General features: G+C 73.1%; 54 protein-coding genes and 1 tRNA gene (1 of these 55 running past the window's edge). 28 read left to right on the forward strand and 27 right to left on the reverse strand.

What is annotated here, in order from left to right:
- Nucleotides 1-680 precede the first annotated feature (680 nt).
- The 3 genes from JJV70_RS07930 to JJV70_RS07940 all read right to left on the reverse strand — a co-directional run bounded on the left by JJV70_RS07930 (nucleotide 681) and on the right by JJV70_RS07940 (nucleotide 3809).
- Nucleotides 681-754, reverse strand: a tRNA-Pro gene (locus JJV70_RS07930).
- Nucleotides 755-1131: 377 nt separating this feature from the next.
- Nucleotides 1132-2553, reverse strand: a complete 1422-nt coding sequence (locus JJV70_RS07935) for a lipase maturation factor family protein (RefSeq protein WP_219047137.1) — start codon at nucleotides 2551-2553, stop codon at nucleotides 1132-1134.
- 59 nt (nucleotides 2554-2612) lie between these two features.
- Entirely contained in the window at nucleotides 2613-3809 is a 1197-nt protein-coding gene (locus JJV70_RS07940; RefSeq protein ID WP_219047044.1) for a thiolase family protein, read from the reverse strand.
- Nucleotides 3810-3976: 167 nt separating this feature from the next.
- Between JJV70_RS07940 and JJV70_RS07945 the strand changes: the two genes are divergently transcribed.
- From JJV70_RS07945 to JJV70_RS07960, 4 genes are all read left to right on the forward strand, one after another.
- Nucleotides 3977-4993, forward strand: coding sequence for an NAD(P)-dependent oxidoreductase (locus tag JJV70_RS07945; protein ID WP_219047045.1), 1017 nt, complete (start codon nucleotides 3977-3979; stop codon nucleotides 4991-4993).
- 142 nt (nucleotides 4994-5135) lie between these two features.
- Complete coding sequence (locus JJV70_RS07950) at nucleotides 5136-5801, forward strand: glycosyltransferase family 2 protein (protein ID WP_219047046.1); 666 nt, start codon at nucleotides 5136-5138, stop codon at nucleotides 5799-5801.
- Nucleotides 5798-6484 (forward strand): DUF2064 domain-containing protein, encoded by a 687-nt coding sequence (locus JJV70_RS07955; protein WP_219047047.1) that lies wholly within the window; start codon nucleotides 5798-5800, stop codon nucleotides 6482-6484. The genes JJV70_RS07950 and JJV70_RS07955 overlap by 4 nt, the downstream gene beginning before the upstream one ends.
- A complete protein-coding gene (locus JJV70_RS07960; RefSeq protein ID WP_219047048.1) occupies nucleotides 6481-7182 on the forward strand; it encodes a bifunctional 2-polyprenyl-6-hydroxyphenol methylase/3-demethylubiquinol 3-O-methyltransferase UbiG in 702 nt (233 codons plus the stop codon). Before JJV70_RS07955 ends, JJV70_RS07960 begins: the two co-directional genes overlap by 4 nt.
- Before the next feature lie 33 nt (nucleotides 7183-7215).
- On the opposite strand, the gene JJV70_RS07965 is transcribed toward JJV70_RS07960, so the two are convergent.
- The 3 genes from JJV70_RS07965 to JJV70_RS22560 form a co-directional block, all read right to left on the reverse strand.
- Nucleotides 7216-8502 (reverse strand): hypothetical protein, encoded by a 1287-nt coding sequence (locus JJV70_RS07965; RefSeq protein ID WP_219047138.1) that lies wholly within the window; start codon nucleotides 8500-8502, stop codon nucleotides 7216-7218.
- 193 nt (nucleotides 8503-8695) lie between these two features.
- Nucleotides 8696-9967 carry an extracellular solute-binding protein gene (locus JJV70_RS07970; protein WP_219047049.1) on the reverse strand — a complete coding sequence of 424 codons (1272 nt, stop codon included), beginning with the start codon at nucleotides 9965-9967 and terminating at the stop codon, nucleotides 8696-8698.
- 287 nt (nucleotides 9968-10254) lie between these two features.
- Nucleotides 10255-10383 carry an LPFR motif small protein gene (locus tag JJV70_RS22560; RefSeq protein ID WP_003964321.1) on the reverse strand — a complete coding sequence of 43 codons (129 nt, stop codon included), beginning with the start codon at nucleotides 10381-10383 and terminating at the stop codon, nucleotides 10255-10257.
- Nucleotides 10384-10623: 240 nt separating this feature from the next.
- Between JJV70_RS22560 and JJV70_RS07975 the strand changes: the two genes are divergently transcribed.
- From JJV70_RS07975 to JJV70_RS07995, 5 genes are all read left to right on the forward strand, one after another.
- Entirely contained in the window at nucleotides 10624-12213 is a 1590-nt protein-coding gene (locus JJV70_RS07975) for an ABC transporter substrate-binding protein (protein WP_219047050.1), read from the forward strand.
- 113 nt (nucleotides 12214-12326) lie between these two features.
- The gene (locus JJV70_RS07980) at nucleotides 12327-13295 is read left to right on the forward strand and encodes an ABC transporter permease (RefSeq protein ID WP_219047139.1); all 969 of its coding nucleotides are present in this window, start codon (nucleotides 12327-12329) and stop codon (nucleotides 13293-13295) included.
- Nucleotides 13292-14227 carry an ABC transporter permease gene (locus JJV70_RS07985; RefSeq protein ID WP_219047051.1) on the forward strand — a complete coding sequence of 312 codons (936 nt, stop codon included), beginning with the start codon at nucleotides 13292-13294 and terminating at the stop codon, nucleotides 14225-14227. Before JJV70_RS07980 ends, JJV70_RS07985 begins: the two co-directional genes overlap by 4 nt.
- A 41-nt stretch (nucleotides 14228-14268) precedes the next feature.
- Nucleotides 14269-15168: an ABC transporter ATP-binding protein gene (locus JJV70_RS07990; protein WP_219047140.1), complete on the forward strand. Its 900-nt coding sequence runs from the start codon at nucleotides 14269-14271 to the stop codon at nucleotides 15166-15168.
- Nucleotides 15161-15826, forward strand: a complete 666-nt coding sequence (locus tag JJV70_RS07995; RefSeq protein WP_219047052.1) for an ABC transporter ATP-binding protein — start codon at nucleotides 15161-15163, stop codon at nucleotides 15824-15826. Before JJV70_RS07990 ends, JJV70_RS07995 begins: the two co-directional genes overlap by 8 nt.
- A 138-nt stretch (nucleotides 15827-15964) precedes the next feature.
- On the opposite strand, the gene JJV70_RS08000 is transcribed toward JJV70_RS07995, so the two are convergent.
- The 3 genes from JJV70_RS08000 to JJV70_RS08010 form a co-directional block, all read right to left on the reverse strand.
- Nucleotides 15965-17320, reverse strand: coding sequence for a carboxyl transferase domain-containing protein (locus JJV70_RS08000; protein WP_257573582.1), 1356 nt, complete (start codon nucleotides 17318-17320; stop codon nucleotides 15965-15967).
- A complete protein-coding gene (locus JJV70_RS08005; protein ID WP_219047053.1) occupies nucleotides 17317-18765 on the reverse strand; it encodes an acyl-CoA synthetase in 1449 nt (482 codons plus the stop codon). The genes JJV70_RS08000 and JJV70_RS08005 overlap by 4 nt, the downstream gene beginning before the upstream one ends.
- Before the next feature lie 270 nt (nucleotides 18766-19035).
- Nucleotides 19036-19281 (reverse strand): hypothetical protein, encoded by a 246-nt coding sequence (locus JJV70_RS08010; protein WP_219047054.1) that lies wholly within the window; start codon nucleotides 19279-19281, stop codon nucleotides 19036-19038.
- Between the two features lie 430 nt (nucleotides 19282-19711).
- Here JJV70_RS08010 and JJV70_RS08015 point away from each other — a divergent pair, with 430 nt between their 5' ends.
- From JJV70_RS08015 to JJV70_RS08035, 5 genes are all read left to right on the forward strand, one after another.
- Nucleotides 19712-20515 carry an SGNH/GDSL hydrolase family protein gene (locus JJV70_RS08015; RefSeq protein WP_308294736.1) on the forward strand — a complete coding sequence of 268 codons (804 nt, stop codon included), beginning with the start codon at nucleotides 19712-19714 and terminating at the stop codon, nucleotides 20513-20515.
- A 398-nt stretch (nucleotides 20516-20913) separates the two neighbouring features.
- Nucleotides 20914-21099 carry a hypothetical protein gene (locus JJV70_RS08020; RefSeq protein WP_219047056.1) on the forward strand — a complete coding sequence of 62 codons (186 nt, stop codon included), beginning with the start codon at nucleotides 20914-20916 and terminating at the stop codon, nucleotides 21097-21099.
- 65 nt (nucleotides 21100-21164) lie between these two features.
- Nucleotides 21165-22118, forward strand: a complete 954-nt coding sequence (locus tag JJV70_RS08025; RefSeq protein ID WP_219047057.1) for an oxygenase MpaB family protein — start codon at nucleotides 21165-21167, stop codon at nucleotides 22116-22118.
- A gap of 198 nt (nucleotides 22119-22316) precedes the next feature.
- Complete coding sequence (locus JJV70_RS08030) at nucleotides 22317-22727, forward strand: roadblock/LC7 domain-containing protein (protein ID WP_219047058.1); 411 nt, start codon at nucleotides 22317-22319, stop codon at nucleotides 22725-22727.
- Between the two features lie 241 nt (nucleotides 22728-22968).
- A complete protein-coding gene (locus JJV70_RS08035; protein WP_257573583.1) occupies nucleotides 22969-23841 on the forward strand; it encodes a DUF6397 family protein in 873 nt (290 codons plus the stop codon).
- On the opposite strand, the gene JJV70_RS08040 is transcribed toward JJV70_RS08035, so the two are convergent.
- Both JJV70_RS08040 and JJV70_RS08045 read right to left on the reverse strand, forming a co-directional pair.
- On the reverse strand, nucleotides 23728-24597 hold the full coding sequence (locus JJV70_RS08040) for an acyl-CoA thioesterase II (protein WP_219047059.1): 870 nt from the start codon (nucleotides 24595-24597) through the stop codon (nucleotides 23728-23730). The genes JJV70_RS08035 and JJV70_RS08040 overlap by 114 nt on opposite strands.
- A gap of 60 nt (nucleotides 24598-24657) precedes the next feature.
- Nucleotides 24658-27171, reverse strand: a complete 2514-nt coding sequence (locus JJV70_RS08045; protein ID WP_219047060.1) for an RNA helicase — start codon at nucleotides 27169-27171, stop codon at nucleotides 24658-24660.
- A 150-nt stretch (nucleotides 27172-27321) separates the two neighbouring features.
- On the opposite strand from JJV70_RS08045, the gene JJV70_RS08050 reads away from it, so the two are divergent.
- Entirely contained in the window at nucleotides 27322-28116 is a 795-nt protein-coding gene (locus JJV70_RS08050) for a metal-dependent hydrolase (RefSeq protein WP_219047061.1), read from the forward strand.
- A 71-nt stretch (nucleotides 28117-28187) separates the two neighbouring features.
- Here JJV70_RS08050 and JJV70_RS08055 read toward each other — a convergent pair whose 3' ends face one another.
- Nucleotides 28188-28628 (reverse strand): MarR family winged helix-turn-helix transcriptional regulator, encoded by a 441-nt coding sequence (locus JJV70_RS08055; protein ID WP_219047062.1) that lies wholly within the window; start codon nucleotides 28626-28628, stop codon nucleotides 28188-28190.
- A gap of 114 nt (nucleotides 28629-28742) precedes the next feature.
- Here JJV70_RS08055 and JJV70_RS08060 point away from each other — a divergent pair, with 114 nt between their 5' ends.
- On the forward strand, nucleotides 28743-30563 hold the full coding sequence (locus JJV70_RS08060) for an ABC transporter ATP-binding protein (RefSeq protein WP_219047063.1): 1821 nt from the start codon (nucleotides 28743-28745) through the stop codon (nucleotides 30561-30563).
- 51 nt (nucleotides 30564-30614) lie between these two features.
- Here the strand turns inward: JJV70_RS08060 and JJV70_RS08065 are convergent, their stop codons facing one another.
- Both JJV70_RS08065 and JJV70_RS08070 read right to left on the reverse strand, forming a co-directional pair.
- Nucleotides 30615-31037, reverse strand: coding sequence for an NUDIX domain-containing protein (locus JJV70_RS08065; protein ID WP_374227257.1), 423 nt, complete (start codon nucleotides 31035-31037; stop codon nucleotides 30615-30617).
- 51 nt (nucleotides 31038-31088) lie between these two features.
- Nucleotides 31089-31475, reverse strand: a complete 387-nt coding sequence (locus tag JJV70_RS08070) for a VOC family protein (protein ID WP_219047064.1) — start codon at nucleotides 31473-31475, stop codon at nucleotides 31089-31091.
- Between the two features lie 60 nt (nucleotides 31476-31535).
- Between JJV70_RS08070 and JJV70_RS08075 the strand changes: the two genes are divergently transcribed.
- On the forward strand, nucleotides 31536-32042 hold the full coding sequence (locus JJV70_RS08075) for an O-acetyl-ADP-ribose deacetylase (RefSeq protein WP_219047065.1): 507 nt from the start codon (nucleotides 31536-31538) through the stop codon (nucleotides 32040-32042).
- A gap of 21 nt (nucleotides 32043-32063) precedes the next feature.
- Here the strand turns inward: JJV70_RS08075 and JJV70_RS08080 are convergent, their stop codons facing one another.
- The 3 genes from JJV70_RS08080 to JJV70_RS08090 form a co-directional block, all read right to left on the reverse strand.
- A complete protein-coding gene (locus tag JJV70_RS08080) occupies nucleotides 32064-32354 on the reverse strand; it encodes a YiaA/YiaB family inner membrane protein (RefSeq protein WP_219047066.1) in 291 nt (96 codons plus the stop codon).
- A gap of 495 nt (nucleotides 32355-32849) precedes the next feature.
- Nucleotides 32850-34061, reverse strand: a complete 1212-nt coding sequence (locus JJV70_RS08085) for a S1 family peptidase (protein WP_219047067.1) — start codon at nucleotides 34059-34061, stop codon at nucleotides 32850-32852.
- Between the two features lie 363 nt (nucleotides 34062-34424).
- Nucleotides 34425-35582, reverse strand: a complete 1158-nt coding sequence (locus JJV70_RS08090; protein WP_219047068.1) for an NAD(P)-binding domain-containing protein — start codon at nucleotides 35580-35582, stop codon at nucleotides 34425-34427.
- Nucleotides 35583-35634: 52 nt separating this feature from the next.
- Between JJV70_RS08090 and JJV70_RS08095 the strand changes: the two genes are divergently transcribed.
- Complete coding sequence (locus JJV70_RS08095; protein ID WP_219047069.1) at nucleotides 35635-36057, forward strand: secondary thiamine-phosphate synthase enzyme YjbQ; 423 nt, start codon at nucleotides 35635-35637, stop codon at nucleotides 36055-36057.
- Nucleotides 36058-36309: 252 nt separating this feature from the next.
- Nucleotides 36310-37821, forward strand: coding sequence for an FUSC family protein (locus tag JJV70_RS08100; protein WP_219047143.1), 1512 nt, complete (start codon nucleotides 36310-36312; stop codon nucleotides 37819-37821).
- A gap of 209 nt (nucleotides 37822-38030) precedes the next feature.
- On the opposite strand, the gene JJV70_RS08105 is transcribed toward JJV70_RS08100, so the two are convergent.
- From JJV70_RS08105 to JJV70_RS08140, 8 genes are all read right to left on the reverse strand, one after another.
- The gene (locus tag JJV70_RS08105) at nucleotides 38031-38984 is read right to left on the reverse strand and encodes a sirohydrochlorin chelatase (protein WP_219047070.1); all 954 of its coding nucleotides are present in this window, start codon (nucleotides 38982-38984) and stop codon (nucleotides 38031-38033) included.
- A 143-nt stretch (nucleotides 38985-39127) separates the two neighbouring features.
- The gene (locus JJV70_RS08110) at nucleotides 39128-40126 is read right to left on the reverse strand and encodes an N-acetylglucosamine kinase (protein ID WP_219047144.1); all 999 of its coding nucleotides are present in this window, start codon (nucleotides 40124-40126) and stop codon (nucleotides 39128-39130) included.
- Nucleotides 40111-40788: a uracil-DNA glycosylase gene (locus JJV70_RS08115; protein ID WP_219047071.1), complete on the reverse strand. Its 678-nt coding sequence runs from the start codon at nucleotides 40786-40788 to the stop codon at nucleotides 40111-40113. Before JJV70_RS08115 ends, JJV70_RS08110 begins: the two co-directional genes overlap by 16 nt.
- A gap of 82 nt (nucleotides 40789-40870) precedes the next feature.
- Entirely contained in the window at nucleotides 40871-42451 is a 1581-nt protein-coding gene (locus JJV70_RS08120; RefSeq protein ID WP_374227258.1) for an FAD-dependent oxidoreductase, read from the reverse strand.
- Between the two features lie 173 nt (nucleotides 42452-42624).
- Nucleotides 42625-43278: a TetR/AcrR family transcriptional regulator gene (locus tag JJV70_RS08125; protein WP_219047072.1), complete on the reverse strand. Its 654-nt coding sequence runs from the start codon at nucleotides 43276-43278 to the stop codon at nucleotides 42625-42627.
- 259 nt (nucleotides 43279-43537) lie between these two features.
- Complete coding sequence (locus JJV70_RS08130) at nucleotides 43538-44491, reverse strand: M56 family metallopeptidase (protein ID WP_219047073.1); 954 nt, start codon at nucleotides 44489-44491, stop codon at nucleotides 43538-43540.
- Between the two features lie 87 nt (nucleotides 44492-44578).
- Complete coding sequence (locus JJV70_RS08135) at nucleotides 44579-45091, reverse strand: DUF5134 domain-containing protein (protein ID WP_219047074.1); 513 nt, start codon at nucleotides 45089-45091, stop codon at nucleotides 44579-44581.
- 84 nt (nucleotides 45092-45175) lie between these two features.
- Nucleotides 45176-45568 (reverse strand): VOC family protein, encoded by a 393-nt coding sequence (locus JJV70_RS08140; protein WP_219047075.1) that lies wholly within the window; start codon nucleotides 45566-45568, stop codon nucleotides 45176-45178.
- Nucleotides 45569-45642: 74 nt separating this feature from the next.
- Between JJV70_RS08140 and JJV70_RS08145 the strand changes: the two genes are divergently transcribed.
- Nucleotides 45643-46197, forward strand: a complete 555-nt coding sequence (locus JJV70_RS08145; RefSeq protein WP_219047076.1) for a GNAT family N-acetyltransferase — start codon at nucleotides 45643-45645, stop codon at nucleotides 46195-46197.
- Here the strand turns inward: JJV70_RS08145 and JJV70_RS08150 are convergent.
- Nucleotides 46181-46864, reverse strand: coding sequence for a glycerophosphodiester phosphodiesterase family protein (locus JJV70_RS08150; protein WP_219047077.1), 684 nt, complete (start codon nucleotides 46862-46864; stop codon nucleotides 46181-46183). The two genes, JJV70_RS08145 and JJV70_RS08150, sit on opposite strands and share 17 nt — an antisense overlap.
- A gap of 309 nt (nucleotides 46865-47173) precedes the next feature.
- On the opposite strand from JJV70_RS08150, the gene JJV70_RS08155 reads away from it, so the two are divergent.
- The 3 genes from JJV70_RS08155 to JJV70_RS08165 all read left to right on the forward strand — a co-directional run bounded on the left by JJV70_RS08155 (nucleotide 47174) and on the right by JJV70_RS08165 (nucleotide 50516).
- A complete protein-coding gene (locus tag JJV70_RS08155) occupies nucleotides 47174-48586 on the forward strand; it encodes a DUF6421 family protein (RefSeq protein WP_219047078.1) in 1413 nt (470 codons plus the stop codon).
- A gap of 74 nt (nucleotides 48587-48660) precedes the next feature.
- Nucleotides 48661-49431 carry an SDR family NAD(P)-dependent oxidoreductase gene (locus JJV70_RS08160; RefSeq protein ID WP_219047079.1) on the forward strand — a complete coding sequence of 257 codons (771 nt, stop codon included), beginning with the start codon at nucleotides 48661-48663 and terminating at the stop codon, nucleotides 49429-49431.
- Entirely contained in the window at nucleotides 49428-50516 is a 1089-nt protein-coding gene (locus JJV70_RS08165; RefSeq protein ID WP_219047080.1) for a low specificity L-threonine aldolase, read from the forward strand. The genes JJV70_RS08160 and JJV70_RS08165 overlap by 4 nt, the downstream gene beginning before the upstream one ends.
- Before the next feature lie 128 nt (nucleotides 50517-50644).
- Here the strand turns inward: JJV70_RS08165 and JJV70_RS08170 are convergent, their stop codons facing one another.
- The gene (locus tag JJV70_RS08170; protein ID WP_219047081.1) at nucleotides 50645-51361 is read right to left on the reverse strand and encodes a 1-acyl-sn-glycerol-3-phosphate acyltransferase; all 717 of its coding nucleotides are present in this window, start codon (nucleotides 51359-51361) and stop codon (nucleotides 50645-50647) included.
- 169 nt (nucleotides 51362-51530) lie between these two features.
- On the opposite strand from JJV70_RS08170, the gene JJV70_RS08175 reads away from it, so the two are divergent.
- The 5 genes from JJV70_RS08175 to JJV70_RS08195 all read left to right on the forward strand — a co-directional run.
- Nucleotides 51531-51893 (forward strand): thioredoxin family protein, encoded by a 363-nt coding sequence (locus JJV70_RS08175; RefSeq protein WP_219047082.1) that lies wholly within the window; start codon nucleotides 51531-51533, stop codon nucleotides 51891-51893.
- A 220-nt stretch (nucleotides 51894-52113) separates the two neighbouring features.
- Complete coding sequence (locus JJV70_RS08180) at nucleotides 52114-52899, forward strand: electron transfer flavoprotein subunit beta/FixA family protein (protein WP_219047083.1); 786 nt, start codon at nucleotides 52114-52116, stop codon at nucleotides 52897-52899.
- 52 nt (nucleotides 52900-52951) lie between these two features.
- Nucleotides 52952-53914: an electron transfer flavoprotein subunit alpha/FixB family protein gene (locus JJV70_RS08185; RefSeq protein WP_219047084.1), complete on the forward strand. Its 963-nt coding sequence runs from the start codon at nucleotides 52952-52954 to the stop codon at nucleotides 53912-53914.
- A gap of 180 nt (nucleotides 53915-54094) precedes the next feature.
- The gene (locus tag JJV70_RS08190) at nucleotides 54095-55426 is read left to right on the forward strand and encodes an aldolase/citrate lyase family protein (protein WP_219047085.1); all 1332 of its coding nucleotides are present in this window, start codon (nucleotides 54095-54097) and stop codon (nucleotides 55424-55426) included.
- 72 nt (nucleotides 55427-55498) lie between these two features.
- Nucleotides 55499-55626: the start of an ROK family protein gene (locus JJV70_RS08195; protein ID WP_219047086.1), read on the forward strand. It continues 835 nt past the right edge of the window; 128 of the gene's 963 nt are visible here — the first part of the coding sequence; the start codon lies at nucleotides 55499-55501; the stop codon falls past the right edge of the window.

Genomic DNA, 55626 nt, shown 5'->3' on the forward strand with positions numbered 1-55626 from the left:
AGCGTGCCACCTACATCGCCCCGGAATGCCGCGTCGCCGCAGACGAAGAGGACCCCAAGGCGGCGGAGATGCACAGCTGGTGCCCCGGTCCGTTCCAGAAGCGCATCGACGGTGTCGTCGCGGTTACCGGGGAGTGTGCCTGCGGGTGCCACCGGAGTGGCACAGCAACGCGCGGCGACGCAGGTACGAGAGATAGCTGAGTAGGGGCGGCCTTTGCAGTGTGAAGCGACGCTGGATACGACGCCGGGTCTGCCCCGGACCTTGGCGCTGCCAGTACGGGAGCTTACGCTTGCTCTGTGAGCGGGAGAGTGCCTCCACCTGAATCTTCAAGATCCACTCCCAGCTCGCTCCCAGAAGGATTCAGAAACGCATCAGAGGCCCGCACCCTTCACGGATGCGGGCCTCTGACCGCCACAGTCAAGCAAGAACACGCGTTCTCGGGCGATTTGGCGTCTCTTGGCCGCGCTCAGTGCTCACCTCGCCCAACCGTTCTGGATCTCGTCTGGGTCTGAGGAAGACGAGCGTGGTCCCAAAGTGGTCCCAGAGAAGCGCTCGAAGCGGCACTTGCCGCTCGTGCGCTGAGCGACTCGGCGCCAGCGGTAGTCACTCACTTAGATACGCGAATGCGTGAGGGCTGGTCTCTTCCATGAAGAAACCAGCCCTCACCTGCATTTACACCGTCGGGACGACAGGATTTGAACCTGCGACCCCTTGACCCCCAGTCAAGTGCGCTACCAAGCTGCGCCACGTCCCGGTGCTCTCGCGGTCCGGGGTGCTCCCTCGCCGCTCGTGCACAGAAACTGTACCGCACTCGCGCCGGTGCTCGCGCACCCCGGGTCGGGGGAGGTTTGGCGAGGTGGGGGCGGGTTATCCGCAGGTGGGGACGCTGTGGACCTTGGCCGGGGGCAGGCAGCGGCCCACCCGCTGAGGAGCCCGCTGTCCTGGACCGGCCGCCGGACTCATTACGCACGGTTACCACTCCCTCGTTGCCGGGAACCGGGCCGGGTGTTCATGGACTGGGCGCTGGGTGCCGTCCTGCCGTGGCACTCGGTCCAGCTCGGGCTGGTGCCCGAGTGGGCGGTGCCGCTGGACACCGAGTCGCCGGAGACCGTCCACCAGCCGCACAGCTAGCTAGCGGCGGCGGGACAGGGTGGGTGAGTACGGGCCCACCAGCTCGCGGTGCCACCACGCGCCGGTGGTCCGCAGCTCCCGCCAGGTGGTGAAGCGGTAGCGATACAGGCGGGCCCTGATGTGGGTGGGCCCGCTGGTACCGGCGAACGGGTCGCGGCGCAGCAGCCGCACGGTGTCGCGGTCGCCGGTCAGCAGGCGTTCGAGCAGGGCCGTGAACCAGGGGCGGGCGTAGCCGGGGGAGAGGGCGGCGAACCACATCAGCCAGTCCAGCCGCAGGTGGTAGGGCGCGAAGAGCCGTGGCAGGCGCCGGATGTCGCCGGGTTTGCCGTGGAACTCGTACTCGTGCCACACCGTCTCGCCGGTGAGGCGTGCGGCGTCGGTGCCTTCGATGACCACCTCGTGCCGCAGCCGCGTCACGCTGCCGAAGGCGCCGTAGGTGTTGGCCAGGTGGTAGGCGTTGAAGGAGCGGTTCATCTGCTGCCGAGGGGAGAGCAGGTTGCGCACCGGCCAGTAGCTGAGGACGGCGACGAAGACGGTCACGGCGACGACCAGGACGTCGAACCACGGCGGTGTCGGCGCATACGTCGGTGGGGGTGTGGTGACCCCGAGGCGGGAGACGTCCACGGCGGTCACCGCGAGCAGGACCGTCAGCCAGTTGAGCCAGGAGAAGTTGCCGGAGAGCACCAGCCACAGCTGCGTGACGATGAGGCCGGCGGCCGCCCAGGTGGCGACGGGCTGCGGCGCGAACAGCAGTACGGGCAGGCCGAGCTGCGCCACGTGGTTGGCGGCGGCCTCCACCCGGTGCAGCGGTCGGGGCAAGTGATGGAAGAACCAGCTCAGCGGGCCCGGCATCGGCTGTGTCTCGTGGTGGTAGTACAGGCAGGTCAGGTCCCGCCAGCAGCGGTCACCGCGCCACTTGATCAGCCCGGCGCCGAACTCGACCCGGAACACCAGCCAGCGCAGGAGCAGCAGCGCCAGCAGGGGCGGGGCGACGGCGTCATTCCCGAGGAACGCGGCGAGGAAACCGGCTTCCAGCAGCAGCGACTCCCAGCCGAAGCCGTACCAGGTCTGGCCGACGTTGACGATCGACAGGTACAGCGCCCACGGCACCAGCCACAGCGGGATCGACGCCCACAGCGGCACCAGGTCACCGAGCCCGGCCACCAGTGCGGCCGCCAGCACGGCACCGCTCCAGGCGACGCCGGCGAACAGGCGGTCGGAGTAGCGCCACTGGAACAGGCTGGGGGCGCGGCGGAACGGCATAGCGCGCAGATAGCCAGGCACCGGCGTCATCCCGCGTTCCCCGATCAGTGCGCGGAACTGCAGGGCGGCGGAGACGAAGGCGACGAGATACACCACCGCGAGCCCGCGCTGGAACACCAGGCGGGCGAGCCAGTAGCCGGAAACCGCGTTCCACTCCATATCGGCCACGACTACCACCACCTTCGCCCGGTGACGCGTGCCACGCCCCGGTGCGCCGGTTACCGCTCCAGCACCAGGGCTTGTCCCTGCCCGACGCCGACGCACAGGGCCGCCAGTCCCACGCCCGAGCCCGCGGCGGCCAGCTGGTGGGCCACCGCTCCGGCGATCCGGGCGCCGGACGCGCCCAGGGGGTGGCCGATGGCGATGGCACCGCCGCGCGGATTGACCTTGGCCGGGTCCAGCTCCGGCCACTCGGCCAGGCAGCCCAGCGCCTGGGCCGCGAACGCCTCGTTCAGCTCGACGACGCGCAGGTCCGCGAAGGTGTGCCCGGTGCGCTGCAGGACACGGCGCACCGCCTCTACCGGGCCGAGCCCGAACAGCTGCGGTTCGATGCCGGTGACCGCCGACGCCCGCACCCGGGCCAGCGGCTCGCGTCCGGTGGCGCGCAGTCCGGCCTCGTCGGTGACGAGCAGGGCCGCGGCTCCGTCGTTGAGCGGTGAGGAGTTACCCGCGGTGACGGTGCCCCCCTCGGGCCGGAACACTGGTTTGAGCCCCGCCAGCGCCGCGCCGGAGGTGCCGTCGCGGATCGTCTCGTCACGCGGCAGGTCCACGCCCTCGCAGGCGACGGTTTCGGCGGCGTAGGCGCCGTCCTTCCAGGCGCGGGCCGCCTTCTCGTGGCTGGCCAGCGCGAAGGCGTCCTGCTGCTCGCGGGTAATGCCGTGGCGGTCGGCGACGAGTTCGGCGCCTTCGCCCAGCGAGAGAGTCCACTCCGGCGGCATGCGGCGGTTCACCATGCGCCAGCCCAGCGTGGTGGAGAACATCTCGGGGGCGCCCGGGGGAAAGGCCCGCTCGGGCTTGGGCACCACCCACGGGGCGCGGCTCATGGACTCCACACCTCCGGCGACGACGATCGACATGTCCCCGGTGGCCACCGCGCGCGCCGCCTGCACCAGCGCCTCCAGACCCGAGGCGCACAGCCGGTTCACCGTCGTGCCGGGGACGGTGACCGGGAGTCTGGCGAGCAGCACGGCCATGCGGGCGACGTCGCGGTTCTCCTCGCCCGCGCCGTTGGCGTTGCCGAAGACCACGTCGTCGATGCGGGCGGGGTCCAGCGCGGGGGAGCGGCCGACCAGGGCGCGCACGACGTGGGCGGCGAGGTCGTCGGGGCGGACGGAGGACAGGGCGCCGCCGTACCTGCCGACCGGGGTGCGCACGGCATCGGCGATGTACACATCACGCAGACGATCGTTGCTCATGGCAACGAGCGTGGCAGCAGCGGGTGCCGCTTGGCCAGAGCCCGGTCACCCCGAGCCGCGCCACACCGCCACCGCCACCGCCACACCGCCGCCACCACACCGCCGCCGCACCGCGACACGTGGCGCGGCTTCGCCCCGCAGGCCCGGGGCGCGCCTAGCGTGAGCCCATGCGTGTCCTGGTCACTGGAGGAGCCGGGTTCATCGGCTCACACATCGTCACCGCGCTGGCCCAAGCGGGGCACGAGCCCCGCGTGCTGGACCTGCGGCCCACGGCCGGCGGTGTGCGGGGCGACGTGCGCGACCCCGGCACCGTCGCCAAGGCGCTGCACGGCGTGCACGCGGTCTGCCATCAGGCGGCGATGGTGGGCCTGGGCAAGGGCTTCACGGACGCCGCCGCCTACGTGGGCACCAACGACCTGGGCACCGCCGTGCTGCTGGAGCAGATGGCTGGCGCGGGCGTGCCGCACCTGGTACTGGCCGGGTCGATGGTGGTCTACGGCGAGGGCCGTTACCGCTGCCCGGAGCACGGAGTGGTGCGCCCGGGGCCGCGCACGGTGGCGGCGCTGGACGCCGGGCGGTTCGAGCCCCCGTGCCCGCGCTGCGGTGCCGAGCTCGAACCGGGCCTGGTCCCCGAGGACGCCCCGGCCGACCCGCGCAACGTCTACGCCACCACCAAGCTCGCGCAGGAGCACCTGGCCGCCGTCTGGGCCCGGGCCTGCGGGGGCCGGGCGATCAGCCTGCGCTACCACAACGTGTACGGCGGCGGCATGCCGCGCGACACGCCGTACGCCGGGGTGGCGTCGTTCTTCCGCTCCGCGCTGGAGGCTGGTCGTCCCCCGCGGGTGTTCGAAGACGGGGGGCAGCGCCGGGACTTCGTGCACGTCACCGACGTCGCGGCGGCGGGCGTCGCCGCGCTGGAGGCCGTCGGGGAGCGGCCGCCGGGGGAACTGCGGGCGTACAACACCGGCAGTGGCGACCCGCACACGGTGGGTCAGATGGCGCGGGCGCTGGCGGACGCGTTCGGCGGGCCCGCCCCCGTGGTCACCGGCGAGTACCGGCTCGGCGACGTCCGGCACATCACCGCGTCCTCACGGCGGCTGCGCGAGGAGCTGGGCTGGCGGCCGCGCGTGGGCTTCGCGCAGGGCATGGCGGCGTTCGCACGGGCGCCGCTCGCCGCTGGATGAGGCGTGCGCCCGCCGCGTGAGGCGTTTCGCGCCGCCCGTTCGGCGGAACACCGGGCCGAACGCCGGACTCCGCGAGGGGGGCCCGCGCGCCGCACTGCGCGATAGTGCCTTTCGTCCCTTATGTACTCGTAGGGTGAGCGGGATGAACAACACCCCAACGCCGCGAGGAAATCTGGTGCTGCCGTGTCTGGACGAGGCGGCCGCGCTGCCCTGGGTGCTCTCCCGGGTCCCCCAGGGCTGGACGGCGATCGTCGTGGATAACGGCTCGACGGACGGCTCGGCCGAACTCGCCGCCGCGCTGGGCGCCTACGTCGTAGCTGAGCCCCAGCGCGGTTTCGGCGCGGCCTGCCACGCTGGTCTCCGGGCCGCCGACGCGGACGTCGTGGCCTTCTGTGACTGCGACGGCTCCCTGGACCCGGCCGATGTCGAATCCGTCGCCGCTCCGGTGCGCGCGGGCGAGGCCGACCTGATGCTGGCCCGCCGCCGTCCCACCGGCCGTGGCGCGTGGCCGCTGCATGCCCGCGCCGGAAACCTGGCGCTGGCCCGGATGGTGCGCCGCCGCACCGGGGTGCCGCTGCACGATCTCGGCCCCCTGCGGGCCGCCCGCCGCACCAACCTGCTCGGCCTTGACCTGACCGACCGGCGCAGCGGCTACCCGCTGCAGATGGTGCTGCGCGCCTGCGAGGCGGGCTGGCGCGTGCGGGAGACGCCGGTGCCCTACCAGCCGCGCACCGGGCAGTCCAAGGTGACCGGCACCTGGCTGGGCACGCTGGGCGCGGTCCGGGACATGCGGGCGGTCCTGCGATGACGGCACCCGCCCAGCGCACCGGCTCAGCACCAGCGCCGACACCGCTGACGGTGCTCGTCATCGCCAAGGAGCCGGTGCCCGGCCGCGTCAAGACCCGCCTCACCCCGCCGTTCACCCCGGCCGAGGCTGCCGAACTCGCCCAGGCGGCGCTCGCCGACACCCTGCGCACCGTCGCTGACCTGCCCGCCGTCCGCCGGGTGCTGGTCCTGGCCGGGGCCACCGGCCCGTGGCTGCCCGCCGGGTTCGACGTCCGGCCGCAGTCGCCCGGCGGGCTGGACGAGCGCATCGCCGCCGCGTTCGCCGCCTGCCACGGTCCGGCGCTGCTGCTCGGCATGGACACCCCGCACCTGAGCGCGCGCACCCTCGCCCCGGTGCTCGCCGCCGACGCCTTCACCGCGTGTGACGCCTGGCTCGGCCCGGCGGCGGACGGCGGTTTCTGGTCGCTCGCCCTGGCCGACGCGCAGGCGGCCCCGGTCCTGGTGCGCGGGGTGCCGATGTCCCGCCCCGACACCGGGGCGCTCCAGCGGCGGCGGCTCACCGACGCCGGGCTGCGCGTGCGGGCGTTGCCCGTGCTGCGCGATGTTGACACCGTGGCGGACGCCGCCGAGGTGGCCAGGCAGGCACCGGGCAGCCGGTTCGCCCGCGCGTACCAGGCCGCCCGGCACCGGACGGGGGCGCGATGACCACCACCGCCCCGTCACCGGGTGAACAGCTGCCCTGGCACACCGACCCCTACGAGCAGGCGCTGCGCACCGGCCGTGGACCGCTGTTCCTGCGCCGCGCCGACGGCTGGCTGCTGCCGCTGGACGTCGAACGCTGGTGCGCCCGCGCCGACGCCGCCGACCGCTCCGTGCTCGGCCGGTGCACCGGCAGCGTGCTGGACATCGGCTGCGGACCCGGCCGGATGGTGGCCGCGCTCAGCGGCGCCGGTGGCCGGGCACTGGGCATCGACTCGGCGCCCGCCGCCGTCCGGCACACCCGCCGGCTGGGGGGTTCCGCGCTGTGCCGGTCGGTGTTCGAACCGCTGCCCGACGAGGGCCGGTGGGACCGCGCGCTGCTGCTGGACGGCAACGTCGGTATCGGCGGCGACCCGCAGGCGCTGCTGCGCCGTGTCGGCACCCTGCTGGCCCCGGGCGGTCTGCTCCTCGCCGAGGCAGCGGCGGCGGAGGTGGAGGAGTTCATCGAGGTCCGCCTGGACGACGGCACCGGTCCGCGCGGTCCCGCGTTTCCCTGGGCGCGGTTCGGGCCCTCGGCGCTGCGCCGCCGTGCCGGTGCGGCCGGATGGCGGGTGGTGGAGGAGTGGACGTGCGCGGAACGTCGCTTCCTCACCCTGCGCCCCGCCATCCCGCCGTCCGCTCGCCCTGGCCCGGAAAGCCGGTAACCGGTGCCCGGTAACCGGCCGCCCGGTGCCGCGTCACCATCCGGTCAGCAGCAGGTGGTTGACCGCCAGCGCCACCCCCGCCTGCGCGCCCAGCCACCAGCGGTGGCAGCTGCGGGGGAGCAGCGCGGCGGCGGGCAGTACCCACAGGGCGAAGGGCAGCCAGATGCGTTCGGTCTCCGCCTTGCTCATGCCGGACAGGTCCGCGATCAGCAGGGCCAGCACCGCGCCCGCGACCAGGATCACCACCGGGGACGGCCGCCGGGCGCGGGCGGCGGCCCGGCGCAGCCCGGCCACCCCCGCCAGGCCCACCGACACCACCTGCGCCGCCAGGTTGCCCCACACGTAGTAGGCGTAGGGCCGGATACCCGCGGCGCCCTGGTAGTACCGCTCGTGCAGCGTCAGATACCCCTCCAGCCACCAGAACCCGGCGAGCGTGAAGACGATCACGAACGGCGCGGCGCCCAGCAGCACCCACGGCAGCGGACGCGCGTCGCGTGCCGCCACCAGCACCGCGACGCCGACCACCGCCATCAGCGCCAGCCCGTAGGACAGGTACAGCGTCCAGCCGAACAGCAGCCCGGAGCCCAGCGCAGCCAGCCACGGCCGCCGCACGCTCCGCGTCGCCGCCAGCGCCAGCAGTGCGACCGCCCACGCGGTGACGCCGGTGAAGTAGCCGTCCGCCGACGTGCCCAGCCAGACCGCGGCCGGAGCCAGCACCAGGAACGGCGCCGCCCGCCGCGCGAGGTCCAGACCCGCCAGCGCCCGCACGGCCACCACCCCGGCCGCCGCCGCGGACGACGCCACCACGACGCAGAACACCCCGGCCCACCCGCCGCCGCCCAGCCCGAGGCGGTCCAGCCACACGAAGGTGAGCAGCGCGCCCGGCGGGTGCCCGGCGACGTGCGCGGGCCAGTTGTCCGGGGCGTCCATGAGGATGCGGCTGGTGAACTCGCGGAGCGTGAAGCCGATGTCGGTGATCTCGGGAACCGACCGCAGGTACTCGTACTTAGTGGTCAGCCGCACCGCGATGCCCCGGTGCCATCCGTCCACCAGGGCGAGGGAGAACACCCACGCCAGCGAGGCACCGTACGTCGTCCAGGCCAGGGCGTGCGGCCCGAGCCGACGCGCCACCGTGGGCCCGTAGCCGACGACCAGGACGGCGACGGCCAGAGCGGCCGGGGTGCCCGGGCCCACGTGCGGCGCCCAGTTGGCGTACAGCGGCGGCCAGCCCAGCCGGAGCGTTCCGTCCCGGTCCTGAACGCGGTGGCCGAGGATCGCGGCGGTGGCGAACAGCGCTACGGCGATCCCGGCGGCGTACATATCCTTGCGGAGTGAGGGGGAGCCTGCCACGTGATCACCGTAGGCGGGAGCCCGCCGCCGGGCGCCGTGGCACGCCAGCGCGGTGAACGCCCGCGGCCGCCGGGGTGGGCCGTGAGGAGGCCGCATGCCGCTGGAGCTGCTGCGTGAGTACCCACTGAGGTGCCCGAGCCCCCAGGCCCTCCCCGCGCGCCGGTCAGTCCGGGGTGGCGTTGAGCAGGCGGGTGATCGCCTCGGACGCTTCCTGGGCCGCCCGCTCGCTGTCCTGGCCGGTCAGGACAGCCGTCTGGTAGTCCTTGACCGGGTTGTCCGCCTCCAGCCCGGCCCAGGACGGTGAGTTGGGCGTCGCCCGTCCGGCCTCGGCACCGCGCGCCATGGCCTGGGCACCGGGGTCCCCCTCCAGCGCGTCCGTCAGCGTCCCCTTGACGGGGACGTAGCTCATCGTGCCGGCGATCTCCCGCTGCCAGCGGTCGCCCGTGAGCAGCCGCAGGAACGCGTAGCCGCCTTCAGCGTCGCGGGCGTTCTCCGGGATGATCAGCACCGAGCCGCCGGTGAACACGGCGCCGGGCGCCCCGGCTTCCTTACCCGGCACCGGGAAGTAGCCGAGCTTGCCGCGCAGGGCGGGATTGCGCTCCAGGATCAGCCGGGCGTGCCCGGGCGGGGCGATGAGCTGGGCCACCTCGTTGTCGGCGAAGACCACACCGTGTTCGGGTTCGGCCTCGTCGCTGTCGGGCGGCCCCTGGCCCAGCGCGTGCAGCCGGGTGTAGAACTCCATGCCCGCCAGCGCTTCGGGGGTGTGCAGCGCGCCTTCCCACCGGCCGCTCAGCTCGATGGCCAGCTCCCCGCCCTCATCCCAGATGAACCCGGCCAGGACGTACCAGTTCTGGCCCGGCAGATAGATGCCCTGCTGGCCGCTCTCCGGCTGGTTGAGCTGCCCGGTGATCCGCAGCCACTCCTCCCGGTCGGCCGGGGGCTCGGTGATCCCGGCGGCCTCGAACAAGTCCTTGCGGTAGATGACGACGCGGTTGGCGCCGTAGTACGGGATGCCGTACTGGTAGCCGTCCACCTGCCCGGACTCCTCCAGGCCGCTCAGCCAGTCGTCGCCGCCGAGTTCGGGCACCTTCAGCGTGAGGTTGCTGACGCCGCCGGCCGCGACGTACTGGGCGACCTGGGTATTGCCGACCTCGATCAGATCGGGGGCCTCGTCGGCGGCCAGCGCCGCGGTGACCTTCTCGCCGATGCCCGTCCACTCCTGGACGGTGACCTCCACCTCGCGTCCGGGGTGCCGTTTCTCGAAGTCACGGACGATCTCCCCGGTCAGCTCCGTGCTGAGGCTGTTCCGCATGAGCCACACGTGCAGCGGCTCCTGCTCGCCACCGGTGTCGGCGGCCGTGCCGCACGCGGTCAGAACCAGCAGCGTCACGGCGGCCGTGGTGAGCTTGACGAGTCGTCTGGGCTGGATGGGCATACTTCACCCCTTGCGTCCCGCGAGGGGACGGGAAAGCGAACGGGACCTGACGTGGGGGGAAGCAGAACCACAGCATTGGCATAGACCAAGGGTCTGGTCAAGGGGTGCTTCCCGCCCGCGACGGAACCGTGTTCCAGGATCGGGGTGCGCTGCGTCTCGCGCCCGTACGCCGCGGTGGCCCGGCCAGGTGGACTGGCCGGGCCACCGCGGCGTACGGGAATCCGTGGAACGGGGCTGCCCTGGGAGAACTGGCGCTGGGGCGGATGAGCGCGCGGGGGATGCCAGGGTCAGTGGTGGCCGCGGGCGCTGCTGGACGCCCCGCCGAAGAGCCGGGCCAGGGCCCGGAAGGGCAGCGTGACGACGGTGGCGATGGCACCGCCAATGGACCGGAGCACGTCTGCGATCGCCTTCAACATGGTCTCTCTCCGTCCTGCGGTCCGGCGTGAGCCGGATTGCGTGGCGCCGCTGTGCGGCCGTTCGTCCACCGCGTGCCCCGGGAACGGGGGCGGAAACCGGCGGGTCCCGCGCCCCGCCCGCTGGCCCGCTCGCGGCCCCGGCAAGATCGTGTACGCCCCCGGTCTGCCGCGCGGCGCGCCCCTGCGGTTTAATTGCAAGCTGCTCGCAACAACAGGTGACGTTCAGCAAGGGTGTGGAACATGACGGCCCGACGGATACGGACAGCGGCCGCCGCCGCGGTGGCGGCGGCGCTCGTGGGAGCGGCCGGATGTTCCGCCCCGGGCGAGGGCGACAGCGGCGGGGCCAAGGACTCCTACGTCATCGGCATCGCCACCGAGCCGGAGACCCTCAGCCCCCTGCTGGGCTACGGCAAGGACGGCAACTCCAAGATCTTCGACGGGCTGCTCCGCCACGACGCCGAGCTGGAACTTCAGCCGGCCCTCGCCAAGGAGCTGCCCGAGATCAGCGAGGACGGCCTCACCTACACCTACACCCTGCGCGAAGACGTCACCTTCTCCGATGGCAAGCCCTTCACCGCCGCCGACGTCGTCTTCACCTACGAGACGATCCTCGACCCGGAGACCAACAACCCCGCGCGCGGTGAGCTCGACGCCGTGAAGAGCGTCACCGCCCAGGGTGAGCACACCGTCGTCTTCCAGCTCACCTACCCCTACGCCGCGTTCGCCGAGCGCACCGTGCTGCCCATCGCCTCCCAGGCGGTGGCCTCACGGCAGGACGTCAACACCGGCGCGTACAACACCGAGCCGGTCGGCACCGGACCGTACGTCCTCACCGACTGGAGCCGCGGCGAGAAGCTCAGCTTCCGCGCCAACCCCGATTACTGGGGCGGCGAGCCGGAGGTGGACCAGCTCACGATGGCCATCATCGGCGACGACGACATCCGCGCCACCCGGCTGCGCTCCGGCGACCTGGACGCCGCCGTGCTCCCGCCGAACCTGGCCGAGACGTTCAAGGACGCCGAGGGCCAGACCATCGTCACCGCCGACTCGGCCGACTTCCGTGGCGTGACGCTGCCCACCGAGAACGACGTCACCGGCGACCGCGCCGTGCGCCGCGCGCTGGACATCGCCGTGGACCGCTCGTCGATGGTGGACAACATTCTCGACGGCGCCGGGCAGGCCGCCCACGGCCCGGTGCCCACCGGCAGCACCTGGTTCGCCGAGGGCACCGAGCGCGAACACGACCCGGACGCGGCGAAGAAGATCCTCGACGAGGCGGGCTGGAAGCCGGGGTCCGGCGGTGTACGCGTCAAGGACGGCCTCGCGGCGGCCTTCACCCTGTGGTACCCGGCCGGGGACCAGCTGCGCCAGGAGCACGCACTCGCCGTCGCCGGTGACGCCAAGGAGATCGGCATCGACATCACCGTGGAGTCCGGCACCTGGGAGGTCATCGAGCCCGCGATGCGGCAGGACGCCGTACTCGCCGGCGGCGGCAACCCGGCCGACCCCGACTTCGACCTCTACACCCTGCTGCACTCCGACCTGGCCGGTGACGGCTTCCACAACATGGCCCGCTACTCCAACCCGGCCGTGGACGAGAAGCTGGAGGAGGGCCGCGAGAGCGGGGACCGCGAGGTGCGCAAGGCCGCCTACGACGCGGTGCAGCGCGAGCTGGAGAAGGACCCGGGCTACGTCTTCCTCACCCACATCGACCACGTCTACGTGATGGGCGGCGGCTGGAAGAACGTCACCACCCAGGTCGAGCCGCACGACCACGGCCTGGGCTCCGGCCCCTGGTGGAACATCGAGGACTGGCAGCGCGCCCAGTGAGGACCGCCCTCCCGCACGACGCCCAGGCCGACGCGGCCGGGCGGTCCTCCGGCCCGGCCCCCGGCCCCGTGACGGCCGCGCCCGGCCGCTGGGCCCGGCTGCCCTGGGGGCCGATGGCCCGGCTGACCGGACGACGGCTGCTGGCGGCCGTCCCGGTCCTGGCCGTCGTCACCTTCGGCCTGTTCGCGCTCGCCGCCGCCTCGCCGTTCGACCCGGTCAAGCAGTACGCGGGGGACGCCGCCCTGCGGGCCGACGGGAAAACCCTCGACCAGCTGCGTGAGAACCTGGGCGTGGACGCGCACTTCGCCGAACAGTGGTGGCGCTGGCTCACCTCCGCGCTCGGCGGTGACCTCGGCCAGTCCAGCACGCTGCGCCAGCCGGTCGCGCAGGTCATCACCGAGCGCATCGGCTGGTCGGTGCTGCTCTGCGCGCTCGCGTTCGTCCTCGCCGTCGTCGTCGGCACCCTGCTGGGTGTGGCCGCGGGCCGCCGCCAGGGCGGCCTGCTGGACCGGTGTGTCACCTCCGCCGCCTACCTGCTCCAGGCCGCGCCGCCGTTCTGGCTCGGTCTGCTGGCGGTGTGGCTGTTCGCGCTCCAGCTCGGGGTGCTGCCCGCGGGCGGCCTGACCGACACCGGCAGCGACACCGTCACCGCCGGGTCGCTGCTGACCCACCTGGCCCTGCCCGTCGCCGTCCTGGCCCTGGCGCAGACGCCGTGGTTCATCCTGTACGTGCGGCAGGGCGTGGGCGACGCGCTGCACGAGGACCCCGTGCGCGGGGCGCGCGCCCGCGGCCTGAAGGAACGCACCGTGCTCTTCGGACACGCCCTGCGCTCCGGACTGCTGCCCGTACTCACGCTCATGGGCTCGCGGGTACCCGAACTCATCACCGGCGCGCTGCTGGTGGAGACCGTCTTCTCCTGGCCCGGCATCGCCTCGGCCACCGTACGCGCCGCCACCGCCAGCGACTTCCCGCTGCTCGCCGCGCTCACCGTGCTCGCCACCGGCGCGGTGCTGCTCGGCAACCTGCTGGCCGACCTGCTCTACGGCCTGGCCGATCCGCGCGTCGCCCTGGAGGAGATGTGAGGGCCACCAGCACCGGCCACGGCACCGGCTCCGCCCCGCACCCCGCGAGCGCGGCGCCGGACAGCGACGGCTGGTTTGCCCCGGCCGGGACGCGGCGCGGCCGCCGCGACTACCGCACGCTGCGGGTGCGCACCGCCGCCGCCGGGTGCCTGGTCGTGGCGCTCGCCGTCCTGCTCGTCCCGCCGCTGTTCCCCCTCGACCAGCAGGCCGTGGACCTGGCCAGCAAGCTCCAGCCACCCTCCCTGGCCCACCCCTTCGGCACCGACGACGTCGGCCGCGACGTGCTGCTGCGCTGCGTCTACGGGCTGCGCGTGTCGCTGCTGGTGGGGCTGGTCGCCGCGCTGGTGGCCTCCGTGCTCGGGGTGTGCGTCGGCGCGCTCGCCGCCGCGCTGGGCGGCGGCACCGACCGGCTGGTCATGCGCGTCGTGGACGGCATCTCCTCGGTGCCACACCTGCTGCTGGGCGTGTTCATCGTCGCGATGTTCCGCCCCGGGGTGTGGCCGGTGGTCATCTCCGTCGGACTGACGCACTGGGTGTCCACCGCCCGCATCGTGCGCGCCGAGATCCACTCGCTGCGCTCGCGCCCCTACATCGACGCGGCCGTCTCCGGCGGCGCCTCCCGCTGGCGCGTCACCGTCCGCCACCTGGTGCCCGGCGTGTGGCCCCAGGCCGCGCTCGCCGCCGTGCTGATGGTGCCGCACGCCATCTGGCACGAGTCGGCGCTGTCCTTCCTGGGCCTGGGCATTCCGCCACACCTGGCGAGCCTGGGCACCATGACCGAGGCGGCGCGCGGCTCGCTGCTGGCCGGGGACTGGTGGCCGACGCTCTTTCCCGGCCTGTTCATCATCATCCCGACCCTCGCCATCGCCGGACTCGCCGGAGTCCTGCGCGAGCGGATCAATCCGCGCCGCCGATCGGAGCTGATGCTGTGACCACCCTGCTGTCGGTGACCGGGCTGTCCGTCCGCTTCCGGATGCGCGGCGGGCGCACGGTGGACGCCGTCACCGGCGTGAGTTTCGGCCTGGCCGCCGGGGAGTGCCTGGCGCTGGTCGGGGAGAGTGGCTGCGGCAAGTCCGTGCTCGCCTCCGCCCTCCTCGGCCTGCTGCCGGGCAACGCGGAGGTGCGCGGCACCGCGCACACCGGCGGACGCGAACTGCTCGGAGCCGACGAGGACACCCTCGCCCGTCAGGTACGCGGACGCCGCGTCGGCCTGGTACCGCAGAGCCCCGCCGCCCACCTCACCCCGGTCCGCACCGTCCGCGCCCAGCTTACCGAGACCGTCCGGGAGCTGACCGGCACGCCGAAGGCCGGGCTGACTGCCGCCGTCACGGCAGCGGCCGCGCGGGCCGCCTTCCCGCCGGACCACCTCGACCGGTACCCGCACCAACTCTCCGGCGGCCTCGCCCAGCGTGCCGCCACCGCCCTCGCCCTCGTCGGCGACGCCCCGCTGCTCATCGCCGACGAACCCACCACCGGTCTGGACCGCGCACTGGCGGACCGCACCATGGACGAACTGCGCCGCCACGCCGACGATGGGCGCGGCCTGCTCGTCATCACCCACGACCTGGCCGCCGCCGCGCGCATCGCCGACCGGGTGGCCGTCATGTACGCCGGGCGTGTCGTCGAACTCGCCCCGGCCGATGCCTTCTTCGGTGAGCCCGGCCCCCGGCACCCCTACGCCGCCGGGCTGCTCGCCGCGCTTCCCGAACGCGACTTCACCCCCATCCCCGGCATGCCCCCGGAGCTGGACGCGCTGCCCGGCGGCTGTGCCTTCGCCCCCCGCTGCCCGCGCGTGACCGACGCCTGCGCCGAGCGCCCCGCCCTGACCGGCGGCACCGCCTGTCACCACGCCCTGGATCCCGCCCATGCTTGAACTGCGCGCCATCACCGCCGGATACGACCGCCGCGCCCCGGTCATGCGCGGGGTCGGCCTCACCGTGACGGGGGGCGAGGCCGTCGGCCTGCTCGGGCCCAGCGGCTGCGGCAAATCCACCCTGGCCCGCGTCGCCGCCCTCCTCCACCGCCCCGACGCGGGCGAGGTGTACCTGGCCGGGGCCCGCGTACGCGGCTTCCGCCACCGCGCGCCGCGAGCCCAGCGCACCGCGATCGGCGTCGTCTTCCAGCAGCCGCGCCTGTCCGCCGACCCGCGGCTGACGCTGCGTGACCTGATCGCCGAACCGCTGCGCGCGACCGGCCGCTCCGCCGAGGTGACCGGTCGCACCGCCGAACTCGCGCACACGGTCGGACTCGGCGGCGACCTGCTCACCCGCCGCCCGCACGAGGTCAGCGACGGCCAGCTCCAGCGCGCCTGCCTGGCCCGCGCCCTGGTGCTGCGCCCGCGTCTGCTGATCTGCGACGAGATGACGGCGATGCTGGACGCTTCCACCACCGCCGCGCTCGTCGGCGTCGTCGAGGAGTACCGGGCGGCCGAGGACGCCGCTCTGCTGGCCGTCGGCCACGACCGGGTGTTGCTGGAACGCTGGTGCGACCGCGTCACCGACTTCCCCGCCCCGGAGCCCGCCGCAGGGTAGGGGCGCAGGTGGAGGCGTGCCCGGGCCGTGTCACCTCCGCGGCACCCGCGAGTGTCCCCCGGGACGCGGCGCGGGCACCGGCGGGGTGACGCTGCCCCACCCTGGGTCCCCACGGCCCGGCCGCGCGCCTGGGGACTCTTACTGCCCCCGCCCCGCCGGTCTGACGACGCCCTCCACCACACCCAGCGCCACCAGGTCCTGGGGCCGCACCCGCAGCTGGTCCGCGGTGCGCTCCACCTCCCCCGGCTCCCGCTTGAGGATCGCCGCGGCCAGCTCCGGGGCGATCACCGAGAAGTAGCTGTCCGGCGTCACCCACGTGCGGCCCGGCGCGGCCAGCGCCAGGGCACCGCCCGAGCCCCCCTCGCCGACCACCAGGGTCGTCACCGGCACCGTGGACTCCGCGACGGCGGCGAAACACTCGGCGATCGCCGCCCCGGCCCCCGCGCGCTCGGCCTCCGCGTCGTTGGCGGCGCCGGGGGTGTCCACCAGCGTGAGCACCGGCATGCCCAGCCGCCCGGCCAGCCGGATCAGCCGCGCCGCGGTGCGGAACCCGGCTGGCCGCGTAGCCGTCCCCAACTGCGCGACGTAGGCCACCGTGCCGCCGTGGCGCTCACCGAATCCGCAGCGCACCCCGGCATCGGTACCGCCGCACCGGTCACCGGAGATGTCCGCGCGCGTGGTGAAGTACGCGTCCAGGTAGGCGTCGGCGCGCGGGCGTCCGGCCGCACGGGCCTGGCGCACCGCCGCCCAGCCAGTGGGGGGCAGCGCCGTGGCGCCGAGGGCGTGCGGCGGCTGAGCCGGACCGGGCGCCGGGCGCGTCAGCAGACGCAGCCAGCGCTCCAGCACGGGCCGCAGCCGCGCCTGCGGCACCACCGCGTCCACGTGCCCGGTGGCGAGCTGGCCCTCGGCGGTGTAGGCGGCCGGGTCCGCGTCCGCGGGCCGTACCCGGGAGCCGGCGAAGCCGATCTGCGCGCCGGGCAGCGCCAGCAGGATGTCGGCACCCGCGCCGAGTGTGGCCCAGCCGCCGCCGGTAGCCGGATCGCGCAGCACCGCGAGCTGCGGCAGCCCAGCCACCCGGGTGAGTGCCGACTGCCGTGCCACCCGCTGCAGTTGGGTCAGCGCGCGCATGCCCTCCTGCATCCGGCTGCCGCCCGTGGCGATCAGCGACACCACCGGCAGCCCCAGTTCCCGCGCCCGGCCGTGCGCCGCCTCCAGCCGGGCGCCGGTGCGCGAGCCCAGCGACCCGCCCAGGAAGCCGAACTCGAAGGCCACGACGACGGCCTGGCACCCCCCGAAGTCGCCCACACCCCACACGACGGACTCGCTCTCGCCCGTCCGCTGTGCCGCGCGCTCCCGCGCCGCGCCGTAGCCGTCCCATCCCAGCGGCCCGTCATACCGCCCGGGTGCGGCGTCGGGCGCGGCGTTCGTCAGGTCGGTGAAGGCGTCGGTGACGGCGGCGACAGCCGAGCGGGCCGAGGCCATGCCGCCGCTCATCCCAGTTCCCGCTTCAGGAGCTTGCCCATCTCGTTGCGGGGGAGGGAGGTCACAAAGCGGACCTCGCGCGGGCGCTTGTGCGGCGCGAGCTGAGCCGCGACATGGTCGGCGAGGGCTTGCTCGCCGGGGCGGGCCGCGTCGTCGGCCGGCACGATCCAGGCGACGACGCGCTCGCCCAAGTCCGGATCGGGGGCACCGGTGACCGCCGCCTCGCGCACACCGGGGAACTCCAGCAGAACGTTCTCGATCTCCCCGGCACCGATCTTGTATCCGCCGCTCTTGATGAGGTCAGTGGACTTGCGGCCGACGATCCGGTAGCAGCCGTCCGGGTCCCGCGTGGCCATGTCGCCGGTGCGGAACCAGCCTCCGGCGAACGCGTCGTTCGTCGTGTCGGGGCGGCCCAGGTACTCGGTGAACAGGTTCGGGCCGCGCACCTGGATCTCACCCACCGTCTCCCCGTCGCTCGCCTCGATGCGCGTGCCGTCGTCATCCACCAGCCGCACGTCCACGCTGGGCAGCGGGACGCCGACGGTGCCCGGCCGGGCGGGGCCGTCCACCCGGGTGCTGGTGTTCATCAGCGTCTCGGTCATGCCGTACCGCTCGATGACGCGGGCGCCGCTCGCCGCGCGGATGCGCTCGTGGTCACGGGCGGGCAGCGCCGCCGAGCCGGAGACCAGCAGCCGGGCCGCTCCCAGCGCCCGGGCGAGCCCGGCGTCCCGCTGCGCGGCCCCGGCCAGCCGGTGGTACATCGTCGGGACGCCGAAGAACATCGTGCCGCCCCGCTCGGTCAGTGCCCGCGTGACGCCCTCGGTCGAGAACCGTCCCAGATGGCGTAGCGTGCCGCCGCGGCGCAGCGGCCCGAGGAGGCCCAGGACCAGGCCATGCACGTGGAACAGCGGCAACGCGTGCACCAGCACGTCGTCCTCCGTCCACTGCCAGGCGTCGGCGACGTCGTCCAGGGTCGCGGCGACCGCGCGGCGCGAGAGGACGACACCCTTGGGCGGGCCCGTCGTGCCCGAGGTGTAGACGATTAGCGCGGCGGAGGCGTCCGAGCCGGGCTCCGGGCTGGAGAGGGGCACCGCGTCGGAGGGCGGGGCCAGCGTGACCGTCAGCTGTGGCAGCCCCTCGACCGGTTCCGGCAGTTCGGTCTTGGGCCCCGTGCACAGCAGGTCCGGGGCGCTGTCGGCCAGGATATGGGCCAGCTCCCGCTGCCCGCTGCCGGGATTGAGCGGCACGACCGGCACTCCGGCCAGCACGGCCGCCACCACGCTCAGCGCGGTGTGCGGCGTCGGCGTCGCCCACACCGCCACGCGGCTCAGCCCGACGAGCTGTCCGGCCAGGGTGTAGGCGGCTCCGGCGAGCTGCGGATAGCCGACCACCACGTCGTCGAAGCACAGGGCCGACTTGTCCGGCTGCCTCTCCAGGGCGGGAATGAGCGCTGACACCCGGGCTCCTTCGGTGGTCGGTGGCGGTGCGGACCGCTGTGGTGATCACGATCCCATCAGCGATCCCCGCCCCGGGCAAGGCCCGACCTGCCGCACGCCCGTGTTCTTTCCGGCCGGGACCCGCGGTCGCCAGACCGGAGGAAGACCGGCCTGGGAGGCAGGCTTACCCGACCGGCACAGGGCTGAGATCACCTGCGGTTTCAGCGGGACCACGGGTCGGGCACGAGGGCAGGGCCACACGCACACGCGTGCGGCCCTGCCCTCGTGCGGTCAGTCTCCCTTGCGGCGCCTCTTGCGGGCGTCCCGGCGCGACCGGCTCCAGAACCAGCCAGCGGGCGGTGCGTCGGCCCGCCAGGGCTGCGGTTCCGGCGGGGCACTGCGCCAGCGCTCCCGCAACATCCTGGTTCGCGCCGCCGGCTCGTTCACCTCGGCCTCGCGGATGAACTGCTCGTTCAGCTCCTGCTCTTCCCAGGCATCCCCACGGCCCTCGTCCCGGTCCTGCGGTTCGCGTTCCACGGCCGTCCTCCGTCCTGCGGTTGCGGCTCCGGCCTGCTCTTAACGTCCGGGGCGTCCTGTTTGTTCCCCGGTCGTCCTCCAGCCGCCCACCACCGCGCCCTTAAGTGTGATGAGCGCACCTCCCTGAGTGGCCCCGGGGGAAGCGGCCGTGCGCTCAGCTCGCCCGGCGCGGTGTGCGCACGACCTGTGGCGTTCTCCTGCGCCACGCCTTCTTTGTGCGCACACGCGTCACGGATGCCCTGTCACCCGATGAGCTGATATCGCGTCACTATGTGGTGTTTGCCCGGTACATCAGGGGTGTGACGCTCGTTTATGCGACAGGACGCACCTCTACACCCCTAATTTTTGGCATGGACACTTCTCGAATGTGTTGGGCGCTGCTACGACGGATGTCCAGACAGTTCCCTCTGTCCCCACCATGGGAGGTTCTGTGAAACTGCCCAGATTCGCGTCGGTTTCGGCCACGGTGGCCGCTCTCGTCGCCCTCACCGGTCTCAGCGGCGGCGCCGCGTTCGCCCAGGAGGCCGCGGCCGAGTCCTACGTGGCGCTCGGTGACTCCTACTCCTCCGGTGTCGGTGCCGGAAGTTACGATCCCGCCAGCGGCGACTGCAGGCGCAGCACCCGCGCCTACCCGGAACTGTGGAGCAACGCCAACAGCCCCGGTTCCTTCGCCTTCACCGCCTGCTCCGGCGCCCGCACCCAGGACGTCATCAACCATCAGCTCGGGCCGCTGAACTCCTCGACGACCCTGGTGAGCATCTCCATCGGCGGCAACGACGCGGGCTTCGCCGACACCATGACCACCTGCGTCCTGCAGGGCGAGAGCGCCTGCGTCTCGCGCGTCAACCAGGCGCGCGAGTACATCAACACCACGCTGCCCGCACGTCTGGACGCGGCCTACGACGCGATCCGCGCCAAGGCGCCAGGCGCCCAGGTGGTCGTTCTGGGCTACCCGCACATGTACGAGCTGAACGGCAGCTGCGTGCTCGGGATCAGCGAGCGCTCCCGGGCGGCCATCAACACGGCGGCCGACGACCTGCACCACGTCACCGCCAAGCGCGCGGCGGACCACGGCTTTACCTATGGCGACGTCCGAGGCGCCTTCGACGGACACGAGATCTGCTCGGGCGACTCCTGGCTGCACAGCCTGACCTGGCCGCTCATCAACTCCTATCATCCGACCGCCGCTGGCCAGTTGGGCGGCTACTACTCCGTGATGGAAACCCTCGCCTGACCGGTGACCTCCCCGCCTGACGGCTCCTGCCTCACTGCCGGGCCCGGTCACTGCCGGGCCCGGTCAGCGCCGTCGCCGGGTCCGCGGCCGTGGGGTCGGCGGACCGCCACCGGCCTCCCGTGCCAGAGCGCGACGGTAGAGGCCCGGGGTGGGTCGGCGGGCAGTACGATGGCCGTGCACGCTGCTCAGGGCGGAGATCCGGAGCTGTGCTGCGGCGCTGGGGGCTACGGCTTCCGTGTATTTCTCATACTTCACTACCCGCCCGGGCGCTCGGGTGCACGCGCACGCCGGGACCGAACCCCGTCCGGGGCCGGAGGGAACGCGGAGCGCCGCGACGGCGTTGTAGTAGGTAGGCGGCCCGACGGGCAGGACCGCCGCGGCTGAGGAGGCGAAGAGGTATGAGCACCCAAGCGAAGATCGCCGTTGGGGGTGTGGCCGTCGGGCTGCTCCTGCTGATCTGGCTCCCCCTGTGGGCGGTCCTGCTGATGGTGGTGGGCGTGCCAGTGGCGGCCTACCTGATGCTGGACCCCTCGCAGCGCCGCCGCCTGCGTCGCGTGTCGTCGCGTCGGCAGATCGGGCGCTGACCCGGCGCGCAGGGCCACGCCACCCGTAGTATGACGGGCCGACAGGTGACGGACTGAGGGGCGGCATGCGGCGATACGACCGGTTGAGGGAGATCCTGCGGCTCGACCCCGAGCGTGACTGCCACCGGATCTACCAGCTCATCGTCACCCAGGAGTTCCCCTGGGACATCACCCGGGCGCTCGAACTCGCCCTCTTCCGCACCTACGCCGTGCCCAGCATCGGCGCTCTCCTCGCGCACACCGCCGAACTGACCGAGCGGCCGCAGAAGCGCTACGACGACACCGCGCTGCTGCTGGACGCCGTCGTCGAGCACGGCTTCGACTCCGCCGAGGGCCGCACCGCCGTCCGGCGCATGAACCAGATGCACCGTGCCTACGCGATCTCCAACGACGACATGCGCTACGTGCTGTGCACCTTCGTCGTCACGCCCACCCGCTGGCTGGACGCCTACGGCTGGCGGCGGCTGACCGACCACGAGACCCGTGCTGTCGCCGCCTACTACCGCACGCTCGGGCTGCGCATGGGCATCCGTGGCATTCCGGCCACGTACCCCGGCTTCGAGCGCTGCCTGGACGACTACGAGGCCGCGCACTACGGATACGACCCCGCCGCCCGTTCCGTCGCCGACGCCACCTTGGATCTCATGGCCTCCTGGTATCCGCGCCCCCTCGCCGCCCTGGCCCGGCGAAGCAGCATCGCCGTCATGGACGACGCCCTGCTCAACGCCTTCCGCCTGCCGCGCCCCGGCCCGGCGGCGCGGCGCCTCGCCCACGGCGCGCTACGGTTGCGCGGGCGTGCCGTGCGGCTCCTACCGCCGCGCCGCACACCGCACTTCGCACGGCAGAACCCGCAGATCAAGAGCTACCCCGGTTACCCCGCGGGCTACCGCCTCAGCGGCCTGGGCACCTTCCCGCTCAGCTGCCCGGTATCCCATGCCGAAGGGCAGGAAGCCGAAGAGCCGGGTGGCCGGTCCCCGGAAACGGGGCGGCCGGAAACCGGGCGGGAGGCGGGGGACTGATCGCCGGGAGCCGGCGGCTCCCGGCGTGCCAGGGCGAAGAAGGCTCGCACCCCGGCCTGGTCGTCGTGGGGCATACCGGCATGATCCCCCACCGCCGCCGTCCTCCCCTCCCCGGTCCACCGCGCGGCGGGTGTTGGCGGTACCGCGGTGATGGGTAGGGGTGGCACGTCGAGTATCACGACGAAGGGGGTAAGGGACATGGCCTTGAGCGCGCAACTCGACTGGCTGCTGGAAGACCTGACCGCGCGGGTGCCCACGGTGCGGTACGCGCTGGTGCTCTCCACGGACGGGCTGGTCACGGCGGTGAGCAAAGAACTCGCGCGGCAGGACGCCGACCGGCTGGCGGCTGTGGCCTCCGGGTTGCACAGCCTGGCCAAGGGCGCGGGCCGGCACTTCGGGGCCGGACACGTGCGGCAGACGATGATCGAGTTTGACGACGGCGTGCTGTTCGTCACCGCGGCCGGTCCCGGGAGTTGCCTGTGCGCGCTGGCCACCGCCCAGGCGGACTTCGGGCAGGTGGCCTACGAGATGACGCTGCTCGTCAGCCGCGTCGGGGAACACCTGGCGGTGGCCGCACGCAGCGGCGGGGGTGCGCCCAAGACAGCCTGAGCATCTGGCGCTGACGGGCCTGGGGGTTCGGGCTGAACCCTATGGAACCACTTTGAACAGGGGTTTCTCCGCGTTGTCCACAGGCCGGGCGGGAAGGTGCCAGGCACCGTACTGTCGTGACACACGGTAATCGAACCCGATCACGGGGGAGGACGTCATGGCAGTGTGTCTCGACCAGCGCGCCCGGGATGAACACCACCCATGTTCCGGCGGCTCCGGAGCGTCAGCACCATCACAGAGCATGGCCCCGCAGCGGGCGCGGCAGGAACTGAAACTCTCCCCACGGGAATTCGCCCTGGCCGTGGAGCTGGGCGAGGTGGCGACGGTACCGGCGGCCCGCGTCGGCGGCCGGCGCCGCGTACCGCTCACAGAACTCACCCGGCTGGGCGCTGAGCCGGGTTTCCCGGAGGCACTGCGGGAGCGGCTGCGGCTCGTGGGGGTGCGCGAGGGCGCGGCGCTGCTCGGGATCGGCCAGCCCCGGTTCACCCGCCTCGCGCGCGCCGGGTGCTTCGGCCCGGTGCGCTGCGCGGTCAACCGCTACCGCAGGCTGGCGTGGCTCTACCTGGCCGCCGAGCTGGAGGAGTTCGCCGCCTGGCAGCCCGGATTGCTGCACGGCGCCCTGCCGCGCACCGTCCGGGAGCTGCTGGCCGAAGGGGTGGACTGGCGGCCGAGGCTGTGGCGCGGCCGCCGCGTTGCCCAGCTGCTGGGGGAGGCGCAGGACCCGTGGGCGGTGGCGGCGGTCCACGCCGCTGTCCTGCCGCCGGACGTGCTGCAGGAGACGGTGCCATCGGTGCGGGAACGGCTCGCGCTGGCCGCCCGGCGCCCCGCGCTCACGGCCACCCGCCCCGGCTCCCCGTCCGGCGCGGCCCTGGCCGGGGTGCTGACGGCCCGCTCCACCGAGGAAGTGCACTGGCACCGTATGAGCCTGACTCTCGTCCTGGCCCAGGCACGCCGCCGTCCGCCGCGCCTGCCCGGCGACGCAGAGGGGGCGGGGCCCGGCTCAACCGTCCAGCGGACGGAACAGGCCCTCCTGCACGACGGAGACGATCAGGTTCCCCGCCCGGTCGTAGATCCGCCCCCGCGCCAACCCCCGGCCACCGGTCGCGATGGGTGACTCCTGGTCGTAGAGGAACCACTCGTCCGTACGGAACGGCCGGTGGAACCACATAGCGTGGTCCAGCGAGGCCATGTCAAACCCGCGCCGCCCCCACAAGGGCTCCACCGGCACGCGCACCGCGTCCAGCAACATCATGTCGCTGGCGTAGGTCAGCGCGCAGGTGTGCACCAGGGGGTCGTCTCCGAGCGGGCCGACCGCGCGCATCCACACCGCGCTGCGCGGCTCCGCGCCCCGTACCTCGTCCGCCGTCCAGCGCAGCCGGTCCACGTACCGGATGTCGAACGGCTGTCGGCGCGCCATGCGCTCCAGCGCCTCGGGCAGCTCACCGAGGTGGTCGCGGATCTCGTCGGCCAGTTTCGGCAGTTCCTCCGGCCCCGGCAGGTCGCGCAACGGCAGTTGATGCTCGATGCCCGGCTCAGCCGCGTGAAAGGAAGCCGTCAGATGAAAGATCGTCTTGCCCTGCTGCACCGCCACCACCCGCCGGGTGGTGAACGAGCGCCCGTCCCGTACCCGTTCCACCTGGTACACGATCGGCCGCCCCGGCGCGCCCGGGCGCAGGAAGTAGGCGTGCAGCGAGTGCACCGGCCGCTTGCCGTCGGTGGTGCGGCCCGCCGCCACCAGCGCCTGTCCCGCCACCTGGCCCCCGAACACCCGCTGCACGTGCTCCGGAGGGCTGTCACCGCGGAAGATGTTCACCTCGATCTGCTCCAGATCGAGGAGATCCACCAGCCGCTCAGCCGCGCTCGCACTCATCGGTGTGCTTCCTCTCAGGTCGGTGCGGACACCGGCGCGGGTGCACCGGTGCTGATGGACTCACAGCGGTCCGACACCGGTGACCTTGACGACGGCCCGGCCCTCGGCGTCCGAGGCGGTCAGGTCTACCTCGGCGGAGATGCCCCAGTCATGATCGCCCTTGGGGTCGGCGAACGTCTGCCGGACGCGCCACAGCCCGTCCCCGGGCACCTCCTCGATCCGCAGCAGCTTCGGCCCCCGCGCGTCGGGCCCGGTGCCGATCTCCTCGTACTCCTCGAAGTACGCGTCCAGCGCATCAGCCCACGCGTCGGCGTCCCAGCCGTCCTCGCCGTCCAGCGCGCCCAGCTCCTCGACCTGGTCGAGCGCGGCCAGCTCCACCCGGCGGAACAGCGCGTTGCGCACCAGTACCCGGAAGGCCCGGGCGTTGGCGGTGACGGGACGGACATGGTCGGCCCGCTCCCGCGCCTCCTCGGCACTCTCCTCGGCCGGGTTGGCCAGTTGCTCCCACTCGTCCAGCAGGCTGGAGTCCACCTGCCGCACCATCTCACCCAGCCATTCCACGATGTCCTGAAAGTCTTCCGACTTCAGGTCGTCGGGCACCGTGTGCTGCAACGCCTTGTAAGCGCTGGCCAGGTAGCGCAGCACGATGCCTTCGGTACGGGCGAGTTCGTAGAAGGAGATGAACTCGCTGAAGGACATGGCACGCTCGTACATGTCCCGCACGACGGACTTCGGGGACAGCGGGTGGTCACCGACCCACGGGTGGGAGGAACGGTAGAGCCCGTAGGCGTGCAGCAGCAGTTCCTCCAGCGGACGCGGGTACGTGATGTCCATCAGGCGTTCCATGCGCTCCTCGTACTCCACCCCCTCAGCCTTCATCGCCGCGACGGCCTCGCCCTTGGCCTTGTTCAGCTGCGCGGCCAGGATCTGCCGCGGGTCGTCCAAGGTCGACTCCACGACGGAGACCATGTCCAGCGCATAGGAGGGCGACTGCGGTTCCAGGATGTCGAAAGCGGCCAGGGCGAAGGTCGACAGTGGCTGGTTGAGTGCGAAGTTCTCCTGCAGATCGACCGTCAGCCGCACCGTGCGGCCCTGTTCGTCGGGCTCGTCCAGCCGCTCCACCACCCCGGCGTCCAGCAGCGAGCGGAAGATGGCGATGGCGCGCCGGATGTGCCGCAGCTGGGCACGCCGGTCCTCGTGGTTGTCCTCCAGCAGATGCCGCATGGCGCTGAACGCGTCGCCCGGGCGGGCGATCACCGCGAGCAGCATGGCGTGCGTGACACGGAAACGGGAGGTCAGCGGCTCCGGCTCGGAGGCGATCAGTTTCTCGAACGTGTTCTGGCCCCAGTTGACGAAGCCCTCCGGCGCCTTCTTGCGCACCACCTTGCGCCGCTTCTTCGGGTCGTCACCAGCCTTGGCGAGCGCCTTCTCGTTCTCGACGACGTGCTCGGGCGCCTGCGCCACCACGAAACCGGAGGTGTCGAAGCCCGCCCGTCCGGCCCGCCCGGCGATCTGGTGGAACTCCCGGGCCCGCAGCACCCGCACCCGGTTGCCGTCGTACTTGGTCAGCGCCGTGAACAGCACCGTGCGGATCGGCACGTTCACCCCGACCCCCAGGGTGTCGGTGCCGCAGATGACCTTCAGCAGCCCGGCCTGGGCCAGCCGCTCCACCAGACGCCGGTACTTCGGCAGCATGCCCGCGTGGTGCACGCCGATACCGTGCCGCACATAGCGGGAGAGGTTGCGGCCGAACTTGGTGGTGAAGCGGAAATTGCCGATGAGCCCCGCGATCTCGTCCTTCTCCGCCCGGGTGCACATGTTGATGCTCATCAGCGCCTGGGCCCGCTCCACGGCCTGTGCCTGGGTGAAGTGCACGATGTAGACCGGTGCCTGGCGGGTCTCCAGCAGTTCGGTGAGCGTCTCGGTCAGCCCGGTCGTGCGGTACTCGTAGCTCAGCGGCACCGGTCGGGTGGCCGAACGCACCACCGCGGTGGAGCGTCCGGTGCGGCGGGTGAGGTCCTCCTCGAACCGGGTGACGTCCCCGAGGGTCGCCGACATCAGCACGAACTGCGCCTGCGGCAGTTCCAGAAGCGGCACCTGCCAGGCCCAGCCCCGGTCCGGCTCGGCGTAGAAGTGGAACTCGTCCATGACGACCTGGCCGATGTCCGCGTCCTTGCCGTCCCGCAGCGCGATCGAGGCCAGCACCTCGGCGGTGCAGCAGATGACGGGCGCGTCCGCGTTCACGGACGCGTCGCCGGTGAGCATGCCGACGTTCTCGGTACCGAACAGCTTGCACAGGTCGAAGAACTTCTCCGACACCAGCGCCTTGATCGGCGCGGTGTAGAAGGTGACCTCGTCCCGCGCCAGCGCCGCGAAATGCGCCCCGGCGGCCACCAGGGACTTCCCCGATCCGGTGGGCGTGGAAAGGATCACGTTGGCCCCCGACACCACCTCGATCAGCGCCTCCTCCTGGGCGGGATACAGGGCGATGCCACGCTCCTGCGCCCACGAGGAGAAGGCGTCGAAAAGGGCGTCGGGGTCGGCGTCTCGCGGCAGCTGATCAATGAGCGTCACGCCCCCCATACTGCCTGCCCGCACCGCCCGGCGGGGAACCGGCCGCCGGGCCAAGATCGCTGGGGGCTACGCTGTCCGGCACCGCGACCGCCTTCCGGGCGGACAACTGGGCCGCGGTGGCGCACAGTACGGCGATGGGGTGGGACGCACATGATGGGACCGGCACACTCACTGTCGGGGGCCGCGGCCTGGCTCGGGGCGGGCGCGGTGGCGTCCGCGCTGGACCGCCCGATGCCGTGGCCGGTGCTGGTCGCCGGTGCGCTGATCTGTTCCGGCGCGGCGCTCGCCCCGGACCTGGACCAGAAGTCGGCGACGATATCGCGCGCCTTCGGCCCCTTCTCCCGGCTGCTGGCCGTGGTCATCGACAAGCTGGCCGCCGCGGTCTTCAACGCCACCCGGGGCAAGGGCGAGCCCAAGCGCAGCGGCGGGCACCGCACCCTGACCCACACCTGGATCTGGGCGGTGCTCATCGGTGCGGGCTTCTCGGCACTCGCCGTGTTCGGTGGCCGCTGGGCGGTCCTGGGCATTCTGTTCGTGCACATGGTGCTCGCCGTGGAAGGTCTGCTGTGGCGCGCGGCCCGGGTCTCCAGCGACGTGCTGGTGTGGCTCCTGGGCGCGGCGGCGGCATGGATACTCGCGGGCATCCTCAACCGTCCCGGCTACGGCTCAAACTGGCTGTTCACCGAGCCGGGCCAGGAGTACCTGTGGCTTGGCCTGCCCATCGTGCTCGGTGCCGTGGTGCACACCATCGGCGACGCGCTCACCCTCTCCGGGTGCCCGGTGCTGTGGCCACTGCCGATCAAGAGCAAGCGCTGGTACCCCGTCGGCCCGCCGTCCTTCATGCGCTTCCCCGCGGGGCACTGGGTGGAGGAGAAGGTGCTCATGCCTGCCTTCGGCCTAGCGGGCGGAGCCGGAGCGATCTACGCCCTGGGGCTCATAGCCTGACGCGGTGACGTGGCGGGGACAGGGTGCGGCCTGCGTCGCGTGGGTCGCCGCCGGTGAGGCCGTCCGGCGGGTCAGGTGTGGTCGTGCTGGCGCACGTCCAGTGCGGTAAGCAGCTCGCCCAGTCGCGCGCGCTGTTCATCCGCCAGTGGTGCCAGGAGGTCCTCGGCCGCTTCCCGGCGGGCGTGCCGCAGCTGGTGCAGCAGCTCGCGCCCCCGGTCGGTGAGCTCGATGCGCACCACCCGGCGGTTGGCCGGGTCCGGAACCCGGCGTACCGCCTGGCGTTCCTGGAGGCCGTCGATCAGTGTGGTCACGGCGCGGGGCACGACATCGAGCCGTGCGGCCAGATCCGCCATGCGCGGGGCCGTGGTGCCGTGGGCCACGACGCCGAGCAGGCGAGCCTGTGCGGGCGTGACGCCCAGCGGCTCCAGCCGTTGCCGCTGGGCCCGGTGCAGGCGGCGGGAGAGCCGGATGAGCTGGTCGGCAAGTGACCCGTCGGCGTCAGCGGAAAGCATGCCCGGAGCTTAACAGGACAAAGCTCATTGTGAATATAGGTAACGATCGACTATCGTCACTGTGGCAGCTTGCGCACCGGCACGCCACCGGTGCCGGACAGCCCGAAGGAGCCCATGCCCCACGACGCACCCCGGTGGACCCCGCCGCCCCAAGACCCGAACCGGCCGCCGCCTCCGCACCAGCTGCGCCGCATCATGCGGCTGTTCCTGCCCTACCGCGGACGGCTCGCCGTAGTGGGCCTGCTGGTGGCAGCCGCCTCCCTCGTCACTGTCGCCTCACCCTTCCTGCTGCGCGAGATCCTCGACGTGGCCATTCCCGAACGCCGCACCGGCCTGCTCTCCCTGCTCGCGCTCGGCATGATCGCGACGGCCGTGCTGACCAGCGTCTTCGGCGTACTGCAGACGCTGATCTCCACCACCGTCGGGCAGCGGGTCATGCACGACCTGCGCACCGGCGTCTACACCAAGCTGCAGCAGATGCCGCTGGCGTTCTTCACCACGACCCGCACCGGCGAGGTGCAGTCGCGCATCGCCAATGACATCGGCGGCATGCAGGCCACCGTCACCTCCACGGCCACCTCCCTGGTCTCCAACGCGACCTCCGTCATCGCCACCATCGCCGCCATGCTGGCCCTGGACTGGCGTCTGACGCTGGTCAGCCTCGCGCTGCTGCCCCTGTTCGTCTGGATCAGCCGTCGCGTGGGCCGGGAGCGCAAGCGGATCACCACGGCCCGGCAGCAGCAGATGGCCGCCATGGCCGCCATGGTCACCGAGTCGCTGTCCGTCAGCGGCATCCTCCTCGGCCGGACGATGGGCCGCTCCGACTCCCTGACCAGAGGCTTCGCCGACGAGTCCCAGCAGCTGGCCGCTCTGGAGATCCGCTCCAGCATGGCCGGGCGGTGGCGCATGGCCACGATCGGCATCATCATGGCGGCGATCCCGGCACTGCTGTACTGGTCGGCGGGCCTGCTGCTGGAGGTCGGCGGACCGGCCCTGTCCATCGGCACGCTGGTCGCGTTCGTCACGCTGCAGCAGGGGCTGCTGCGTCCAGCGGTCTCCCTGCTGAACACCGGTGTCGATGTCCAGGCATCGCTCGCGCTCTTCCAGCGCATCTTCGAGTACCTGGACCTGCCGGTTGACCTCGCGGAGCGGCCGGACGCGGTATCCCTGGAGGCGCCGCGCGGCGACGTGCGCTTCGAGGACGTGACGTTCCACTACGCCGGAGCCGGGGAACCCACCCTGCGCGGCATCGACGTCAGCGTGCCCGCCGGTTCCGCCCTCGCCCTCGTCGGCGCCACCGGTTCCGGCAAGACCACCCTTGGTTACCTGGTCCCGCGCCTGTACGACGTAAGCGCGGGCCGCGTCACCGTGGACGGGGTGGACGTACGCGAGCTGGATTTCGCTTCGCTGGCCCGCGCCGTCGGCGTCGTCTCCCAGGAGACCTACCTCTTCCACGCCTCCGTCGCCGAGAACCTCCGCTTCGCCAAGCCGGAGGCGACCGATGAGGAGCTGGTCGCCGCCGCCCGCGCCGCGCAGATCCACGACCACATCACGGCCCTGCCGGACGGCTACGACACGCTCGTCGGCGAGCGCGGTTACCGCTTCTCCGGCGGGGAGAAGCAGCGGCTGGCCATCGCGCGCACGATTCTGCGCGACCCGCCGGTTCTCCTCCTGGACGAGGCAACCTCCGCCCTGGACGCCAGGACGGAGCAGGCCGTGCAGGCGGCCATCGACGAACTGTCCGCGGGACGGACCACCATCACCATCGCCCACCGCCTGTCCACGATCCGCGGCGCGGACCAGATCGTCGTCCTGGACGGCGGCGAGATCGCCGAGCGTGGCACGCACGAGGAGCTGATGGCCCGCGGCGGCCGGTACGCGGCCCTCGTCCGGCGGGACGCGCAAGCCCCGGCCCCCGCCGAACTGCCGAGCTGACACCCACGGGCTCGCGACCCCCAGCGGCAGCTCACTGCCCGGCCCGGGTCATCAGCGCAGCAGTCCGTCGGCGTACAACTGGTCGAAGACGAGCCGGTCGACCGGTGGTGTGCGCTCACGGTCCGCGTAGGTCAGCCAGGCGAGCTCGGCGATCTCGCCCGCGGCGGCCGGGGTACCGAGATGGTCGGCCGTGTAGCAGGCCATCAGCACCGTCCGGACGCCGCCCCCGCCCGCTGCGTCGTCCGCGGCCCCGGCATCGTCATCGACGGGCGCCTGGTAGGTGCCGAAGTGCGCGGCGGTGTGGGGCAGCAGCCGTACTGTCAGCTCCTCCTCGGCTTCCCGCACCAGTGTGTCGAGATCGCGCTCCCCGGCGTGCCGCTTGCCGCCCGGGATGTAGAACAGCGTCCGGCCCTTGGTGCGAGCGGTGAGGATGCGCCCGTCCCGCACGTGAATCCATGCCACGGTATCGATCACCCGGTGCAGCCTGCCCCACGGCCACTGTCCGCCGTAAACCGGGGTCCCGGTTCAGCGACGGGTCAGCGGAATGCCGGGCGGGGCGGGCGGCGTGAAGACACAGAACTCGTTGCCCTCGGGATCGGCCAGGACGTCCCAGTCGCGCTGGGCGTCCCGCCGGCGGACTAGGGTCGCGCCCAGCTCCAGCAACTCGGCCGAATCGCCCCACACGTCCAGGTGCATGCGGTTCTTCACCGTCTTCGGCTCCGGCACCGGGTTGACCCAGATGAGCGGTCCATAGCCGCGCGGATCGTGGATGGGCACCGGCCACTCCACGGGCGGCGGCTCGTGGCCCGGCTGGGGCGGCCGCCGGGTGTATCCGAGCGCGGCGCACCACCAGTCGGCCAGGGCCTGGTGGTCGAGGGCGTCCAGGGCCAGGTCCTTGAAGCGTGCGGCCATGTGCGGATGCTACTGGCCACGAGCCGCGGCGGCGCGCTGACAGCGTGGCACGATGGCGGTATGAAGGTCACGTGCGTACGCGGGGATATCACCGAGCAGCAGGTGGACGCCGTGGTCAACGCGGCGAACTCCTCGCTGCTGGGCGGCGGCGGGGTTGACGGAGCGATTCACCGGGCCGGAGGCCCGCAGATCCTCGCGGAGTGCCGCGACCTGCGTGCCTCCCGCTACGGCGAGGGACTGCCCACCGGGCAGGCGGTGGCCACCACCGCGGGGCGGCTGCCCGCGCGCTGGGTCATCCACACCGTGGGCCCGGTGTGGTCGGCGAGTGAGGACCGGTCGGATCTGCTCGCCTCCTGTTACCGCGAAGCGCTTCGGGTGGCCGATGAACTGGGTGCCCGGACAGTGGGCTTCCCGGCCATCTCCACCGGCGTCTACCGCTGGCCGCTGGAGGACGGCGCGCGGATCGCGGTGGAGACGGTGCGGGCCACCCCGACGGCGGTCGAGGAGGCCAGGTTCGTCCTGTTCGGCGAGGCGGCCTACGCGGCGTTCGGCGCGCGGGCCGCGTAGGTGAGCTCTCGCGGCCCGCCATCAGAAGTTCTTGACCTCGAACGGGTCGTGCTCGCTGATGAGCTTCTCCATCCGGGCCTGGTCCACGCGGGCCGTGACCTGCTGGCTCTCCTGCCGGTCGCGCACGCACTTGGCCAGCGTGAACGTCGAGGAGACCAGGAACAGCAGACCGAGGGCGAGGAAGCCGCGCTCCCACGGGCCGAGCGGCATGTAGACAACGCCGACCGTGACCGCGAACAGCGCCAGCGCGAAGGCGATGATGGACTGGACATAGAACGCGGCTGTGGTGGGCCGCTGCACGGGTGACGTCATGGCCCCAGGATCACCACGAACGTGACGCGGGACATGAGTACGGGTACTCATTCCGCCACCGCCGAAGCGCGCGGCGTGGGCGGGCAGGTGCGTGAGTTGGTGCAGCGGGACCGCACCTGACGCCCCGGCAGCAAACGCACCTCCGCGTAGGCGGGCGGTACGCAGAGTCTCGGAGAAGAGGGCCTGCTCGCCGCCGGGCACGAGCCGCCGGGCGTCGCAGACGGAGCCGCCGCTGACCGGACGGCTGGGCGGACGGGGCGTGCGAGGAGGCCGCCACGCGGGAGGCCACACCGTCATGCCCCGAGCATCGCAGACTGCTCGGGGCATGACTGGGGGAGGGCCTGCCCGCCCCGGCGAAGTACGGGCAGGCCCGGCGCCGCTGCGGGGCAGGTGCAGCGGCGCCGCCGGGAGGCCACTGCCGACGGGGACACTCCCCCATCACACCCGTCGGCAGCGGCAGGACCGACCGTGCACGGGCCGGTCCGCTTGGGGGGGTCAGTCGAACAGATCGAGCAGGAATCCGAGGCCGCCGTCACCGTCGTTCTCACCGAGGCCGGCGTCCGCGCCGTCGTCCGGTGCCGCGCCGGACGAGTCCGACGCCGCACCCTGGGGGAGCTGCGCGCCGACCGCCGCCAGGGCGGTGGTGACGGGCTGGAAGAAGGTGACACCGCCTTGCGTGCAGTCGCCGCTGCCGCCGGAGGTGAGGCCGACGGCCGCGTCACCCGAGAACATGGACCCGCCGCTGTCACCAGGTTCGGCGCACACATCAGTCTGGATGAGCCCGGTGACGATGTCGCCGCCTCCGTAGTTGACTGTGGCGTCGAGCCCCGTGACGACGCCCTGGCTCAGGCCCGTGGTGCTGCCGCTGCGCTGCACGGGCAGGCCCACGCTCGCCTCGGCGACCCGGGTGATCCGCTGCGAGGTGCCGTCGTGCAGGTCAACGGTGCTGGGCGCCTCGGCGCTCTGGTCGTCGTAGACGACGAGGGCGAAGTCACCGTCTCCGGGGAACGTGGAGGCCGCGGCGGTGCCCAGCGGTTCGGCACCGGCCTGGTCCGCGCTCCACGTTGGTGAAGCCTGGGTGCAGTGGCCCGCGGTCAGGAACGCCTTGGCGCCCCCAGCCTCCACGTTGAAGCCGAGCGAACAGCGCGAGCCGCCGCCGAAGATGGTGTCGCCCCCGTCCACGGGACCGGCGAACGGCGTGAAGGTGCCCGGCGCCCGGCGCACGGTCACCGTATCGCCCAGCGCGCCGGTGACCTCGGTCAGCCGCTCCCAGCGGTCGCCAGTGACGGTGCTATCGGCGTGGACCACGACACGGTTGCTGCGCGGGTCCACCGACCAGGCCGTACCCGGGACCGAGGCGTCCGCCGTCAGCGCCCGGGCGCTCGCCCGCAGCTCCGCGGTGGTGTGCTGGACGGACCGGGGCTCGCCGCCCGTCTGCCGCACCCGTTCGGCGGCCTGGTCGCCGAGCACGTTGACGACGAGCTGCCGCGTATCGGCGTCGTAGTACCACCCCGCCGCCTGGTCACCGAGGTCGCGCGCGAGACGCGGCCCGAGCTGCCCGGCGTCGGCCTGGGAGAAGGTGCGCGCGGCGTCCGGCGTCTCGGGGGTCGCGTTGGCGTTCGGCAGCAGGACGGCAGCCCCCAGCAGACCGGCGCTAGCCGCGGCGACCGCGGCCCCGGTGCGCTTTTTCACTCGGCGATGGCTCACGTGGCTGACCTCCAGGCGACGATCGGGTGGTCCCCTCCGGGAACCCGCTGGATCTACGCCGCCTGGTACGCGAGCGCCGCGGCCCGGCGTTCACGCCTGCCGGAATTTGTCACCATTGGCACAAAACCCGCCCCGCCACTCGCCCCAAGCCCCGCCTGACCCGGTGGCCCGTCGAACACCTGACCCACCCCGCGATCGCGCGCCGACCCCCGTCGCCGGAAGGTGGCGCGCTCCAGCCAGAACTCCAGCAACTCCCGCTCCCCGAGCATCTCAACGCGCTCGCTGTCCAGCGGCAGCCGCCGGTGGGGCCTTGCAACGGCCCGGTGGCGTCAACGCGCTCTGCGGACCGGCGCTTGCGCACTGTCAGCATGGCGCGTCACACAGCTCCCCATCAGTTTGTGGTGCGGCCATCGCGCCCTCGGGTGAAGAACCACCCACCGGTTCACCTCTGCCCGCTTCCCCGTGCCGCGAGCGGCCCAGCAGCCGGACCACATCCGCCACCGCGGCCCGCCCGGCCCGGTTGGCGCCGATCGTGCTGGCTGACGGGCCGTACCCCACCAGTTGGACGCGCGGCTCCCGCACCACCCGGGTGCCCGCGAGCCGGACGCCGCCGCCCGGCTCGCGCAGCCGCAGGGGCGTCAGATGCGCCAGGGCGGGACGGAACCCGGTCGCCCATACGATGACGTCGGCGGCCACCTCGCGTCCGTCGGCCCACACCACGCCGCCGGGTGTCACCCGGTCGAACATCGGCAGCCGCTCCAGCACTCCGCGCTCCCGCGCCTGCTCCATCGCCGCCGTCATCGGCAGCCCGGTGACGGAGACCACTGACTGCAGCGGCAGGCCGTGCCGCACCCGCTCCGCCACGAGTGCCACGGCCGCGCGGCCAGCCTCCGCGTCGAAGGGTCCGGCGCGAAAGCGCGGCGGGCGCCGGGTGACCCACGTGGTGGCCGCCGCCGTCTGAGCGATCTCCAGCAGGTGCTGCACCGCCGAGGTCCCGCCGCCCACGACCACCACGCGCTGCCCCGCGAAGGCCCGTGGGCCGGGATACCGCTGGGTGTGCAGCTGACGCCCGGTGAAGGTCTCCTGCCCCGGGACGCGGGGCCAGAACGGACGCTCCCAGGTCCCGGTGGCGTTGATCAGCGCCCGGGTCCGCCACATTCCGGCCGAAGTCTCCACAATCAACCGCCCTCGCGACCCGTCCCGCACCGCGCGCACGTCGGCCGGACGGCGGACGGGCAGCGCGAACGCCTTCTCGTACCGCGCGAAGTAGGCGCCGATTACCTCGGCGGAGGGGCGGTCGGGATCGGCTTCGGCCAGCTCCATGCCCGGCAGGGCGTGCATGCCGTGCACCGCACCGTACGTCAGCGTCGGCCAGCGGAACTGCCACGCCCCGCCCGGACGCGGCGCGTGGTCCAGCAGCACGAACTCCTCGTGTGGCACGAAACCCCGGCGGCGCAGGTGGTAGGCGCTGGACAGCCCCGCCTGTCCGCCGCCGACGACCACGACCTCCACGTCATCCATGCTCCTGGCAACCACTATGAGCGCCGCGTGCTTCCCGGGGCAGGATGAGGGCATGAGCGAACGGTTCACCACGCGCGTCCTCGACATCACTACCGGCTCCGCCGAGACGGTCACCGACCTCACCCGGGAGTGCGAGCGCTACCTGGCCGACGTGGCCGCCGGGAGCGACGGGCTGCTGAACGTCTTCACCCCGCACGCCACGGCGGGCCTGGCGATCCTGGAGACCGATGCGGGCAGCGACGATGACCTGCTGGCGGCCCTGCGCGACCTGCTGCCCGCCGACGACCGCTGGCGCCACCGGCACGGCAGCCCCGGACACGGTCGCGACCACGTGCTCCCCGCCCTCGTCCCGCCCCATGCCACTCTCCCCGTCGTCGCAGGGCGGCTGGCCCTGGGCACCTGGCAGTCGGTCTGCCTGGTTGACACCAACCGCGACAATCCCCGGCGCCAGGTGCGGCTGTCCTTCCTCGGCTGAGCCCGCAGACGCCGGGAGTCCCTACAGACGCCGGGAGCCCGCCCTTGGGGCCGCCTGCGACGATTCACGGGCGGGGGACCGGGCGGGGAATACGGCGGGGGAGCGCCGCGCTGGAACGTTGGCGCTTTCGGCGGCCGATTTGGATGCAGGGGGCAAGAGATGCTTCCATCGAAGGCGTATCACGATGCGGACACCCGGTGCGCCGGGTGGTGAAGGCTGTCTACAGGAGGCGTGGAGCACGGAGTGAAGCAGATGTTCGTGGCGCCCGACCCCCGGCGGGTCCGGCTTCGTTCGTCGCTGCGCGCGGTGCTCGGCGTGGGCCTCGCGGTCGTCGCCGTCGCGCTTACCGGGCTGGGGGTGACCTCGGTCATCACCGGCGGTCTGGCAGCCCTGCTCGCGCTGTTCACGGTGACTGATCCGGCCGTCTCCCGGCAGGCCGTCACCACCGCGCTGCTGCCGGTGGTCGGTCTTCCCGTGCTGGCGCTTGCCGCGCTGCTGCACGCGCTGCCGCTGGCGCGGGACGCCGTCTTCCTCGGCATCGTGTTCGCCGGTGTTTACGCCCGCCGGTACGGGCCGCGGGGGAACGCGCTGGGCATCTTCGCCTTCATGATGTTCTTCGTCGCCCAGTTCCTGCACCCCGCCCCCGCGGAGCTGGTGGGGTTCGGAGGCGCTGTGCTGTTGTCGCTGGCCGCCGCCGCACTGGTCCGGTTCGGGCTGTGGCGGATCGAGCGGCGGGATCTGCCGCCCGCGGTCCCGGTCATGGCCGACGGTCGCGGGCTGCGGCGTCCGACCACCCGGCAGGCGGTACAGGCCACGGTCGCCTGCGCGCTGGCCCTGGCGGCGGGACAGGCGCTCTCCCACGAGCGCTGGTACTGGGCGGTGGGCGCGGCCTGGTGGATCTTCGTCAACACCGCCTCGCGGGGAGAGACCCTGGTCCGCGGGTTCCGGCGGGTGCTGGGCACGGTGTGCGGCATCGCGGGCGGTCTCCTCGTCGCGCTGCCGGTAGGCGGGGCGCCGGCGCCGACCGCGGCCATCGTCGCTCTCTGCGTCTTCGGCATCTTCTACACGGCCGCCGTCTCCTACAGCTGGATGATGTTCTTCGTCACGGTGATGGTCGGCCTGCTGTACGGGCTGCTGGGCGTGCTGCACGCCGGGTTGCTGGGCCTGCGCGTCGCGGAGACGGCACTCGGCGCGCTCGGTGCGGCGGTCGCCGTGGCGGTCGTGCTGCCTATCACCACCCACGCGGCCACCCACGCGTGGATTCAGCGCGCCGTGCTGTGCCTGCACCGGTGCACCGAGCAGGCCGCACGCCGCCTGTCCGGCGAGGAGAGGGCCGACCCGGCCGCAGGCATCGCCGAGCTGGAACTGCTGCTCGGCCGGGCCCGCACCGCGCTCGCCCCGCTCGTCCACCCGCTCAACCCGCACCGCGCCCGCAAGGCCCGCGCCCGGCTCGTGCTCGCGCTGCTGGACGACTGCGCCCGGGAGGCCAAGGGCTTCGCGGAGACCGCCGCCGACCCGTTCGCTTCCCACGACGCCCGGCTCAGCGCCGCCTGTGCCCGGGTGGAAGACGCCGTCCACCGGCTCCTGCGGCAGCAGAGCACCACGCCCGCTCCGGCCCCCAGCGCGTCCGTGTCACCCGCGCTCACCCCGCACCCGACGGCTGACCGTGCCCTGGCCCACCTCCACGGCCTGGAGTCCGCCCTGGTCAGCCTCGCCGCGCCCGTGCACAGCGCCCCGCGCGCACCCCTCCAGGCGGCCGCGTAGCCGGTCACCCCTGCCGCTCAGGCGGACGTCGCGCGGCCGGGGGCGCGCCTGGCGGCTCTCAGGGCGCGTCCGCCCCACGGCGTGGCTCGCCGCCGTATGGCAAGGGGCAACCGCACCCGGCGGCCGAATACGGCACCGCCGCCGGGGCGGAAGCCACGGCGGCGGTGAAGGGAGAGGGCGCGCCCCCAGGGGGCGGATGAGCGGCTGGCCTACCGGACGGCCACGGGGGTCGCCGTGATGCCAGCCTTCGCCCCGTACGCGGACGAGACCAGCTTGCCGATCGCCGGGTAGGCGCCCAGCGGCTCGGCCGTCTGGCAGCCCGCTTCCCGCGCGGCGGCCGCCAGCAGCCCTTCGGGCACCTCGGGCCCCACCAGGCACGGCGCGAGCGCGAGCTGCCGCGACCCGGAGGAGGTCAGCTCGGCCGCGGCGCGCGCGACGGAGCCTTCCTCGTCCAGCGCGGCCGCCAGCACCGGCACGGCGAGCCGGGCAGCCAGCAGCATGCCGGTGATGCCCGCGACCTGCACGGCTTCCTCGCCGCCCGCGGTGACTAGCACGATGCCGTCGGCGGCCGTGGCCACCGTGAACAGGCGGGCGCGGTCGGCACGGGCGAGACCGGCTTCGGAGAGGCGGACGTGCACGCCCTCGGCCAGCAGCGGGTGCGGGCCGAGCACCTCGGCCCGTTCGGCGTTCGAGCCGCTGTTCAGCAGGGCCTGTCGTATGCGGCGCAGGACGGCGGCGTCCGGGCCGGCGAGCAGCGGCACCACCACGGCACCGGACCGTGAGCTGGAAGCCCGCCTCGGTTCGGTCTCCGGGGCCTCCACGCCCTCGGTCGCCTCGGCGCCTTCGACCGCGCCCGAAGCCCCGCTCGGGGTCCCCTCGGCGGCCGTCGCGGCGAGCACGGCTTCCAGCGCCGGGAACTCCTCGTCCGCGCCGTCCACCCAGCCGATGCGGGCGTCGAGCCCGGGCAGTTCGGAGCGGGCGATGGTGAGGATCTCCTCAGCGAGCGAACGCACCGGCCCCGACGGCTGGCCCGGAACGGCCAGCACCAGCGCGGGCGCGCCTTCCGGGGCGACGACGGGCTCCGGGCGGCGGTGCCGTCCGGGCTTGCGGGGACGCGGCATTCGTACAGGCAGCCCGCCTTCGGGCCCAGTGGAGGAGCTCATGGCGCCGCATGCTAATGCCTTGGCTGACTTCGCAGCGGGGCCGGGGTCGAACGGTGTGGGTTCGCCCGGTTTCTCCCGCGTGTTGCCGGTGCCGCGCACCGAACGATTTGTGGACGTTCACTCAGGCCCGGTGCCCGCACGGGTCACAGCGTCCGCAGCAGCGCGGGATCCGCGGGAAGCGCGAGCTGCCCGGATGCCAGCCGACTGGCCAGCAGCAGGGCGCCGGTCAGCGGGTCGCCCGCGGGGTCGGCACGCCTGGCCTGCGGCACTCGTGCCGTCAGTTCCTCGCGCAGCGGCCCCAGCAGCGGCTCCCCGAGCCGGACGAGGCCGCCGGTGACGGCCAGCGCCGCCTGCGGCGTGGTGGGGCAGACGGCGGCGGCGCAGTCAGCGAGGTGGACGGCGGCCCGGCCCAGGATGCCGGCGGCCACCGCGTCGTCCGCGGCACAGGCGGCCACCTCGGGGGCGAACGAGGCCAGGGCCGCCGCCCGGTCCGTACGCGGGTACAGCTGCCCCGGCAGCCCGGCGGCCGGGCCGAACAGCTCCTGCGCGCGGGCGAGCAGGGCGGGGGAGCCGCCGCTGCGGCCGTCGTGCTGCCGCAGCGCGGCTTCCAGCCCGGCGCGGCCGATCCACGCCCCACCGCCGCAGTCCCCCAGCAGGTGGCCCCAGCCATCCGCACGCCGCCAGGCGACCAGGTCCGTGCCGACGGCGATCAGGCCCGTGCCAGCGGCGATCACCGCTCCCGAGCGCTCGCCCAGCGCACCGGCGTACGCGGTCACCGCATCGGCGGCGAGCAGCAGGCGGGGCGCGCCGAACGCGGCGGCCAGCGCGGTGGGCAGCTCCGCGCGCAGCCGCTCGCCCAGCGTGGCCATGCCCGCCGCGCCCACGCACACGGCGCGCAGCTCCGCGCCGCCGGCCGTGCCCGGAGCGTGCGCGAGCAGGTGCCGGGCGGCGGGGACGAGCTGTTCCAGCAGGTGCCCGGCGTCGATCCCGCCGCTGCCGGTGCTCACCGGTGGCCCGGTGAGCACCGGACCCACGGGCCGGACCACTCGGCTAGGTCCGGGCTCCGCGGGGGCCAGGGCGAGACGCACTCCGGAGCCACCGGAGTCGGCACCGAGCACCCAGCCGGTCACGGCAGGCGCCAGTCGACCTGTTCCGCGCCCTGCCGCGCCAGCAGCTCATTGGTGCGGCTGAACGGGCGCGAGCCGAAGAAACCGCGGTCGGCGGACATGGGGGAGGGGTGCGCGGACTCGACCGCCGGCACGCCGCCCAGCAGCGGGCGCAGATTGCGCGCGTCCCGCCCCCACAGCACGGCCACCAGGGGGGTGCCGCGCGCCACCAGGGCGCGGATCGCCTGCTCGGTGACCTCTTCCCAGCCCTTGCCGCGGTGGGCCCCCGGTTTGCGCGGCGCTGTGGTCAGGGCGCGGTTGAGCAGCAGCACACCCTGTCGGGTCCAGGGAGTGAGGTCGCCGCTGGAGGGGCGGGGCAGGCCGAGGTCGGTGTGCAGCTCGCGGAAGATGTTCTCCAGGCTGCCAGGCAGCGGTGCTACCTCAGGCGCCACGGAGAACGACAGGCCGACGGCGTGGCCGGGGGTCGGGTACGGGTCCTGACCGACGATCAGGACGCGGACGTCGTCGAAGGGTTGCTGGAACGCGCGCAGGACATGGGCGCCCGCGGGCAGGTAGGTGCGCCCGGCGGCGATCTCCGCGCGCAGGAAGTCGCCCATCGCGGCGACGCGTTCGGAGACCGGGTCCAGTGCCTTCGCCCAGCCCGCTTCGACAATCTCGCTCAAGGGTCGTGCAGCCACGGCGTCACCCTACTGGCTGAGGGCGTGCTGCGCCCCCTACTGGCTGAGGGCGGCGCCGCGCCCCGGGCCTCGCGTCAAAGTGTCACCGCGCGTACGCACAGCACGTCGGGGAGGTGGGCGGCGACCTGGTGCCAGGAGTCGCCGTCGTCGGCGCTGGCGTACAGCTCGCCGTTGCGGTTGCCGAAGTAGATGCCCGCCGGGTCGTTCCCGTCGGTGCACAGGGCGTCGCGCAGTACCGGGCCGTGGTGCTCGGACCGCGGCAGCCCGGGGGCCCCTCGCCTGCCGCGGCCAGCAGCCCCGACCAGTCCGGGATCTTCACCGTGCTCCGTGCCAGGCTGCGGCCCAGCGCCTCTTCCGCCGCCTCGATGCCCAGCCAGCCGTTCCACGTCACCGGCGTCCGGCCCGCCGCACCGAGGTGGGACAGGGGATCGGAGGCGGGCACCGGGCGCGCGGCCAGGGCCTCGGCGTCCGCCAGCAGCGAGCCGACCGTCTCCTTGGCGCACGGCCGGTTGGTGCCGATGACGCCGGTGGGGCCGCGCTTGATCCATCCGGCCACGTACTCGCCCGGTGAGGGAGCGCCCTCGCGCAGAACGCGTCCGCGCTCGTGCGGCACAGTGCCGGTGGCGGCGTCGAACGGCAGGCCGGGCAGCGGCACGCCCCGGTAGCCCACCGAGCGCAGCACCCACTGCGCCTCGATCTCCTCGAACTCGCCGGTCCCGCGAACCCCGCCCCGGCCGTCCGGTGCCGTCCGCTCGAAGCGCACCGCCCGCACCGCGCCATCGTCCGTACCCAGCAGCTCCACGGGGCGCAGGAAGAAGCGCAGCTCGATACGGCGTGTGGCGCCCCCGGCCGCGACGCGGGACCAGCCGCCGAGCGCGGCGAGGTTGCGCCGGGTGGCCGCCGGCAGCCCCGACGGGTCGGTGTAGCCGGGGTCGCGGGCCAGCTCGGCCTCGCGCACCACGGTGTCCACACCGGGCAGGGTGCCCAGCTCGCGCAGCTCCTTGGTGGTGAACTTCGCCTGCGCGGGGCCGCGCCGCCCGACCATGTGCACCTGGCGTGCGCCACCGGAGACCAGCGCGTCCAGCGGCGTCTGCGGCATGTCCGTGCCGTGCAGCTCGGCCGCGCCGCGCACCAGGATGCGCGCCACGTCCACGGCGACGTTGCCGACCCCGATCACCACCGCCGAGCGTGCCGCCAAGGGGAAACCGTCCCCCGCGTCGGGGTGGCCGCTGTACCAGGCGACGAACTCGGTGGCCGAACAGCTGCCCGCCAAGTCCTCGCCGGGGATGCCCAGACGCCGGTCCGTAGCCGCGCCGACGCAGTACACCACCGCCTGGTACAAGCCGCGCAGCTCCTCGGTGGACACACCGCCTTCGCCCACCGGTACGTTCCCCACGAAGCGCACCCGCGGGTCCTGGAGCACCCGGCGCAGGTTCTGCTGCAGGGACTTGATCTTCTCGTGGTCCGGTGCCACGCCGTAACGGACCAGTCCGTACGGGCACGGCAGCCGGTCCAGGACATCGACGGTGAGCTCGCCCGAACGGTCCTGGTCCAGCAGCGCCTGCACGGCGTAGACCCCGCTGGGGCCCGATCCGACGACGGCGACACGCCTCAGAGCACTCACGGCCGCGGGTCTCCCTTCCGCCGGGGTGCTTTCCAGCATCCCACCGAGCAGCGCCCGGCGGGAGTACGCGGTACCTGCCCCCGAGTGACCCGGCCCGGGCGGCACACCGGCACGCGGCGCGGCTCCGGCAGCAAAGCGGCGCACCGGCACGCGGCGGCTTCCGCACGCCCGGCAGCCGGGAAACGCAGGCCCTGTTCGGGTGCGAGAACCCCCTAGTACGCGCCGGAGCGCGCTCTCAGCTCCCGGGTTCCGCCGGGCGGCTCCTCACCTGGCGGGACCCCGTGCTCCCACCGCAGCCCGTACCGGGAGAACAACTCGGCGCGCAGCCTGGGCAGCGGCATCGGCGCTCCGGGCAGCAGGACGGCGACGACGGTGCCCATCAACAGCGCGCGCAGCAGCGGGTAGTCGGCGTCCGGATCGGTGGAGCCGTACGCCTCCATCGCACCGCGCAACAGGGCTGCCAGGCGCTGCTGTTCCTCGCACCGGACGAATCCCTCCTGCTGAAGTATGCCCGCCATGTGGGTGCGCATCAGGGTGGGGTGCGACTGGGCCATGCCCACGACGGCGTCGATCGCCCGCGCGAGCGTCTCCTGCCCGGCCTCCGGCCCTCCGGGCAGCGGCTCGCGGGCCAGTGCCGCCGCCAGCCTCCGGTGCATCAGCCGGTGCACGGCCGACTGCAACAACTGGCGCTTGCCCGGGAAGTAGTAGGAGATCAGCCCGCGTGCGGCTCCGGCCCGGTGGGCGATGTCCGCCAGCGTCGTCGCCTCGTATCCGCGCTCATTCACCAGCTCCACCGTCGCCTGGAGGAGACGTTCACGCGAGCGCCTGCGCAACTCCTCGTTGACCGAGGCGCGGCGAGGGGACATCCTGTAACTCCTGCGTTGACTGGCTCCCAGCCAATATACTCAGCCAGGCACCGGGCCCGCCGCCACGTGCGGGGGTCCGCCAGCTGGTCTCGGGCGACGCGGGGGATCGTCCGAGACCAGTCTTTTTGTGCCCACGTTCTCTGGCATCCGCGCTCTGATCTGCGGAAACACGTCTCGTTATCACTCGCTCGTACTCGCTGCGACGCCCGATGTGCCCTGATCTTGGAGGCGGGGCAGGGCCCGCCCCGCTCCCGGCTCCTCAGCCCAGGGTCCGCAGCCCCGGCCCGAACGCGACCAGCAGCGGGACGAGGGGGACGAACGAGGCGAGGGCGGTCGCGCGCAGCCGCCGTCCCACCGAGAGCCGGTCGGCCGGGCTGAGCAGCCGGTGTACGCGGTGCGGCAGCTGGCCGCCGTGCGCGGGATCGGGGGAGGGGCACGGACCGAACACGCCGCGGTCCTCGTTCAGCCCCACCAGCGCCAGCGCGGTGGTGAGCCGTCCGTACCGGCGGGAGGCGACGTCATCGGCGGCCAGCTCCACCAGCTGGTGCATCTGCGCCCGGAACGCCCGGAATACCGGCACTCGGGGAAACGCCGTGGCCAGCGCGGTGGCGGAGTGCAGCAGCCAGTCGTGCCGCGCCCGCATGTGGCCCTCTTCGTGTGCCAGGACGGCGTCGATCTGACGACCTTTGAGGCGCTGCAGCGCTCCCGTGGTGATGACTAGGCGCGGCGCGGAGCCGGGCAGCCACCAGGCCCCGGGACGCGCGCCCTCCAGCACGGTCAGCCGTTGTGACGTCGGCTCCTCCTCGCCCGGGAGCAGCGGCGAGCGCGTCCGCAGTTCCCTACGCCGGGACCGGCGCCGGGCCCGCGCGCCGCAAATCTCGCGGGACAGCATGGCCGCGCTCCACGCGCCCCCGGCGAACAGCGCGAACGCCACGGCAGCGGCCCAGGGGTGGCCGTCACCGGACAGTGCGTAAGCCTCGACGACCTGACGGGGCGCGGGCGCGAAGATGTGGCCCCGGACGGCCTGCCACGCCTCGGCGGCGCACAGCGCCATCGCCAGCAGAGCGCACAGCAGGACGGCTGCCACGACGCACTGCCACACCCACAGCGCGAGCACCGGTTCGCGGTCGGCCCACGTGCCGCGGGTCAGCACGCGCGGGGCCAGCACCGCCGTCACCGCACCCAGGAACAGGAGCGCCAGTGCGACCGTCATGAGCCCAGCCTAGGACCGCGCGACTCCTCGCAGATACACCGCCGGCGCCGAAGTGACGCATCCCTCACGGCCGGTGGGGCGCGCCCCTCACAGCACCAGCATGGGGCACATCGCCAGGGAGAGCGCCAGGCGGCAGCCATGGGTGACGCCGGGGAACGCGGGCCAGGGCACCGCCGGTCCCGCCGCCGTGACCGGCGCTGGCACCAGCCCCCGCGCGCCGGTGCGGAGCGCGTGGGCGGCGAAGTACAGTGCGAGAGCGCCGCCCACCAGGGCTGGCCCACTGTGCTGACCGGTGGCCATGACCGCCGCCAGATACCCCATCGCCCCGGCCTCCGTCACGTGGTGCAGCTGGTGCCCGGCGCCCCGCACCAGCAGGGTCAGCGCCCATCCGGCCAGGGCGGCGAACACGGCGACGTACCCGAGGGGCGGTAACGGGCCGCCCGGGAACGCCATGAGGGCCATGGCCCCGCCCATCGCCGCTTCGGCCGCCGCCGCCTCCCGGGCCCGGCCGCGTAGGTGCCAGGCCCGGGCGCAGCACACCGCGCCCGCCAGCGCGCAGACCGCGACCAGCAGCCAGCCGACCGCAGCCGGGCCGTGCATGGCCCACCTCCCCACCCCGACTCGCTTTGATCCTGCCCAGCGCGGGCAGTGCGCACGGGAGCGCACCGGAGCGGGCGGGGGCGCTCACAGGCCAGGGCGGTAGCGCAGGGGGTGGTCATCGGGCACCTGGACCACGCACAGGCGCACCTCGTCCGGCGCCTGTACCCACATCTCCACCAGGCCCCACGGCTCCCGCACCGGTTCGCGCAGCACCCGCACATCCCGCTCACGCAGTTCCTGCCAAGCGGCGGCCACGTCGGCTACCTGCAACCACAGCCGCAGCCCCGGCGCGCACGGCTGCTCACTGCGGCCAGCCACCTCCAGGAACCCGCCGCCGAGGAAGTAGACAGTCCCGCGCTCCGGTCCCTCGCCGAACTCCCGGTGAACGGCCAGCCCCAGGCGCCGCCCGTAGAAGTCGCGGGCCTCCTGCGGGTCCGTCGGCCGCAACAACACCCTGCTGCTCAGTACGTGCACCATGCCGCGAGGGTAGGGCAGGCGCCCGTCACCCTGGGCGGAAACCGCCGGTCAAGCGACCGGCTACGCTCGCAGCCATGGACGCCGTGGAGACCGCACCGCTCACCTTCCGCGAGGCCGTCGAGGCCGACGTGGCGGAGCTCACCGCCCTGATCGAGTCCGCTTACCGGGGCGAGACCAGCCGGGTGGGCTGGACGACCGAGGCCGACCTGCTCGACGGGCAGCGCACCGACCCGGCCGGGGTGCGCGCGGTGATCAGCGGTGCGGACAGCAGGCTGCTGACCGCACAGCGCGGCGGTGAGCTGGTCGCCTGCTGTCAGCTGGAGCGCCGGACCGGTGCTGACGGCGTTGTGGCCTACTTCGGCATGTTCGCGGTGCGGCCCGTCAGGCAGGGCGGCGGCCTGGGGCGGCAGGTGCTCGGTGAGGCCGAGCGCGTGGCGGCCGGGGAGTGGGGCGCGCGCGAGATGCAGCTGACCGTCATCACTCAGCGGACCGACCTCATCGCCTGGTATGAGCGCCGGGGCTACGTCCGTACCGGGCAGCTGAGCCCGTTCCCCTACGGCGACGAGCGCTTCGGCGTGCCGCGCCGTCCCGATCTCGCGTTCGAGCTGCTGGTCAAGCCGCTGCGCTGACCGCCTGCCGGATGCCGGGAAGGTCGGTGACCACGCCGTCCAGACCCAGCTCCCGTGCCCGCGCGAGCTCCTGCGGCGTGTTGACCGTCCAGCTGATGACCTCGATCCCGGCCGCGTGAGCGCGCTGCACCGTCTCCGCTTCCAGCCACGGCAGCTCGCAGGAGATCATGCGCGCGCCCAGCTGCCGCGCCCGCTCGGGTGCGGTCGGCGTGGAGTGTCCGGTCACCAGCGCTACGGGGACGTCCGGCAGCAGTTCGCGCGTCTCGCGCAGTGCGGCGTCGTGGAAGGAGATGACCGAGATCCGTCCGGCCAGGCGCTGTCGGCGGATGACGCCGGCCAGGACACGGGCGGCGGCCGTGTCCTTGATCTCGGCCTGGAGCGGGGCCCGCACCGCGGCCACCACTTCTTCGAACACCGGTACGCGTTCACCCAGGCCCGCGTCGAGGGAGCGCAGCTCCGCGAGCGTGAGTTCGTCCACCCGTCCGGTGCCGTCGGTAGTACGGTCCACCGCTTCGTCGTGCATGACCACCAGCTCGCCGTCCTTGCTGAGGTGGAGGTCGAACTCGATGACGTCCAGGCCCTCGGCTTCGGCGCGGCGGAAGGACCGCAGGGTGTTCTCCGGTTCGACGCCCATCACACCGCGATGGCCGACGGTCAGCAGTGGCACGGGTGCTCTCCTGTCCTTAAGGGGCGGCGCTGCGCCGCGTGGGGCGCTCAGCGTATCGGCCCCGGGTGTCAGCCCCGGAACGCCGAGATGGCGGCGCGGTACGCCGGACGGGTGGTGGCCCTGCCAGGCGCCCACACCGGCCATTCCTCTCATTCCTCCTCGTCTCATCCTCTACTTCTTCGGGTTTGACGAGAAAAAACCTGTGATTCGCGCAATGGAACGAGAAGATTTCCTGTGCTCGGACTTGAGTGCGAGGGGAGTTGCGCCTAACGTGAGGATCACGAGATTTTCTGCCGTGGAGGGACAGTGATGACGGAGACTCTTTCGCCCATAGCCGAGAAGGGCGGCGTTCTTCCGCAGGGGGCGGGGGCCCAGTCGGTCGTCGGGCACCCGGCATGGACCGAACTGAAGACCGCCGTCGAGCGCATCCGCCCCTGGCAGGCCAAGGACGGCTCCATCGACTTCGCGGCCGGGGAAGCTCCTGCCCGGGCCGACGCGGAGGCCGAGCTCGCCCGCGTCGTCGCCGCCGTAGAGCAGCTGGCGCCGTTGCTGCCGCACAACGAGGCTTATCACCGCGCGCTCGTCGCCGACCTGCGCCGCTGGGCCGAAGGCGGCTTTCAGGTACCGGACTTCCTGGACTCCCTGCTCGCCTTCCAGCCCGCCGCGCAGCGCGTGGACGGCCGTCAACACCTCGTCGTCTTCCCGATGTACACGCAGAACGGCAACCCGAACCGCAACCTGGAGGCGGTCGTCCTGCGCATGGTCTGGCCCGACTGGCTGGCCGAGCTGGAGCGCACCCGCTACGACAACCCGCTCTTCCTGGGCATCACCTTCGAGGACTTCACCAGCGGCTACGACACCCACTCGGCGGTGCTCTTCCCGGAGACCATCGCCGTGCGTGAGGCGCCCGAGCGGTTCAGCTGGGGCGGGATCTTCTGCGACCGCGAGGCCGCCCGCTTCCGCCGGGTGGTGCGGGCCGCGTGCGAGGTGACCAGCCTGGAGCTGCCCGAAGACGCCGAGGGCCTGCTCACCGACCAGGAACGCACCCAGCAGACGTTCGTGCTGTGGGACATGGTGCACGACCGCACGCACAGCCACGGCGACCTGCCATTCGACCCGTTCATGATCAAGCAGCGCCAGCCGTTTTGGATGTACGGCCTGGAGGAACTGCGCTGCGACCTCACCGCCTTCCACGAGGCCGTGAAGCTGGAGGCCGACGGCTTCCCGCAGGGACGCGACGTGCAGTACGCCGTCATCCTGGAGCGCTTGTTCCGCTTCCCCGTCACCGGTGAGCGCAACCGCAACTACGACGGTCTCGGCGGCCAGCTGCTGTTCGCCTACCTGCACCAGCACGACGCCCTGCGCTGGACGGACAACAAGCTCGCCATCGACTGGCAGCGTGCCCGCGAGGTCACCGTGGCGCTGCGCGAGGAGATCGAGACCCTCTACCGGCGCGGCATCGACCGCCCCAAGCTCGTGCACTGGTTCAAGGCCTACGAGCTGGTGTCCACCTACCTCTCCCCGCACCCCGGCTCCACCTGGGCCAAGGGACCCGACGCCCTGGACCTGAGCCTGCCGCCGCGCAAGCTCGTGGACGAGGTGCACCCGGACGAGTTCCCGCTCAGCATGTTCTATGAGGCGCTCGCCAAGAAGCTGCGGGGTGTGATCGCCTCCACCGAGGGCATCACTGCGGACAGCGCCACCGCTCCCGTGGCCGCGTGAGCGCTCAGCAGGCCGCACCCGCGGCACGGACGGGAACGCAAGAAGCACCAGCGGGCACAGTGGAGGCGAGCGGCATGACCAGCGCGACGAATGGCAACGGACGCGGAGAGCTGGAGGGCGCGGTGGTGGCCGTGGCCGGGGCGGGCGGACCGGCCGGGCACGCGGTGCTGCTGCGGCTTGCCGAGGCAGGCGCCGTCGTCGTCGGTGCCGATGCGGACGCCGAGCGTCTCGCCCAGGGCGTGGACGCCGCCCGGTTCGCCCATGGCGGCGCCACCGTCATCGGTGACACCGTCGATCTGCTGAGCCTGGACGAGACCCGGCAGTGGGCGCAGCGCACCGAGAAGGAGTTCGGGCGCGTAGACGGCCTGGTGCACCTCGTCGGCGGCTGGCGCGGCTCGGCCACCTTCGCCGACACCGACCTTGGGGACTGGGACGTGCTGGAGCGGCTGCTCATCCGCACCGTCCAGCACACCTCGCTGGCCTTCGAAGCCCCGCTCCAGCGCCGTGGCAAGGGCCGGTTCCTGCTGGTCAGCGCCGCCGGAGCGAGCAAGCCGACGGCGGGCAACGCCGCCTACGCGGCCAGCAAGGCCGCCGCGGAAGCCTGGACGCTGGCGCTCGCCGACTCCTTCCGCAAGCAGGGCGGGGAGGCGGGGCCGCGAGCGGCGGCTGCCATCCTGGTGGTCAAGGCGCTGGTGCACGACGCGATGCGCGCGGAGCGGCCGCAGGCCAAGTTCGCCGGATTCACCGACGTCCGCGAGCTGGCCGAGGCGATCACCAGCACCTGGGAGACGCCCGCCGAGGAAGTGAACGGAACCCGCTTGTGGCTCACCAAGAAGTCGGCGTGAAGAACGCCCCGAACGCGCCCGCCCCCCGGACCGACGCGCGGCGCCACCACGATCCGCTGACCCGCGGATTCGCCAGCGACAACTACGCGGGCGCCCACCCCGAGGTGCTCGCCGCCCTGTCAGTGGCGAACGGCGGCCACCAGACCGCGTACGGGGGCGACGCCTACACCGGTCACCTCCAGCAGGTCATACGCCGCCACTTCGGCGGCCGCGCCGAGGCGTTCCCCGTGTTCAACGGGACGGGGGCGAACGTGGTGGCCCTGCAGGCGGTCACCGACCGCTGGGGGGCGGTCATCGCCGCCGACACCGCGCACATCCACGTAGACGAGTGCGGCGCCCCGGAGCGGGTGGGCGGCCTGAAGCTGCTCACCGTGCCCACCCCGGACGGCAAGCTCACCCCCGAGCTGATCGACCGCGAGGCGTACGGCTGGGACGACGAGCACCGGGCGATGCCGCAGGTCGTCTCGATCACCCAGAGCACCGAGCTGGGCACCGTCTACACCCCCGAGGAGATCCGCGCGATCTGCGAGCACGCCCACCAGCGCGGCATGGTCGTGCACCTGGACGGCTCACGCCTGGCCAACGCGGCCGCGTCGCTGGATGTGCCGATGCGGGCGTTCACCAACGTTCCCGGGGTGGATCTGCTCTCGCTGGGCGGCACCAAGAACGGGGCCGTGTTCGGCGAAGCCGTCGTCGTGCTCAACCCGGACGCGGTACGGGCGATGAAGCACCTGCGCAAGCTGTCCATGCAGCTGGCGTCCAAGATGCGGTTCGTCTCCGTACAGCTGGAGGCGCTGCTGGCCAAAGACCTGTGGCTGCGCAACGCGCGGCACGCCAACGCCATGGCCCAGCGGCTCGCCGACGGGGTGCGCTCCGTGCCCGGCGTGGAGATCCTCTACCCGGTGCGGTCCAACGCGGTCTTCGCCCGGCTCCCGCACGACGTCAGCGAGCGGCTGCAGAAGCACTACCGCTTCTACTTCTGGGACGAGGCGGCCGGCGATGTGCGCTGGATGTGCTCCTTCGACACCACCGAGGACGACGTGGACGGTTTCGTCACGGCCCTCCGCGCGGAGATGCACACCTGACGCGAGGGCGATGCGACGTGCGGCTCTTGGCGCGGGCCGCTGCCCGCGCCAAGAGCCGTGTCCGCCCGCTGCTCCGATGGGGGCCGGGCGGGCCAGCCCACGCCCCGGCTGCCCGGGGCGAGGGGACGTTACGGCTGCTGGGGTGCCGGGAGGGGGGCGGTGCCGCCGAGGTGGGCGGGGAGCCACCAGGTGTCCTGCGGGCCGCGCGGACCTGCCGGGTAGGCGCGCTGGGCGGACTCCAGCAGTCCTTGCACCCGCTCGCGCAGCCGCTCGGTGAGCGCGGCCACCGACTCCCCGGCCTCCGCGCGCAGGGGAGCCCCGACGCGGATGGTGACGGGGAAGTGGTTGCGCCCGAAGTCCCGCGGGCGGCCCTTGGTCCACAGCCGCTGCGTGCCCCACAGGGCGACGGGCAGCAGGGGTACCCCGGCCTCCTGGGCCATCCGGGCCGCACCGGTCTTGAACTCCTTGAGCGTGAAGGAGGGCGAGATCGTCGCTTCGGGGAAGACGCCGACGATCTCGCCGCCGCGCAGGGCGCGCACGGCGTGCCGGTAGGCGTCCAGCCCGGCGGTCCGGTCCACCGGTATGTGCTTCATCGCCCGCATCAGCGGCCCCGACACCCGGTGCCGGAACACCGATTCCTTGGCCATGAACCGCACCAGCCGCTTCGCGGGCAGGGCCGCGCGTCCGGCGAAGATGAAGTCGAGATAGCTGATGTGGTTGCTCACCAGGACCGCGCCGCCCCGCCGCGGCACGTGTTCGGTGCCCTCCACGTCGAAGCGCAGGTCCAGCACCTTGAACCAGGTGAGTGCGGCGCGGATGACGGGTGGATAGACCAGCTCTGCCATGGGGTCCCTTCGTGAGGTGTGGTGCTGCCGGAAGGTGCCCGGCCCGAGGACTGAACTTACGCGGGCGTAACTTGCGCCTGCCAGGCCGGGGCACGGAGATTCCTGTCACCTCGCAGAGCCGGTGTGGCACGGTGGCTGAAGCGGCCCACGGGAGAGGCGGTAGGGAAACATGAGCGGGGACGGTGGAACGGCGCGGCCCGGCACACCGGGCGCCAGGTGGCTCGGCGCGGCGGACATCGGCGTCGCCCACCTGGGTGAGCGCGCCACGCTCGTGCAGTTCTCCACCGCTTTCTGCCAGCCCTGCCGGGCTACCCGTGGCGTGCTGCGGCAGGTCACCGGCATGGTCCCCGGCGTCGTCCACGTGGAGATCGACGCCGAGCAGCACCTGGACCTGGTGCGGAGCGTCGGCGTCGTGCGCACCCCCACCGTGCTCGTGCTGGACGCCGCGGGCACGGTCGTGCGCCACGCGGAGGGCTTGCCGCGTGCCGCGGATGTGATCGGGGCGCTGGGCCGGGCGCTGCCCCCGGCCTGAGGGGCGCGGCCAGCGCCCGGGCCCGCCTGTGTTGCGGCGCCGGGCGTTGGCAACGTCACAGTGGCCCGGCCTTGCTGGCCGGGTAGGCGATTGGTTGTACTGGCGAGTAATAAACTGGGCGGCAGGACCCGGTCCACCCGGCCGGAACCCGCCCCGACAGGCGCCTATGCTGCCTGAACAAGGCAGCAGCCCGTAATGACGATGCAGTAGGAGAGCCGGCGTGAGCTTGAGGATCGTTGTCTGTGTGAAGTACGTGCCCGACGCCACCGGCGACCGGCACTTCGCCGAGGACCTGACCACCGACCGTGACGCGGTGGACGGCCTGCTCTCGGAGCTGGACGAGTACGCCGTGGAGCAGGCGCTGCAGATCGCCGAGAAGGCCGATGACGCCGAGGTCACCGTGCTCACCGTCGGCCCCGAGGACGCCTCCGACGCCCTGCGCAAGGCGCTGTCGATGGGTGCCGACAAGGGCGTGCACGTCGAGGACGACGACCTGCACGGCACCGACGTCATGGGCACCTCGCTGGTGCTGGCCAAGGCCATCGAGGAGACCGGCTACGACCTGGTCATCTGCGGCATGGCCTCCACCGACGGCACCATGGGCGTCCTGCCCGCGCTGCTGGCCGAGCGCCTGGGCGTGCCGCAGGTGACGCTGCTGTCCGAGGTCGCGGTCGAGGGCGGCCAGGTCACCGGCCGCCGCGACGGCGACGCCGCCACCGAGCACCTTCAGGCCGCGCTGCCCGCCGTCGTCTCGGTCACCGACCAGTCCGGCGAGGCGCGCTACCCCTCCTTCAAGGGCATCATGGCGGCCAAGAAGAAGCCGGTGGAGTCCCTCGACCTGGACGACCTGGACATCGAGGCCGGGCAGGTCGGCCTGGAGGGCGCCTGGACGAAGGTCGAGGAGGCCACTCCGCGTCCGGCCCGCACCGCCGGCACCGTCGTGAAGGACGAGGGCGAGGGCGGCAAGCAGCTCGCCGAGTTCCTCGCGGGCCAGAAGTTCATCTAAAGCCGCGCCGTCCCCGCCCCAGCCCGCCCTTTCATCGCAGGAGCTTTTTCCCATGGCTGAAGTCCTTGTCTACGTCGATCACGTGGACGGCGCCGTCCGCAAGCCCACCCTGGAGCTGCTGACCCTGGCCCGCCGCATCGGCGACCCGGTGGCTGTCCACCTCGGCGCCGGTGCCGACACCGCCGCCGCGACCCTCGCCGAGCACGGCGCGGTGAAGGTGCTCGCCGCCGACGCCCCCGAGTTCGCCGACTACCTGGTCGTGCCGAAGGTGGACGCGCTGCAGGCCGCGTGCGAGTCCGTCTCCCCGGCCGCCGTGCTGGTGCCCTCCTCCGCGGAGGGCAAGGAGATCGCGGGCCGTCTCGCGCTGCGCCTGGGGTCGGGTGTCATCACCGACGCCGTTGACCTGGAGGCCGGTGCCGAGGGCCCGGTCGCCACGCAGTCGGTCTTCGCGGCGGCCTTCACCACCAAGTCCCGCATCACCAAGGGCACCCCGGTCATCACCGTCAAGCCCAACTCCGTCACGCCGGAGGCCGCCCCTGCCGCGGGCACCGTGGAGCAGCTGCCGGTGTCCTTCGGTGAGCTGGCGACCGGCACCAAGGTCGTCTCCCGCAAGGAGCGCGAGTCCACCGGCCGCCCGGAGCTGACCGAGGCCGCGATCGTGGTCTCCGGCGGCCGTGGAGTCGGCGGCGCGGAGAACTTCAACGTCGTCGAGGCGCTGGCCGACTCGCTCGGTGCGGCCGTCGGCGCCTCCCGCGCCGCGGTGGACGCTGGCTGGTACCCGCACACCAGCCAGGTCGGCCAGACCGGCAAGACGGTCTCGCCGCAGCTGTACATCGCGGCCGGTATCTCCGGCGCGATCCAGCACCGCGCTGGCATGCAGACCTCGAAGACCATCGTGGCCGTCAACAAGGACGCCGAGGCTCCGATCTTCGACCTGGTCGACTACGGCGTGGTCGGTGACCTGTTCGAGGTCGTCCCGCAGCTCACCGAGGCGGTCAAGGCCCGCAAGGGCTGAGCCGCCCCCGGATGGCACCGGCCGGGGCCCGCACGGATCGCGCCGTGCGGGCCCCGGCCGTTTCGGCTCGGGTCACCCGGCGAGACGGTGTTGACGTGTGGGGACACGGCGGCATAGCGTCCACCGTACTTCAACGTTTTGTTGATTTGTTGCGTTGGCCGCGGAACCAGGGAGTGCTCCATGACGCAGGGCGAGCCGGATACGACCGACACGCAGTCCACGGTGGCGCTCACGTTCTCCGACTCCGTCACCGAGGAGACCGGCGCGGCGCTGGCCACCGTCGATGCCGAACTGGAGCGCCGCTACCCCGGCGACCCGGGCACCCGGCAGCCCGTGCACACCGTCTACGTGCCCGGTGACGTCTTCGCCGCCGACACCGTGCGCACCTGGGGTGACCAGGCGCTCGCCCTCCTGGACGAGCACGCCCCCGACGCCGGAGCCCTCGGCGCCGTCCTCGGCCAGGACGCCGAGCTGGCCGGTCCGGTGTACGAACGCGTGCGTGCCAAGCTCGCCCGCGAGCCGATCGAGGACCTGCGCATCGATTTCGAGGACGGTTACGGCAACCGTCCCGACGCCGAGGAGGACGCCGCCGCCGCCCGCGCTGCCCGCCTGGTGACCCGCGCGTTCGCCGACGGCGACCCCTCCCGCGTTCCGCCCTTCCTCGGTATCCGCCTCAAGTGCATGGAGGCGCCCGTGCGCGCCCGGGGCATCCGCACGCTCGACATCTTCCTCACCGGACTCATGGACGCCGGTGAGCTGCCCGCGGGCCTGGTACTGACCCTGCCGAAGGTCACCTATGCGGAGCAGGTCACCGCCATGGTGCGGCTGTGCGAGCAGTTCGAGAAGGCCAGGGGACTCACCCCGGGCCGCATCGGGTTCGAGATCCAGATCGAGACCAGCCAGTCCATCCTCGGCGCCGACGGCCGGGCCACCGTCGCCCGCATGATCGACGCCGCCGAAGGCCGCGCCACCGGGCTGCACTACGGCACGTTCGACTACAGCGCCTGCTGCGGTGTCAGCGCCGCCCACCAGTCGCCCGACCACCCCGCCGCCGACCACGCCAAGGCCGTCATGCAGGTCGCCGCGGCCGGTACCGGCGTGCGGCTGTCCGACGGCTCCACCAACGTGCTGCCCGTCGGCCCGACCGCCCAGGTCCACGACGCCTGGCGGCTCCACCACGACCTGGTGCGCCGCTCGCTGGCCCGGGCCTACTACCAGGGCTGGGACATGCACCCCGGCCACCTGCCGACCCGGTACGCCGCCGTCTACGCCTTCTACCGCGAGGGCTACGCGGCGGCCGCCGCCCGGCTGGCCGCCTACGCCGCGCAGACCGAGGGCGACGTGATGGACGAACCGGCTACCGCCAAGGCGCTCAGCGGCTACCTGCTGCGCGGCCTGGACTGCGGTGCGCTGGCTACCGACGAGGTCGCCGACGCCACCGGGCTCACCCGGGCCGACCTGGAGGGCTTCGCCTCCCCGCGCCGCAGCGCGCTCACCGTCGCGGCGCACTGACGTCCGGCACCGGCCCGCCTCACGTCCGGCCCGGCTGTACCGGGCGGACGCGGGCGGGTGACCATACCCGGCATGACCCACGATGCCCACGCCCTCACCGCCGCGCTCGACATCGGCGGCACCAAGATCGCCGGAGCGCTGGTGGCCGCCGACGGCACCGTGCACGGCCGTACCGTGCGCCCGACCCCGCACGCGGCCTC

This window comes from Streptomyces sp. JJ66 (genome assembly GCF_019303495.1).
GTDB lineage: Bacteria > Actinomycetota > Actinomycetes > Streptomycetales > Streptomycetaceae > Streptomyces.

Bases quoted from the DNA above. Each gene is read 5' to 3' on its own strand.
- JJV70_RS07960 (WP_219047048.1), top strand. From the start codon at position 6,481: ATGACCACCACCGCCCCGTCACCGGGTGAACAGCTGCCCTGGCACACC.
- JJV70_RS08020 (WP_219047056.1), top strand. From the start codon at position 20,914: ATGAGCACCCAAGCGAAGATCGCCGTTGGGGGTGTGGCCGTCGGGCTG.
- JJV70_RS08095 (WP_219047069.1), top strand. From the start codon at position 35,635: ATGAGCGAACGGTTCACCACGCGCGTCCTCGACATCACTACCGGCTCC.
- JJV70_RS08125 (WP_219047072.1), bottom strand. From the start codon at position 43,278: ATGTCCCCTCGCCGCGCCTCGGTCAACGAGGAGTTGCGCAGGCGCTCG.
- JJV70_RS07950 (WP_219047046.1), top strand. From the start codon at position 5,136: ATGAACAACACCCCAACGCCGCGAGGAAATCTGGTGCTGCCGTGTCTG.
- JJV70_RS08060 (WP_219047063.1), top strand. From the start codon at position 28,743: ATGCCCCACGACGCACCCCGGTGGACCCCGCCGCCCCAAGACCCGAAC.
- JJV70_RS08000 (WP_257573582.1), bottom strand. From the start codon at position 17,320: ATGAGCGGCGGCATGGCCTCGGCCCGCTCGGCTGTCGCCGCCGTCACC.
- JJV70_RS08075 (WP_219047065.1), top strand. From the start codon at position 31,536: ATGAAGGTCACGTGCGTACGCGGGGATATCACCGAGCAGCAGGTGGAC.
- JJV70_RS07990 (WP_219047140.1), top strand. From the start codon at position 14,269: ATGCGCGGCGGGCGCACGGTGGACGCCGTCACCGGCGTGAGTTTCGGC.
- JJV70_RS08175 (WP_219047082.1), top strand. From the start codon at position 51,531: ATGAGCGGGGACGGTGGAACGGCGCGGCCCGGCACACCGGGCGCCAGG.
- JJV70_RS08160 (WP_219047079.1), top strand. From the start codon at position 48,661: ATGACCAGCGCGACGAATGGCAACGGACGCGGAGAGCTGGAGGGCGCG.
- JJV70_RS07970 (WP_219047049.1), bottom strand. From the start codon at position 9,967: ATGCCCATCCAGCCCAGACGACTCGTCAAGCTCACCACGGCCGCCGTG.
- JJV70_RS08055 (WP_219047062.1), bottom strand. From the start codon at position 28,628: ATGCTTTCCGCTGACGCCGACGGGTCACTTGCCGACCAGCTCATCCGG.
- JJV70_RS07995 (WP_219047052.1), top strand. From the start codon at position 15,161: ATGCTTGAACTGCGCGCCATCACCGCCGGATACGACCGCCGCGCCCCG.
- JJV70_RS08090 (WP_219047068.1), bottom strand. From the start codon at position 35,582: ATGGATGACGTGGAGGTCGTGGTCGTCGGCGGCGGACAGGCGGGGCTG.
- JJV70_RS08185 (WP_219047084.1), top strand. From the start codon at position 52,952: ATGGCTGAAGTCCTTGTCTACGTCGATCACGTGGACGGCGCCGTCCGC.
- JJV70_RS08155 (WP_219047078.1), top strand. From the start codon at position 47,174: ATGACGGAGACTCTTTCGCCCATAGCCGAGAAGGGCGGCGTTCTTCCG.
- JJV70_RS07975 (WP_219047050.1), top strand. From the start codon at position 10,624: ATGACGGCCCGACGGATACGGACAGCGGCCGCCGCCGCGGTGGCGGCG.
- JJV70_RS08035 (WP_257573583.1), top strand. From the start codon at position 22,969: ATGGCCCCGCAGCGGGCGCGGCAGGAACTGAAACTCTCCCCACGGGAA.
- JJV70_RS07940 (WP_219047044.1), bottom strand. From the start codon at position 3,809: ATGAGCAACGATCGTCTGCGTGATGTGTACATCGCCGATGCCGTGCGC.
- JJV70_RS08145 (WP_219047076.1), top strand. From the start codon at position 45,643: ATGGACGCCGTGGAGACCGCACCGCTCACCTTCCGCGAGGCCGTCGAG.
- JJV70_RS08170 (WP_219047081.1), bottom strand. From the start codon at position 51,361: ATGGCAGAGCTGGTCTATCCACCCGTCATCCGCGCCGCACTCACCTGG.
- JJV70_RS08130 (WP_219047073.1), bottom strand. From the start codon at position 44,491: ATGACGGTCGCACTGGCGCTCCTGTTCCTGGGTGCGGTGACGGCGGTG.
- JJV70_RS08120 (WP_374227258.1), bottom strand. From the start codon at position 42,451: ATGCTGGAAAGCACCCCGGCGGAAGGGAGACCCGCGGCCGTGAGTGCT.
- JJV70_RS08105 (WP_219047070.1), bottom strand. From the start codon at position 38,984: ATGAGCTCCTCCACTGGGCCCGAAGGCGGGCTGCCTGTACGAATGCCG.
- JJV70_RS08030 (WP_219047058.1), top strand. From the start codon at position 22,317: ATGGCCTTGAGCGCGCAACTCGACTGGCTGCTGGAAGACCTGACCGCG.
- JJV70_RS22560 (WP_003964321.1), bottom strand. From the start codon at position 10,383: ATGTTGAAGGCGATCGCAGACGTGCTCCGGTCCATTGGCGGTGCCATC.
- JJV70_RS07955 (WP_219047047.1), top strand. From the start codon at position 5,798: ATGACGGCACCCGCCCAGCGCACCGGCTCAGCACCAGCGCCGACACCG.
- JJV70_RS08070 (WP_219047064.1), bottom strand. From the start codon at position 31,475: ATGGCCGCACGCTTCAAGGACCTGGCCCTGGACGCCCTCGACCACCAG.
- JJV70_RS08080 (WP_219047066.1), bottom strand. From the start codon at position 32,354: ATGACGTCACCCGTGCAGCGGCCCACCACAGCCGCGTTCTATGTCCAG.
- JJV70_RS07935 (WP_219047137.1), bottom strand. From the start codon at position 2,553: ATGGAGTGGAACGCGGTTTCCGGCTACTGGCTCGCCCGCCTGGTGTTC.
- JJV70_RS08025 (WP_219047057.1), top strand. From the start codon at position 21,165: ATGCGGCGATACGACCGGTTGAGGGAGATCCTGCGGCTCGACCCCGAG.
- JJV70_RS08050 (WP_219047061.1), top strand. From the start codon at position 27,322: ATGATGGGACCGGCACACTCACTGTCGGGGGCCGCGGCCTGGCTCGGG.
- JJV70_RS08135 (WP_219047074.1), bottom strand. From the start codon at position 45,091: ATGCACGGCCCGGCTGCGGTCGGCTGGCTGCTGGTCGCGGTCTGCGCG.
- JJV70_RS08140 (WP_219047075.1), bottom strand. From the start codon at position 45,568: ATGGTGCACGTACTGAGCAGCAGGGTGTTGTTGCGGCCGACGGACCCG.
- JJV70_RS08040 (WP_219047059.1), bottom strand. From the start codon at position 24,597: ATGAGTGCGAGCGCGGCTGAGCGGCTGGTGGATCTCCTCGATCTGGAG.
- JJV70_RS07945 (WP_219047045.1), top strand. From the start codon at position 3,977: ATGCGTGTCCTGGTCACTGGAGGAGCCGGGTTCATCGGCTCACACATC.
- JJV70_RS07980 (WP_219047139.1), top strand. From the start codon at position 12,327: ATGGCCCGGCTGACCGGACGACGGCTGCTGGCGGCCGTCCCGGTCCTG.
- JJV70_RS07965 (WP_219047138.1), bottom strand. From the start codon at position 8,502: ATGTACGCCGCCGGGATCGCCGTAGCGCTGTTCGCCACCGCCGCGATC.
- JJV70_RS08190 (WP_219047085.1), top strand. From the start codon at position 54,095: ATGACGCAGGGCGAGCCGGATACGACCGACACGCAGTCCACGGTGGCG.
- JJV70_RS08100 (WP_219047143.1), top strand. From the start codon at position 36,310: ATGTTCGTGGCGCCCGACCCCCGGCGGGTCCGGCTTCGTTCGTCGCTG.